The sequence below is a fragment of the Parafrankia sp. BMG5.11 genome, from assembly GCF_004337455.1.
In genome coordinates, this window is record NZ_SJXI01000053.1 from 1 (window position 1) to 56,947 (window position 56,947).

Genomic DNA, 56,947 nt, shown 5'->3' on the forward strand with positions numbered 1-56,947 from the left:
TGGTGCCGGTACCGCGGTTGGTGGGCCGACTGTGGGTGGTACGACCGTGGCCGATGGCGGCGGTACGGCGGTTGGCGGGCCGACTGTGGGTGGTACGACCGTCGCCGGCTGAAAATCGCGTGGATGATTGAGACCGCGCTGACCAACGGCCCTCCCTTCGCCTCTGCCGGCGTCAAGCAGGCAGCGGGCGGGGGGAGGGCCCGTCGGCGTGAGGCGGGCTCGGCATCAGCCGTCGGGTGCCCCTGATAGACGCCGCGCGCCGACGATTCTCGCGGCCAACGTCGATCTTCTGGGGACTGGTGAAGAAGTCGAACTGAAAACCGATCCTTGTCAGGGTTGCCGCGCAGCTAAACATGCGACCGTACGTCAAGGGAAACCCGGGGGGTCGGCGTGCGGAACTATAGATACCTGGCTGCGAATGAGCAGACAATTGTTCAGATTCGACTGCACTGGGTGGTAATTGCCCGGTTGGTTCTCGGCACGGCGGCCATCCTCGTCGGTGTCCTGGCCCTCTCCATCTACTCGAGGGCCCATGGCGCGGGTGCCGGTTTCCTGCTCACGCTGCTGTGGTGGGTCGCGCTGGCCGCGGTCGTACGACTGCTGTGGCGCCTGCTCGACTGGCACCGCACCAACCTGCTGATCACGAGCTCGCGGATGATCAAAGTGTCCGGGATCATCTCCTTGCGGGTCCAGAGCATCCCGCTGTCGAAGATCACGGATATCTCGTACACCCTGGATCCCAACGGCCGGGTGCTTGGCTACGGCAAGTTCGCGATGGAGACCGAAGGGGACCACGCGAGCGAGCTGGAGAAAATCGATCACGTTCCCCGGCCCGACCGGTTCTACCTGCTGCTCTGCAACAGCATTTTCGGGGGTTCCCCCGAGCCGGCCGCGGGCGACTGACCGTCCGGCCATCGGCTCCTGTCGGCCCCGGGCCCGGGGTGGAATCGGCGGCAGGCGGCACGGAGCACGGCGTAGCCTCGCACGGTGTCCCTGATCCCGCCGTTTCGGCTGGTGGCAGCCCTGCCCGCGAACCCGGCCGTCGAGCGGCGCACCGCCGTGACGCCGGTGAGCCGCGCGCCGCGCCGGTGTGCGACGTCCGACCTGGTGTCTGGCGGCGGACGTCGATGACCGAACGCAAGCCCGACTTCGCGGACCTGCTGATGTTGGAGTCCGTGGACCGCGACATCTTCCGTGGTCTGTGCCATGACGGCGCACCGATGCGCGCGTTCGGCGGGCAGGTCGCGGCGCAGGCCCAGGTGGCCGCCGGCCGGACCGTCGAGCCCGACCGGCGGATGCATTCGCTGCACGGCTATTTCCTCCGCCCCGGCCGCACCGACGCACCAATCGTGTACCTCGTCGAGCGCATCCGGGACGGTCGGTCGTTCACCACCCGCCGCGTCAGCGCCGTGCAGGACGGGGAGACCATCTTCTCGATGTCCGCGTCGTTCCAGCGGCCACGCGACGCCGACGAGACGCACCAGCGAGAGGCCCCGGATGTGCCCGAACCCGAGACGTTGCGGCGGTGGTGGGGGCCGATCGACGAAGCCCCCGAATACCGACCGTTTCTCCTGATCGACATCCGCTCGACGACCGGTGTCCCCGGGAGGGCCGCGACCCCACCGATCGCCGCGGCGCCCGGCCCGGCCGACGGGATGCCGCGGCAGAACGTCTGGGTACGGGTCGACCAGGTGCTGCCGGACGATCCGCTGCTGCACGTCTGCGCGCTGACCTACCTGTCCGACCTGACCCTGGCCAGTACCGCGAACCTGCCCTATATGGCTCTTCCGGGGCGGCTCGACATCGTCTCCCTCGACCACGCGATGTGGTTCCACCGGCCGTTCCGAGCGGACGACTGGCTGCTGTTCGCGCAGGACAGCCCGAGCGCCGACAGCGGGAGAGGCCTCTCCCGGGGCATGTTCTTCACCCGGGACGGCCTGCTCGTCGCCTCCGCGATCCAGGAGGTCGGCCTGTTCCGCCGCTGAGGCCCGCCCGCCGCCGGTGGGCGCCGGGTCAGCGGACGACCTCGAACACCTGCTTCTGGACACCGTTCGGGTAGGCGTCGCATTCGACCAGTTTCAGCATGGTCTTGTCCTTGTCGGCCTCGCTGAACAGCCGCTTTCCCGCGCCGAGCAGCACCGGGAACACCAACAGGTGGTAACGGTCGACCAGCCCGGCGTCGGCGAGGCTCTTTCCCAGCGTCGCGCTGCCGTGCACCGCGATCGGGCCGCCCTCGGTCTCCTTCAGCTTCGCGACGTCGTCGACGGAACGCAGGATCGTCGCCGGCCACCGCGAGTCGTCCTCGGCGAGCGTGCTGGACACGACGTACCGCGGCATCGCGTTGTAGCCGGCGAAGTCGTCCATCGTCGGCCAGACCGGGGCGAAGGCCTCGTAGCTGGTCCGTCCCAGGAGCAGTGCCGTGGTCTCCTCCTGCTCCCGGCCCTTGATCTCGTAGGCGGCGGGGTCGAAGTCGATGTCCTTGAAGGTCCAGCCGGTGTTGCGGTACCCCGCCTCCCCGCCCGGCGCTTCCATGACTCCGTCGACGGACACGAAAGCGGTCACGATCAGTGTGCGCATCCTGAACTCTCCTCAGCCATGTCGTGGACGTCCCGCTCCGCCTCGCTCGCGGCCGTGCCGTCCACCCCGGTGTGTGCTCTGGTTGGACCGACCCAGCGCACGGAACTCATCGGTGCCGAGCCACAGCATGACGACGGGCGCCCGGGACAACTCCGTCCCGTGGCCGTGGCGGGCGGACCCAGGTTCCCGCAGCCCGCTTTGGACGGAGCCGCACCCGCAACCTCGCCTTCGCTCCCGGAACGCGCCAGACCGGGGCCTACCCCCTACCGTCAGCGGCCGGTCTGGTGCTGTTGCTCGAGGTAGAACTTCGCGGCCGCGCGGACGGCATCCGGTGTCGGGGACGGATCCCAGCCGAGTTCCCGGGTGGCCTTACTGTGGTCGAGCGGCGGCATGAAGTGCATGAGCCGGGTGCTGACGCTGTTCATCACGACGTCGCGGCGCAGCACACGCCCCGCCACGTCACCGAGGCGGCCTACAGCCTTCATCACGGTGAGCGGGATCCCGAAGCGCGGCGGTTTCGCCCCACCGGCCTCGGCCGCCGTCGTGACCAGTTCCTTCCAGGTCATGTAACGCTCGCTGATGATGTACCGCTCGCCGACGCGGCCCTTCTCCGCGGCCAGCAGGAACGCGCGGGCGGCGTCGGAGATGCCGACGACCTCCATCGCCGCATTGCCGAAGTAGAACGGCAGCCTGCCCTTCGCGGCGTCGGACACCATGCGGCCGTGCGGGGAGCCGTGGTCGGGCGCTCCGTAGGTCGTCGACACGCACATGACGATCCCCGGCAGCCCGTGCTCACGGCAGTAGCGCAGGACGAGGTTCTCGGCGGCGACGCGCGCCTGGATGTACGGCCCACCCAGGTGCTCCCAGGTGTGCGGAACGCTCTCGTCGGCCGGGCGGCCGTCCGGCGAGAGGCCGATCGTGCCGACGGTGCTGCAGAACACGAAGCGCCGCACCTGGGCTTCGAGCGCCGCGTCCAGTGCGTGCCGCAGGCCGTCGACGTTCGTCGCGAACAGCGGCGCCGGATCGCGCAACCAGGCCCGGGTGTCGACGACGCAGTAGTACACGGTGTCGACGCCGTGCATCGCCTCGCGGATCGCCGCGTCGTCGACCAGCTCGCCATAGCAACGTTGCACCGGTAAGTCGTCGAAAGCCCGCGTGGAGCTGGATCGGCGAATCCACACGCGGACGTCGTCGCCGCGCTCCGCGAGCTGCCGTGTGACGTGCGAACCGAGGAAACCGCTCGCTCCCATGACCAGGTGTGTGCCGACCATGAAATGACCACCCTTCCGCATTCCTCGGGCCCATTTCCCCTGCGCCCATTGCCTTCCCTGGGCCCATTGTCGCCGCGGCGCGCTACCGGCGCGCCTGTTGCAGCAGCGGGAGCGCTTCGGTGAGGGCACCGACCTCCGCGATCGAGGTCAGGTCGGCGGGGCGGGGCCGTCCTGACCGGTTGACCCAGATGGTGGGGATGCCCAGCGTGTGGGCGCCGGCGACGTCGGAGGTCAGCGAGTCGCCGATGTGGAGCACGGCGTCGGGGGGCAGCCCGAGCAGCCGCGTCGGGCTGCGTGAATCCGGCGCGGCTGTGTCTCGGTCGACGAGCGCGTCAGGCCGGCCTGTGGCCGATGCCGACCCGGATCACGGTGGATTCGGGCTCGTTCGCCCGCCACTGCGTCGCGAGGACGACGCCGGGGTCGAGGAGCTCCCAGCCGTCGAAGAACCGGGTGATCTGATCCGCTGTCCGCGCGTGGAAACTGCCGGTGGACGCCTCCCGCATCAGGGCGTACGCCGCCGCCAGATCCTCGGCCGGTACGTCGCCGGACGGTGCGTCGGTCGCGGGGATCGGATGGGTGAGGACGAAGTAGCTGCCGGGGGGCATCGCATCCGTCAGGGTGCGCACGATGGCGTACGGATCGTCCTCGTCGGGAATGCAGTGCATGACCGCGATGAGCATCAGGGCGATCGGCTGGGTGAAGTCGAGGGTCTCGGCGGCCTTGGCGAGGATCTCGGCCGGCTGGCGGACATCGCCGTGCACGTAGGCCGTGCGGCCCTCGGGGCTGCTGGTGAGCAGCGCTCGGGCGTGCGCGAGCACGATCGGGTCGTTGTCGGCGTAGACGATCCGGGAGTCCGGAGCGGCGCGCTGGGCCACCTCGTGGGTGTTGTCGGCCGCGGGCAGGCCCGTGCCGATGTCGAGGAACTGGCGGATGCCGTGCTCGGTGGCGAGCAGGTTCACGGCGCGGCGCAGGAAAGAGCGGTTTGCGCGGACGCTCTCGGTGACCGTGGGCATCGCGGCCATGACCGCCTCCGCCAGTTTCCGGTCGGCCGCGAAGTTGTTCTTCCCGCCGAGCCAGTGGTCGTAGACCCGGGCGATGTGGGCGACGTCGGTGCGCAGGTCGACCGGCTCACCCTTGAAGCCCTGGACCGTGCCGCTGGTCGTGACCGACTTGAAGTCCCACGACCTGTCTCCGGGGAAGCCGCTCTCGGCCAATTACTCTCGGTCCTTCCAACATCCGTCGGGGCATCGCGCTGGACACCGCTGATCGGTACTCCGGGCGGGGACGGTGGCGTCAGATAGCCGAATACTACGCATTCGAGACGAACTGTGGCGCATCGTGGCATCCGGTGGCTCGGGTCACCGCAAACGCCCAGCTCAGAGGCTCGCGCACCCGCTTCGAGCCCACGGCGCCGGGGCCAGGGTCCTGTAGCGGGGAGCATATCGGGAACTTGGAGTGGTGTCCTGGTTACTTTCTGGTTTTCTTGACTGGTTCCAGAAAATGGGTGACCATGTGGTGGTGGCCACGGCGGAGGAGTTTCAGCGGATGTTGCGCGGGGCCGAGCTGCGCGTCACCCGTCCGCGGGTGGCGGTGCTGACGGCGGTCTACGCGCATCCGCACGCGGACACCGACTCGATCGTCGGTTCCGTGCGCGAGGAGCTTCCTGAGGTGTCCCACCAGGCGGTGTACGACTCGCTGCGGGCTCTCACGACGGCCGGCCTGATCCGGCGTATCCAGCCGGCCGGCTCGGTGGCCCGTTACGAGTCGCGGGTGGGGGACAACCACCATCACGTCGTGTGCCGGTCCTGTCGTGCCATCGCCGATGTCGACTGCGCGGTCGGCTCGGCGCCCTGCCTGGCCGCGTCCGACGACCGCGGCTTCTCGATAGACGAGGCCGAGGTCTTCTACTGGGGCCGGTGCCCCGACTGCTCCCCACCGGCGACGCCTGACCGCCCCCGAGTCGCCCCTGACCGCACCTGACTCCTTCCGATCTGTCCCTACCCGCTCCCGATCCGTCCCCGATCCGTCCAGACCGTTCCTGATCCGTCCCTGTCCGCTTTCGATCCGCTGCTGATCCGCCAACGACGGAGGATCCTGTGTCCGAGAATCACGAGACAGTTGTTTCCGAACTGAACGAGGAAAGCGGTGGCGGCTGCCCGGTCGCGCATGAGCGGGCCCCGCATCCCACCCAGGGCGGCGGGAACCGCGGTTGGTGGCCGAACCGGCTCAACCTGAAGATCCTCGCCAAGAATCCCGCGGTGGCCAATCCGCTCGGTGAGGAGTTCGACTACGCCGCGGCGTTCCGGACGCTCGACCTCCCCGCCGTCAAGCGGGACATCGCGCAGGTGCTGACGACGTCGCAGGACTGGTGGCCGGCCGACTACGGTCACTACGGCCCGTTCATGATCAGGATGGCGTGGCACAGCGCGGGTACCTACCGCATCAGCGACGGCCGTGGTGGTGGCGGCGCCGGGCAGCAGCGTTTCGCGCCGCTCAACAGCTGGCCGGACAACGGGAACCTGGACAAGGCGCGCCGCCTGCTGTGGCCGGTGAAGAAGAAGTACGGCCAGGCGCTCTCCTGGGCAGACCTGATGATTCTCGCCGGCAACGTCGCCCTGGAATCGATGGGTTTCACGACCTTCGGCTTCGCCGGTGGCCGCGAGGACGTCTGGGAGCCGGACGAGGACGTCTACTGGGGTCCGGAGACCACCTGGCTCGGCGACGAGCGCTACACCGGTGACCGGGAGCTCGAGAATCCGCTCGGGGCGGTCCAGATGGGCCTCATCTACGTCAACCCGGAGGGCCCGAACGGCACCCCGGACCCGCTGGCCGCGGCCCGTGACATCCGCGAGACGTTCCGCCGCATGGCGATGGACGACGAGGAGACGGTGGCGCTCATCGCCGGCGGCCACACGTTCGGCAAGACCCACGGCGCGGGCGACCCGGACAGCGTCGGCCCGGAGCCCGAAGGTGCCCCCCTCGAGGCGCAGGGCCTCGGCTGGAAGAACGCCTTCGGCACCGGCAAGGGCGCGGACGCGATCACCAGCGGGCTCGAGGGAGCCTGGACTCCCACCCCGGTGAGCTGGGACAACAGCTTCTTCGAGACGCTTTTCGGCTACGACTGGGCGCTGACGAAGAGCCCGGCCGGGGCCTACCAGTGGAAGCCGAAGGACGGCGCCGGCACCGGCACCGTCCCCGATGCCCACGACGCGGCGAAGAGCCACGCCCCGACGATGCTGACGACCGACCTCGCCCTGCGGTTCGACCCGGTGTACGAGTCGATCTCCCGGCGGTTCCTGGAGCACCCGGACGAGCTCGCGGACGCGTTCGCCCGGGCGTGGTTCAAGCTGACCCACCGCGACATGGGACCGGTCGCGCGCTACCTCGGCCCGGAGGTCCCGGCCGAGACGCTGCTGTGGCAGGACCCGGTGCCGGCGGTGGACCACGAGCTCGTCGACGCCGCGGACGTCGCCGCGCTGAAGGCCCGGGTCCTCGCGTCGGGCCTGTCGGTCTCCCAGCTGGTCGCGACCGCGTGGGCGTCGGCCTCGACGTTCCGTGGCGGTGACAAGCGCGGCGGTGCCAACGGCGCGCGCATCCGCCTTGAGCCGCAGCGCGGCTGGGAGGTCAACGAGCCGGACCGGCTGGCGGCGGTGCTGGGGACGCTGACCGGCATCCAGGAGGAGTTCAACGCCGCCCGGACCGACGGCAGGCGGGTCTCGCTCGCCGACCTGATCGTGCTCGCCGGTGGTGCCGCCGTCGAGCAGGCCGCCCGCGGCGCCGGGTTCGACGTCGAGGTCCCGTTCACGCCGGGCCGGACCGACGCGTCTCAGGAGCTGACCGACGTCGAGTCGTTCGCGGCGCTCGAACCGGCCGCCGACGGGTTCCGTAACTACCTCGGGAAGGGCCAGCGCCTGCCGGCCGAGTACCTGCTGCTCGACCGGGCGAACCTGCTGACCCTGAGCGCCCCCGAGCTGACGGTCCTCGTCGGTGGCCTGCGGGTGCTGGGGGCGAACTTCCGGCAGTCACCGCTGGGGGTCCTCACCGCGACGCCCGGGGTGCTGACCAACGACTTCTTCGCCAACCTGCTCGACCTGGGCACGACGTGGCGCCCGAGCGGCGAGGACGACAACGTCTTCGAGGGCCGCGACGCCGCCACGGGCGAGCTGACCTGGACCGGCAGCCGCGTCGACCTCGTCTTCGGCTCGAACTCCGAGCTGCGTGCGCTCGCGGAGGTGTACGCGAGCGACGACGCGCGGGAGAAGTTCGTACGCGACTTCGTCGCGGCCTGGGTCAAGGTGATGAACCTCGACCGCTACGACCTCGCCTGATCCCACCGCCTGGGTGGCCCCGCCGGGCCACCCAGGCGGCCGTCGAGGCGAGAAGCAACCGATGGTTGCTGGATGTCGCCCTGCCGGGTAACCTGACGAGCAACCAAACGTTGCAGGAGGATGTCATGGAACTCGGCACAATCGAGCGGGAGATCTACGTCGAGGCGGCGCCCGAGATCGTCTTCGAGGTGGTGAGCAGCCCCGATCACCTCAGGCAGTGGTGGCCGGACGACGCCCGCTACGAGCCGACGCCCGGCTCGACGGGGCAGATCGTCTTCGGTGACTGCAACGCCGGCGGGACGGCGGTGGCGTTCACCGTCGTCGACGCCCGACCGCCGCGGACGTTCTCGTTCCGCTGGACGCACCCGGCCAGCGAGGCCGCGGTGGAGGGCAACTCGCTTCTGGTCACCTTCGAGCTGACCCCGTCGGGCGCCGGGACGGTGCTCCGGATGACCGAGACCGGTTTCCGCGAGATGGGCTGGGAGGTCGCCGTCCTCGAGCAGCAGTACCAGGAGCACGTCACCGGCTGGGACTTCTACCTGCCGCGGCTCGCGCCGTACGTCGCGACGCTTCAGCTGCGGCCATGAGAACCGCCGTGGCCGAGAACGTCGACGACGACCTCTGGTCCGCGATCGGGGACCCGACCCGGCGCCGGATGCTCGACCTGCTGCTCAGCGAGGGCCACGGCACCGCGACCACGCTGAGCCAGCGGCTGCCGGTCACCCGCCAGGCGGTGGCCAAGCACCTCGTCGTCCTCGACCGGGTCGGCCTCGTCCACGCGACCCCGGCAGGCCGGGAGAAGCAGTATCGGGTGGACGGCGCCCAGCTCGCCCGCGCGGTGGCCCAGCTGTCGTCCGTCGGGTCGGCGTGGGACGCCCGACTACAGCGGATCAGGCACATCGCCGAGTCGATCCAGCGCACCCAACGCGCCGTCGTCTTCGAGGATCATGAGGACGGCCCTGCTCACCAGGCAGGGGACATGCTCCGTCCGGGCCATGCCAGGGAGGAGAACGAGCACCGGTAGCCCGCGGCGGCCGTGAAAGCGGCCGCTCGGGTGCGCCTGATACGCACAATGCAACCATGGGTGTGCTGGAAGTGGTGGCGCCGAGTCTGACTGAGGTCGTCCGCGGCAACGCGCGGTGGATGATGTGGAACACCCTGCTGGCCTGGGCTCCGGTCGTCCTGGCCTGCGGACTGTTCCTGGGTGGCGCCGACCGGCATCCGCCGCGTTCGCCCCTGTGGTGGGCCGGGCTCGTGCTGTTCGCGCTGTTCCTGCCCAACGCCCCGTACGTTGTGACCGACCTCGTCCATCTACGGGACGATGTGTTGGTGGCGGGCGGCGACGGTCCCGTGGTGACCGCGGTGCTGCCTGTCTACGCGGTGTTCATCGGGTCGGGTTTCCTCGCCTATTACCTGTCACTGGCCGGCCTGCGCCGGTATCTCGGCCGCGTAGGCCGGGCGGAGTGGCAAGGCCGGGTCACCGTGGCGGCACACGCCCTGTGCGCCGTCGGGATCTTCCTGGGGCGGTGGGCCCGGCTGAACAGCTGGGAACCGGTCGTCGACCCGCACGGCACGTTCGAGCGGATCGTCCTCCAGTTGTCCTGGAGCTGGGCGCCGATCCTGATCCTGGCCACCTTTCTGGTGGTCTGGATCGGCCATTTCGTGACGAGGGCGGTGGCCGGAGCCGCCTGGGACGCCGCCCTGCGCGGAGCCCGCCTGCTGCGCGTCCTGTGACCTGTCGGCTGGCGAGACGACGACGCCCGGGCCGGGTGAATCCGGCTCGGGCGTCGTCGATTGTCAGGAGGCGGACCGCCGCGTCGCGCAGGGGGAGGCGGCCGTGTATCACGCGTACAGCATTATCCCGATCACGAGACCGATCACCGTCCCGGCGATCGCCACGATTGTCGCCGCCTTCCCCCGGCTGCTTCGCCTGCTCCAGGCCACCGCGCCGCAGACGATGCCGGCCACTCCGGCGACCGGGAACAGCACACCGACCGCGCCCAGGACGAATCCCAGGATCCACAGCGTGCGGACACCAGAGGTTTCACCAGCCGGGCCGGGGCCGTGCGGGTACGGCGGGCGGCCGAACTGCGCCTGCGTCTGTCCGTTTTCCGGATACGGCAGATAACCGCTCTGGTCAGCCGATGGCTGCGGGTACGCACCCTGCGGGGCAGCCTGGCCAGTGGCATTGTGCCCGGCCCGCGGCGTGGGGTTCCGACCGGCCTCCGGCATTGGCGGCGCGTAGGGGCTGTCGCCTGTGACCTGGGGATTCCCGGTGTTGTGGACCGTTGTCGGCCTCGTCATCACGACTCCGTTCTCTCCACGGTTTCTGCTGGCGTCGGGCCGGTGCGGCCGGACCTGAAACAGCTCCTACCCGGTTTACCGCCGGACTCACCCACGACATCGCATTCGGAAGGACACCGCCGAGAGCAGCCGGATCTCCCTGGGTGCGCTGCGGGTGCGGGCGGAGCGCGACGGTCGGATGTCGTCACGCCTGCCGCATGGCCCGCGGCCCTGGCGTGGACGACCCGGCATGCCGTGATCGTGCCGCTCGGCCACGTTCGGCGCAGGGCCTGTTCTGACACCATGAGGGCCGGTGTTCCCGCCGCAGCCTGGCACCCTTCGAGAAGGAGGCGACCGAATGGTCAACCCGTCGCGCCCCGTACGTGTCGTTCAGTGGTGCACCGGTCGTATCGGCCAGATCTCCATTCGTCATTTCGCGGCCAACTCCGCGTTCGAGCTGGTCGGTGTCTACACGACTTCCGCGGCAAAGGACGGTGCGGACGCGGGCGATCTCGCCGGGATCGCCCCGCTCGGCGTCACAGCGACCACGGACAAGGGGAAGCTCCTCGCCATCGACGCCGACTGCGTGCACTACGCGCCGTTACGGCCCGACCTTGACGACCTCGAGGCCCTCCTGCGTTCCGGGAAGAACGTCGTCACACCGCTGGGCTTCACGTTCCCGCGGCCGGACGACGAGCAGACGATCCGGCTACAGGCGGCCTGCCGGGCGGGCGGGACCAGCTTCCACGCCGGTGGCATCCACCCGGGTTTCGTCGGTGACATCTTCGCGCTCGTCGGTTCCCGGCTGCACAGCCGCCTCGACCAGGTGGTCGTGACCGAGGTGGTCGACTTCAGCGGCGCGCCGGCGAGCGAGATGCTCACAGCCTTCGGGTTCGGGCGGGACCCGGACGAGGCCCATCGGACGCACCGGCTCGCCCTGGACGCGTACAGCCAGTCCATCGGCCTGCTGGCCGCAGGCCTCGGCCTTACGGTCGACCGGTACGAGTGTGGCCTCACGGTTGCCGTCAGCGACGAGGACCTCGTCGTCGCCTCGGGGGTCATCCCGACCGGCAAGGTGGCGGGAATGTGCCGGCGCTGGGAAGCGGTCGTCGACGGGCGTTCCGCGATCGTCTTCCAATCGAAGTGGAAGATGGCGGACGATCTCACTCCGGAGATCGTGAACGGCGCGAGTCGGTACATCGTCGAGTTCTTCGGCGAGCCGGCCACCACGTTCACGATCGAAGCGAATCCGTCCGGCGGCTCGGCCCATCCCGGCCAGACCTGGACCGCGATGTCAGTCGTCAACATGATCCACGACGTCGTCGCGGCCCCACCCGGCATTCAGACGCACCTTGACCTTCCGCTGGGAAGATCGCGCGGCCTGTTCCACTGACAGCTGCCCACCCTGGCGACGAGCCCCGTTCCGGGGCCGTCGCCAGGCGACGGGGGCGTGTCCGGCATCCGGTCAGGCCGACCGGATGCCGAACACGGCACACGACGATCAGACCGTGAACATCAGTGCACGACGACGGGGGTTCCGTCGCTGCTGTCGCCGCGCCGGACCAGGAGGGCCAGCCCCGCCGCGACGAGCGTCGCGATGCCGGCGACGACGAGGGAGACGTGCAGGCCGGTCATGAAGGCCGCGTGGCTGCCCGCGGTCACGGCGGCCTGGACGGATTCCGACGCGCCGGTCACCTGGGGCGCTACTCCCTGGCTGATGAGCTGCTCCGAGTCGGTCAGCCGGTTCGCGACCTCGGCGGGGGTGCCGGCGCCGGTCAGCCTGTCGACCATGACCGATGCCACGCGGCTGCTGAGCACCGAGCCCAGGACGGCCGTCCCGACGACCCCGCCGAGCTGCAACGCCGTGGTCTGCAGGCCACCGGCGACCCCGGCGTCGTCGACCGGGGCGTTGCCGACGATCGCCTCCGCGCTGGCCGTGATGACCAGGCCCATCCCGATGCCGAGCATCAGCAGCGACGGCCACAGCGCGTTGAAGCTGGAGCCGGGCTCGAGCCCGGTCAACAGGAGCAGCGCCGTCCCGGACAGCACCAGGCCGATCACCATCGGCGGGCGGGGGCCGAACCGCTCGGTGGCGCTGCCTGCGATCGGTGACATGATCATCATCGCCAGGGTTAGCGGCAGAATGCGGACACCGGTCTCGATCGGCGAGGTGTCCTGGACGTTCTGCAGGAACAGCGTGACGAAGAACAGCACACCGAACAGCGCGAAGAAGTTGATGACGAGAACAGCGCTGCCCACCGAGATCGACCGGTTGCCGAAGAGCCGCATCGGCAGCAGGGGAGCGGCCACCCGGGTCTCGATCACCGTGAACAGCACCAGCACGGCCAGCCCGGCGAAGACGCAGGCGAGCGTCTTCGGGTCTGTCCAGCCCCAGGTTGACGCCTTGATCAGGCCGAACACGAGGCCGACCAGGCCGCCGGACAGGGTGATGATGCCGGGGATGTCGTGGCGCTGCCCGGTGCTCTCGCTGCGGGACTCACGCAGCACCGCCAGGCCCACGGCCAGCGCGATCGCGCCCATCGGCACGTTGATGTAGAAGACCGACTCCCAGCTCACGTGCTCGACCAGCAGGCCGCCGATGATCGGTCCGCCGGCGATCGAGATGGACGACGCGCCGCTCCAGATGCCGATCGCCCGGTTCAGCTCCTTGGGCGGGAACGCGCCGCGCAGGATGGCCAGCGTGTTCGGCATCAGCATGGCTCCGAACACGCCCTGGAGCGCCCGAAGCGCGATGATCCCGACGATGTTGCCGACCAGGCCGATGGCCAGTGAGGTGAGCCCGAACCCGACCACGCCGATCAGGAAGATCAGCTTGCGGCCGTACCGGTCGCCGAGCTTGCCGCCGAAGACCAGCAGGGCGGCCAGGGCGAGGAGATAGGAGTTCGTGATCCACTGCAGGTCGGTCAGTGAGGCGCCGAGATCCTCGGCGATGCGCGGGTTCGCGATCGAGACGACCGTCCCGTCCAGGCCGACCATGATCACACCGAGGGCGACGCTCGTCAGCGTCCACCAGGGATTACCCCGCCGGCCGCCGGTGCCCTCCGCTGGCGCGGACCGCGTCCGCTGATCGTCGGCGATGACGGGCTGTGACATTGCGGAAATCCTTTCGCCGGACAAGCGGGCGGTCGTGACGATTGGTATAAACGGAGGAGATCTTCCGGATAACCTTAGCAGGTTAAGTGGAGAGATACCTCCGTATATAAAGGTAGGCTCGTCACATGGACAGTGCGCGACGCGGCGGAAACCGTGTGGCGACGGCTGGGCGAGCCGGGAAGGTAGTCCCCGCACTGCGGGTCGACGCGGAGCGTAACCGCGAACGCATTCTGCAGGCTGCCGAAGAAGTCTTCGCGGAACGCGGTATCGACGTCGGTCTGGAGGAGATCGCCCGCCGGGCCGGGGTCGGGATCGCCACGCTCTACCGCCGCTTCCCGACCCGCGCCGACCTGCTCGAGGCGAGCTTCGAAGGAAAGATCCGCGAGTACCTGGTGGCCGTGGGCCGGGCGCTGGAAAGCCCGAGCGCGTGGGCGGGTTTCCGGCAGCTCGTCGAGTACCTGTGCGGCGCTCAGGCGTCCAACGCGGGCCTGCGCGATCTGATCACCCTGCGGTTCCCGTCGTCCAGCGTGGTCGAGGAACTCAAGGCGCAGGCACACGCCGGCCTGGAGGAGCTCATCGCGCGGGCCCAGCGGGAGGGCTCGCTACGGCCCGATTTCGTCGCCGCCGACATCGGCATCCTGCTGCTCGCGAACGCCGGCCTGGTCACCGCGACCCATGACGCGGCGCCCGACGCGTGGCGCCGCTTCACCGCCTACCTGCTCGACGCCTTCCGTGCCGAGGGCACGGCGCGAACCGATCCCGTACCGGTTGCACCCACCCCGGATCAGATCGAGCGCTCCGTGCAGAGCATGGCCACGACCGTCCGGCGCGGCTAGGAGGCCCGGCCCGGCCCGGAGCCCTGTCCTGCCCTGCCCGGCGTGGGCGCGGCTCGGGCGCAGGACGGCTCGAGGGCGGCCTGGGCGGGCGCGGCGCTCGGGTCAGGCCGCCTGGCGCCAGGCTTCGGCCAGCGCGGCGAAGCTGCCCTGGCGGCGGGCCCGGTCCAGGCTCGGCGTGACGATGACGATCTCGTCGACCTGGGCCTGCTGCTTCATCTCCAGCAGCCGCTCGGCCACGGCCTTCGGCTCGCCGGTCACCATCCGGCCGTCGTCGGGGCGTCGGGCGGCCCGGAACCGCTCCGAACGGGCATAGTCGCGGATGTCCTCCGGCCGCAGCGGCTCGCGCACCCCGCGGCTGATGTTCTGGATGGTGAGGGTCCAGGCCGCCTCGAAGTCGAGCGTGGCCTCCTCGTCCTCACTGGCGAAGGCGAGCACGGACATCGCGGAGTACGGCTGCGTGCCCTCGGCCCGCGGGGTGAACTCGCGCCGGTAGGCCCGCAGCGCGTCGAACGCCAGCTCAGGGCTCATGTGGTGGGCGAACACCGCGCTCATGCCATTGACGGCGGCGAACCGGGGGCCATACGGGCTCGAACCCAGGACGAACATCTCCGGGCGCTCGTCGATCACCGGCGCTGCCACCAGCTGCGCGTAGGGATGACCGGCCGGGAAACCGTCACCGAGGAACGCGAGGAGCTCGCCGACCTGCCCGGGGAACTCCGCGCCCGCGTCGGCGGACGCCCCGCGGCGCAGTACGTGCGCGGTCAGCGGGTCGGTTCCCGGCGCCCGGCCGAGCGCGAGATCGACCCGCCCCGGGTACATCGCGAGCAGTGTCCGGAACGTCTCGGCGACCTTCATCGGCGCGTGGTTGGGCAGCATGATCCCGGCCGCGCCGACCCTGATCCGGGACGTCTGCGCCCCGACGTGCGCGGTCAGCAGCTCGGGGGAGCTGCACGCCAGGCTGGTCATGTTGTGATGTTCGGAGACCCAGTACCGCCGGTACCCGGCCGTCTCGGCGGTCCGGGCGACGGCCACCGCCCCGGCGATCGCCGCGCTCGGACTCTCGCCGTGCTCGATCCCCACGAAGTCGAGCACCGCCAGCGGAAGCGAACCCTCAACGACATCCACCTCAGGGTCAATGTCCCCGCCGTCCACGGGCATTCCCTCGTCAGTCGCGAACGTCGTCAGTCGCGGATGTCGTCAGTCACGAACGCGCCGTCCGCAGGTCCGCCTCCGCGACGAATGATCCCGGCCCGGCCCGGCCGAGTTGACAGGGGCGTGGGCCTGACGGGTCATGGATGGCTGGAGACGGCAGGCGCGGTCGTCGTTGAACTGGCTGGCCGGGCGGCGGGGCGGGCACACGATGAACCGGGTGGTGGGTGTGGCATGAAGGCGGCCGGGGGTAGCCGGACAGCCGTGCTGGTCTGCCAGGGCCGGGCGGTCGCGGACGGGCGGATCGCTCCCGGCCGGTTCACCGACCCGGTCGCGGTCTCGCTCCTGCGGGCCGACGAGCGGCGCACGGTCGAGCAGGTGCGGGCCGGCACACCACCCTCCGGCTGGCTCGAACGTGTCGACTACGAGTCGGTGCGGGCCTGCGCGGAGATCGTCGTCCCGCGCACGATCGCGATCGACGACGCGGTGCGCGAGCGGACCTCCCCGCAGGTCGTGCTCCTCGGCGCCGGCCTGGACGACCGGGCGTGGCGCATGCCGGAACTCGCCGACCGCGTCGTCTTCGAGGTCGACCACCCGGACTCCGCGCGCGACAAGCGTCAGCGGCTCGCCGGGCTGCCGGCGCCGACGCGGCCGGTGCGGCCCGGGGAGCCCGGGGAGCGCGTGCGGTTCGTCTCCGTCGACCTCACCCGCGACCGGCTCGAAGGCGCCCTGGCCGCCGCCGGCCACCGGGCCGACGCGCCCACGACCTGGATCTGGGAGGGTGTCGTCCCGTATCTCACCCGCCCGGAGGCCGCCCGGACCGTGGCCGCCGTCGCGACCCTCTCGGCCCCGGGCAGCCGGCTGATCGTCAACTATCAGGCCCCGCAGGCCGCGATCGCGATCGGGCAGCTGATCGCCCGCTCGATGGACGTCCTGGCCCGCCGCCGCGGGATCTGGGCGAACGAGCCCTGGCGGTCACGCTGGACGGCATCCGCGATGCGGGACCTGCTCGGCCGCAACGGCTTCACCGTGCGCAGCGACGATGACCTGCTCACCATCGCGACCAGGCTGACGACGCCCACGCCGCGTCGCGCCTCGCTGCGCAGCGGTCGGGTCGCCGTCGCCGACCGACCGGCCTGAGCGGACGTCCAGCCGGCGGGGCGGAATGTCAGGGGAGGCTCAGCTCGGTAGCCAGCCGGCACCGGGCGGGTGCTCCGGGCCGGGCCGGGCGTGAATGCCGGCCCACACACTGTCCCGCGCCCTTGTGATGGCGACGTACATCTGCCGGCGCTCCAGCTGGACGCGTTCACCGAACGCGTCGGCGGACTCGGACGGCCATTGCGGCCGCGGGAAGAGATTGCGATCGGGAATGCAGACGTGGGCGAAGTCGAGGCTTTTGGCGCGGAAGTACGTCCCGACCTTGACCGCCTCGCAGGTGGTTCCGTCGTAATTCATGAGGGAGACCGCAGGAATTCCCCGTTCGGTGAGCACCCGCAGCCATCGCCGCTCCGCGTCGTTCGTCGGCACGAGCACCGCCATGTCGCCGTAGCGCACGTTCCGGTGCTGCCTGAACTCGACGAGATGGTCGCAGAGCGCGGCGTCCTGCGCCGTCTCGCCGGACACGGTGACCTCGTGGATCTCGCCGCCGGGGCGCTCGACGTCGACCTCGCGGCGTCCCCGCTCCCGGACGCCGTCGAGATCCTCGAAGCTGTCGTCGGCGAGCACCGCCTGGGCGTAGCGCAGAATCCGCTCGCGGTTGCGGTAGTTCCGCGCCAGCACGGTGGAGCGTCCGACGACGGCGACGCCGGCCTCGGCGAGGGTGAAACCGCCGGGATAGATGGACTGCTGGCCGTCGCCGACCACGAGCAGGCCGTCCGGCCGGTCGCCGACGAAGGCGTGCAGCATCTGCAGGCCGACACAGGTGAGGTCCTGCACCTCGTCGACGATCACCGCGTCGTACCGGGTGTCGGAGCTTTCCCGCACCAGGTCGCGGGCGCGCAGCAGGACATCGTCGCGGTCGAGGACGCCGCGCTCCACCCGGAGCTGCTCGTACCGCTCGTAGAGGTCCCACACCGCGCGGCGGTGGGTCGGCTGCAAGGGGGTGCTGCGCCCGACCCGAGCCAGCTTCGCGTACTGCGCGAACTCGGTCAGGCCCCGGCCCTTGATGACCGTCGCGATCTCGTCCTTCCAGTACCCCGTCACGAGGCCGAGCCCGGGCAGGGCCGAGTACTGCCCGACCTGACCCCACGCGCGCCAGAAGCAGGTGTCGGCGACGTCCTGCTGGTGCTGGTGCGCCAGGCCGTGCTCGCGCAGGCAGCGGGCGGCGACGGCGTGCACGGTGGCGAACTCGACCCGGTCGACATGGTCGGGGGCCATCCGGGCGAGCAGCGCGCGGTAGACCGGGCCGAGGGTACGCACCAGCGTGGTGAACAGCACCCGTTCCCCACGCGCGGCCAGGTATTTGGCGCGGTGCAGGGCGACGACCGTCTTGCCGGTGCCGGCCGCGCCGCGCACGCGGGCCGGCCCCGACCACTGCCGTCCGGCGAGGCGGGCCTGCTTCGGGTGCAGCCAGGTCATCCAGGTCTCGACGGGCTCGCGGTCCGCGGCGTCGCGGAGCTCGCGCCAGAGGTCCTCGCGGCTCATCAGCGCACCCTGACCCGCCTCGCCGTCCACTGAGGCCCTGGACGGTGCCGTGGCGATCGGCGCGACTGGCACGAGGGGCAGAAATGGCGTGACCGGCGTGACCGGCGCGGTTGGTGCGCCCATGGCCGCCGTGACCGCGCGGGGAGTCCCGGAGGCGGACGGCGTCGGCGGGCCCGGCATCGCCGCCTGCCGAGGTGCCTGCCGCGCGGCCTGGCGGCGGACGGGCCGGGCGGCCGGTGCAGGCGGGTCCGTGGCGCGGGGCATCGGCGGGCAGCCGTCCGCGAGACAGGTCAACAGCCGTTCGACCAGGTCCGGTGCCAGACGCGCGCCGCGGCGGGCCAGGTCGCGGGTCAGGTCGTGCGCGCCGAGAACCGTCACCCGGTCGACCTGTTCGCGCAGGTTGGACCGCCCGGCCATCACCAGCAGCGGCACCACCTCGGTCGGCGGCAGGCCCGCGTCCGCGAGGACGTCCTCGACCGCCACGGTCTGGTCCAGGAGCTTGCGGAGATCGTCGTCCGCGTCGGCGTCGCCGCGGCGCAGACGGCCGTTCTCGATCGCGAACTCCCGCCAGTTCTTCACGTCCAGCACGAAGACCCCGCCGGGCCCGACGACGATCACGTCGATGTTGGCCCGGCGGGTTCCCGGCCACTGCCGGTCCGGCAGCAGGTGCCAGCCGGCGTCGTACATCGAGACCAACGCGCGGGCGACGCTCTGCTCGGCCCGCCCACCGGCCTCCCACCGTCGGACCTCGCGCTCGAGCTGCGCCAGCGTGTCGTTGATGTGCCGGAGCTGCAGCTCGAAGCCGTCGATCACCTGCCGGAGCTCGACGGCTCTCCCGAGGGCTGACGGCGTCGGCAGCGCCGCGCTGGAGATCATGTCACTGTCTCCTCGCTTAGGGTCAATAAGCGGCCTCGGTAATCTTTGTTCGTTTGCCTTCGTTTGTCGATGACGGCGGCTTTCGAAGTCCGACAAGGCTTGGATGTCGCCGTAGGTGTCCCTAAGCCTTCGAACGCTGGTTCGAACGCGTGCGCCGGACCTTGCGGACGGAACGGAACTGTCGGACCCCGCCGGCAGAATCGCCGTCGTGTCGAACACCACCAGCCCACCCGTCGAGCGCGGGCAGGCGCTCGCCCTGGCGCCGGATCAGGCGTCCGTGAAGGCGGGCGAGAGGCTCGCGGTCGCCGGGTCCTGGCCGCTGGCGGGCGGCGACGCCGAGGCGCTGTGGGGCGAGTGCCGGGGCAGCGGAAAGTCGCCCTACCGGGTCGTCGTGGCCCTCGCGGATCATGCCTCGAAGTGCTCGTGCCCGAGCCGGAAGTTCCCCTGCAAGCACGCTCTCGGCCTGATGCTGCTCGCCGCGGCCGGCGGCGTGGCCGGTGCCGGCGAGGTGGCCGGTGCCGGCGGCGGGCGTCCGCCGTGGGCCGCGGAATGGCTCGACCGGCGGGTGGCGCGCTTCGCCGCGGCGGCGAGCGCGGGCACGCGGGCCGCCACCGGGCCTGAGTCCGAGCGCTCCGCGGCGGGGGCGGCCCGGCGCGAGGCGAGCCGTGCGGCCAAGGTCGACGCCGGTGTCGCGGAGCTGGCCCGCTGGCTGTCCGACCTGGCCGGGGAGGGGCTCGGAGCCGCCCAGGCCAGGCCGGCCGACTGGTGGCGGGCCGCCGCCGCCCGCATGGTCGACGCGCAGGCACCCGGCCTCGCCGAGATGATCCACGAGGCCGCGCAGATCGCCGGGTCGGCGGCCCGGCGGCCTGACTGGCCGTCCCGGCTGGTCGACCGCGTGGGGCTGCTGCACCTGCTGTGCGAGGGCTGGGCCCGCCGCGCCGACCTGCCCGCCGACGTCGTGGCGGTCCTGCGCGACCGGATCGGTTTCACCGTTCCCGTGGCCACGGTGCTCGCCGGCGAGCACGTCGTCGGCGAGGTCGACGTGCTGGGGGCGCACGAGTTCGGCGCGGGGCGGGCGCGGGGGCGCCGGCAGTGGCTACGTCTGGTCGAGTCGGGGCGGCTGGCGGTGCTCGTCGACTTCGCGGTGAACGGCCAGGGGATGCCCCCGCCGCTGCCCGCGGGGTCGCGGGTCAGGGCCGATCTCGCGCCGTATCCCGGGCGCCGCCCGGCGCGGGTGGCGCCCGGCGCGCCGGGCGGCGCCGCGGCCGTCGTCGGCCCCGTCGGCACAGATCTCTTCGCGCCCACCTGGCGGGCCGCGCTGGCCGGCGTCGCGTCGGCCCTGGCGGTCGACCCGTTCGCGGACGTCGTCGCGCTGACCGTCCGCGGTGTCACGGTGCTGCCGCCGGGCGCCGGGGCCGGTCCGCTGCCCAGGAGCGGTCCGTGGCTGCTGCGGGACTCCGCCGGCGAGGCGCTGCCGCTCGCCGACGAGGCCGTGGCGGAGTGGGGCTGGCACATGCTCGCGGCCGGCGGGGGAGCGGGCCTCGACGTGGTCGCCGAATGGGACTCGTTCACCCTGACACCCCTGGCCGCCACGCCGTCGCGCACCGCGCGGGCGGAGGACATGCCCGGCCGGGCCCCCGTCCCGGTAGTCGCGGCACCGGTCGCCCCGGTGCCGACACCGGGGTGGACGGACCTCGTCGACGCCGCGGTGATCGGCGTGAGCCGCCGCCCGTCGCCGGTGATTCCCGGGCTCCCTGATCCCGGCGGGCGTCCGGGCGAGGAGGAACGCCTGCTCCGGGTCGCGGCGCTGGCCGCGGTGACCAGGCGGGCCGGTCAGCTGGCCGCCGATGCCTCCACGGTGCCCGCGCCGGCTCCCGCCGCGGCGGATGAGCACCCACCGTGCCCACCGACGGCGGTCGTGCCCGTTCCCACCGAGGTGGGCGCCGCCGAGACAGCCGAGCTCGAGGAGTGGCTGGACCTGCTGGCCGAAGGAGGCTGGCGCCCGCCGGACACCCTGCTTCCCGCGCTGGTCGAGCTCGGCCGGCGGTCGACCGCGCTCCGTCCCCGCCTGCTGCGGGTCCTCGGCCCGCGCGGCCGCTGGTTCGCCGCGCTCCACCCGGACGCCGGCTGGGCGGGGCCCGTCGGCGTCGCGGGCTGGCCGAGCGCGAGCGCGCAGCAGCGCCGATCCCTCATCGCCGCGCTGCGGCACACCGACCCGGCGGCCGCCGCCGAGCTGCTGCGCGGCGGCGCGGGCGAACCTCCCTTCGTCCCGTTCCGCCGGGCCGGCGGAGCCGAGCGCCTCGCCTTCGTCCAGGCGCTGCGCACCGGCCTCGGCCCGTACGACGAGGAGCTGTTGGAGACGGCCCTGGACGACCGCCGGTCCGACGTGCGCGACGCGGCGGTCCAGGTCCTGCTGGAACTTCCCGGTACCCGTTTCGCGGCGCGGGCCGCCGCCCGCACCGAGCGGGCCTTCACGGTGCATCGCGGCACCCTGCGCGTGCACCCGCCGGCGGTGCTCACCGACGAGATGGCGCGGGACGGCGTCTCGCCTGACGGGCCGTCCCGCGCCAGGGCGCAGGCCGACGGGCCGGCCCGGATGCTGCTCGCGGAGATCGCCCGGGTGGACCCGCGGCTGTGGCCGGAGCGGACCGGCCTGTCCCCGCAGAAGTTCCTGAGCGCCAGGGCGCTCTGGGAGCCCGCGCCGAGCTTCCCCGCGCTGACCCTGGCGCCCTACCTCGTCGGCCCGGTCGTCCGGCACCGTGACCCGGAATGGGCGCTCGCGCTGATCCCGAAGGTCGAACCGCGCTCGCAGGGGGTGCTGATCGGCTGCCTGCCGGAGCCCGACCGGCTGCGCGCGTTCGACCTCGCCCTGAGCGGGACCGGCCATGCCACGCGGCGCTGGGGCCTGCTCCTCGGCAGATCCGGCGGGCACGGCCTCGGCAACACCGCCCTGGGGAGCCTCATCACGCTCCTCGCCGGGATACCCGGGCCCTGGTCGGCGGAGTTCACCCGGGCGGCCGGCCCCGCCATCACGGCCATCGTCACCGCACCGGTCGACGAACCGGGCTCCGATCCCCAGCAGCGGGCAACGGCCCGCACGCTGCACTCCCGGGTGCGGGCGCTGCTCGCCAACCTCGCCTGGCGGGTGGAGCCGTACGTCGGCATCCCCGACCTGGACCCGTCCACCATGCCGGCCGAGACGGTGTCCGGCTACCAGCGCCTCGCGGCCGTGCTCGCCCAGCGGCGAGCCCGCCGCGACACCCTGCTCTCCCGTTCGAGCTCGAAGAAAGGCTCGTCATGACGACATCGACCCAGCCGCCCGCCGGGATCGCGCCCGAGACCACCGCCGTCCCGGCGCGGCCGGTCGGTGCCGCCCCGCAGGGCTCCGGCGACCAGCTGCTGCGCCCGCACGCGGAGCAGGCGTTCGCCGCCGAGCTGGCCGCGCTCGCCGCGACCGACCGGCGCCGCCGGCCGCCGTCCTGGCGGCTCTCGCCCTGGGCCGTCGTCACCTACGTGCTCGGCGGCACGCTGGAGGACGGCACGGTGATCACACCCAAGTACATCGGCTCGCGGCGGCTCGTCGAGGTCGCCGTGGCCACCCTCGCGACCGACCGGGCGCTGCTGCTCCTCGGCAGCCCGGGCACGGCGAAGTCGTGGCTGTCCGAGCACCTCGCCGCCGCGATCTCCGGCGACTCGACCCTGGTCGTGCAGGGCACGGCCGGCACGTCCGAGGACGCTGTCCGCTACGGCTGGAACTACGCGCGGCTCATCGCCGAGGGGCCGTCCAAGGACGCGATGGTGCCCTCGCCGGTGATGCGCGCGATGGCTGGGGGCTCGCTCGCCAGGGTCGAGGAGCTCACCCGGATGGGCGCCGAGGTACAGGACGCGCTGATCACCGTGCTGTCGGAGAAGACGCTGCCCGTCGCGGAACTCGCCAGCGAGGTGCAGGCCGTCGCCGGGTTCAACATCATCGCCACCGCCAACGACCGGGACCGGGGCGTCAACGAGATGTCCTCGGCGCTGCGCCGGCGGTTCAACACCGTCGTGCTGCCGCTGCCGGCCACGGAGGACGTCGAGGTCGAGATCGTCAGCCGCCGCGTCGCCCAGCTGGGCCGCGCGCTGGACCTGCCGGCCGAGCCGCCGGCGGGCGCCGAGGTCCGCCGCGTCGTGCGGATCTTCCGCGAGCTGCGCTCCGGGGTCACCAGCGACGGCCGCACCACGGTGCGGACACCGTCGTCGACCCTGTCCACCGCCGAGGCGATCAGCGTGATCACGGGCGGGCTGACCCTGGCCGCCCACTTCGGCGACGGCAGGCTGTCGGCCGAGGACGTCGCCGCCGGGCTCGTCGGGGCCGTGGTCAAGGATCCCTCCACCGACCCCGTGGTCTGGCGGGAGTACCTCGAGGGCGTCGTGCGGGACCGCGACGGTTGGAAGGACCTGTACCAGGCCTGCTGGGATCTCGACACGGAGGCGCGCGGCAGATGAGCGTCACCGTCCTGGGCATCCGCCACCACGGGCCGGGCTCCGCACGGGCCGTCGAGGCGGCGCTCGCCGAGCTCGACCCGGACCTCGTCCTCGTCGAGGGCCCGGCGGAGGGCGACGCCGCCCTCGCGCACACCGGCTCGCTCACCCCGCCGGTCGCGCTGACGGTCTACGCCCGCGACGAACCGCGCGACGCCGCCTTCTGGCCGTTCGCCGAGTTCTCCCCCGAGTGGCGGGCGCTGCTGCACGGCGCCGCCACAGGCGTCCCGGTGCGTTTCATCGACCTGCCCTTCGGGCTCTCCCTGGCGCTGCGGCGCCAGGAGCGGGCCGAGGCAGCGGCCAGGGCCGTCGACGCCGATGCCGATGCCGGCGGCCCGGACGGCGCCGGTTCGCGCAGCGCCGACCCGCCCGGTGCCAGCTCCCCCGGTGATGCCGCTGGCGGTGACGGTGCGGGCGGTGCGGGCGGCGAGGGCGAGCCCGCGCACCTGGTCGAGGACGACCCGCTCGGATGGCTGGCACGGGCTGCCGGGCACGACGACCCGGAGCGCTTCTGGGAGGACCTCGTCGAACACCGCCGGCTCGCCCGGGCCGGTCCGGGTGAGCCGGGCCGGGACGGCGCCCTCGAGCTGTTCGCCGCGGTCGCCAACGCGATGACCGAGCTGCGCGACGAGGCCGGCCCGGGCGACCGGGTGTCCCCCACGCGGGTGGAGCACCGGCGGCGGGAGGAGATGCGCGAGGCGCACATGCGCCTGGAGATCCGCCGGGCCGGCTCGGGGGCGGACGCGGCCGCTCGGATCGCCGTCGTCTGCGGGGCCTGGCACGTGCCGGCGCTGACCGGGGCGGTGGGGCGGACGTCGGCCACCGCCGACCAGCGCACGCTGCGCGGCGTGCGAGCCGTGCGCACCGACACGACGTGGGTTCCGTGGACGCACGCGCGGCTCGCCGCGGAGTCCGGGTACGGCGCCGGGGTCGCGTCACCCGGTTGGTACCACCATCTGTGGACCTCGCGTGACCAGGTCACGACCCGCTGGGTGACCCGGGTGGCGGGGCTGCTGCGCGCCGCCGACCTGCCCGCGTCCTCCGCCTCGGTGATCGAGACCGTCCGTCTCGCCGAGGCGCTCGCCGCCGTGCGCGAGCGGGCCGTCCCCGGGCTGACCGAGCTGAACGACGCCGTGCTCGCCGGTCTGTGCGGGGGCGACCCGGTTCCGCTGGCGGTGGTGCGCGAACAGCTCGTCGTCGGGCGGGTGCTCGGCGCCGTCGGCGAGGACGTTCCGACCGTGCCGCTCGCCGCCGACCTCGCGCGCCTGCAGCGCCGGCTGCGGCTGCGGCCCGGGGCCGACGACCAGAAGATCCGGCTGGACCTGCGCAAGGACGTCGACCGGGAGCGCGGCCAGCTGCTGCGCCGGCTGCGCCTGCTCGACGTGCCGTGGGGGACGCCCGCGGCGACGTCGGGCACCGGGACCTTCGCCGAGGCGTGGACGCTGCGCTGGGAGCCGGAGTTCTCCGTCGCGGTGGTCGCCGCCGCCCGGTACGGCTCGACGGTCGCCGACGCGGCCACCGCGGTCATCACCGAGCGGACGGAGGCCGCCGCCGACCTGCCGGCCGTCACCGCCCTGCTCGAGGCCGCGGTGCTCGCCGGGCTGCCCGCGGCGATGGCGGTCGTCGCGGCCGGGCTGGAACGCCGCGCCGCCGGCACCGGCGACGTCGCCCACCTGATGGCGGCGCTCGCCCCGCTGGCCCGCATCCACCGGTACGGCGACGTGCGCGCGACCGACACGACGGGCGTCGCCGCCCTCGCCGAGAGCCTCATGGTGCGGATCTGCGCGGGGCTCCCGCCCGCCTGTGTGAGTCTCGACGACGACGCGGCGGACGCGATGGCCGCCGCGATCGACAGCGCCGACGGGGCGTTCCGACTGATCGCCGACCCCGAGCACGTCGAACGCTGGCACGTCGCCGTCCGCGCCGCCGCCGACATCCACGGTGGCAACAGCCTGGTCAACGGCAGGTGCACGCGGATCCTCTCGGACGCGGGTGACATCGACCAGGCCGAGGTGGCCCTCCGCCTCGACCGGGCGCTGTCCGCGGCGGGCGTCGCGCCGGCCGACGCCGCCCGCTGGCTGGAGGGCTTCCTCGGCTCCACCGGATCGGTGCTGGCCCGGGACCCGCGGATGCTCGGGCTCGTCGACGCCTGGCTGGCCTCGCTCACCGCCGACGCGTTCACCGTCGTCCTCGCGCCGTTGCGGCGGGTGTTCGCGGCCTTCACGGCACCGGAGCGCCGCATGATCGCCGAACGGGCCGGGTCGGGGCTGCCGCGGCCGGCCGGTGGCGGCACCGGCCCGACGACACCCACGGGCGGTCCGGCAGCGGGAGGTCCGGGAGGTCCGGGCGGTCCGGCGGCGGGCGGTCCGGCGGCCTGGGACGCCGACCGGGTCGCGCTCGTCCTGCCCGTCGTCGCGTCACTCCTCACGATCCCCGGTCTGGAAAGGACGGCCACACATGAATGAGCGCACTCCGGCGGGCGAGGGGCCCACCCACGCCGGCACCCGCGCCGGTGCCGCCGTCGCCGTCGCCGACGACACGGAGCGGTTGCGGCGCTGGCGCATGGTGCTGGGCGCGCCGGCCGCGCCCGTCCTGGACGGGCGGATCTCCCTGTCCGGCCCCGACGGGGAGATCGACGCGGCGCTCGGTGCCCTCTACGACGCGGACGCGGCCGGGGAGGGGCGCCGGCGGCGCTCGGGCGGTCTGGGCGCGTCGGTGCCGTCCGTGGCCCGCTGGCTGGGAGATATCCGGACCTACTTCCCGACCTCGGTCGTGCGCGTGCTGCAACGCGACGCGGTCGCTCGCCTGGGGCTCGGTCAGCTCCTGCTCGAGCCGGAGCTGCTCGCGGCCGCGGAACCGGACGTCCACCTCGTCGGGACGCTGCTGTCGCTGCGCTCCGCGCTGCCCGAACGCACCAGGGAGACCGCCCGCGCCGTGGTCCGGCGCGTCGTCGAGGACATCGAGCGGCGGCTGGAACAGTCGCTGCGCAGCGCCGTCCTGGGCGCCGTGGACCGGACGTCCCGCACCCGCACTCCCCGCCTGCCCGACGTCGACTGGGATCGCACCATCCTCGCGAACCTGCGCAACTACCAGCCTGAGCAGCGCACCGTGATCGTCGACCGGCTCATCGGCCACACCAGGGCGCGGCGCACCGCCGCCCTGCGGGACGTCATCCTGCTCATCGACCAGTCCGGGTCGATGGCGTCGTCCGTCGTCTACGCGGGGGTGCTCGGCGCGTCACTGGCGACGCTGCGGGCCGTGTCCACCCGGCTGATCGTCTTCGACACGTCGGTGGTGGACCTGACCGAGCAGCTCGACGACCCGGTCGACCTGCTGTTCGGCGTCCGGCTCGGCGGCGGAACCGACATCGACCGTGCCGTCGGCTACGGCGCGTCGCTCGTCACCCGGCCCACCGACACGGTCTTCGTCCTGATCAGCGACCTGATCGAGGGCGGTGACCAGTCGTCGCTGGTGGCCCGGCTGCGGGCGCTCGTCGAGGCCGGGGTGTGCGTCGTCGTTCTGCTCGCCCTGTCCGACGACGGCACCCCCGCCTACGATCACCGGCTCGCCTCCACCTGCGCTGAGCTCGGGGCGCCCGCGTTCGCCTGCACCCCGGACAGGTTCCCCGAGCTGCTGGCCACCGCGCTGCGCCGCGACGACGTCGGCCGCTGGGCCTCCGTCCAGGGGCTGGTGCGCCCGGCCTGACCGGGCGCCGGGGGCGCCGGGGCCGCCCGGATGCCGGGTCCGCGGGTTGGAATCTGTTGTCGGTTGAGCGCCAATTAGCGCCAGTAAGTGCCGTATGGTCGTAGGTGTGAACCTCAAGGAGTGGGCTGTCGTGAACGGGGTCGGGTACTCGACCGCCCGGCAGTGGTTCCTTGACGGCAAGCTGCCAGTGCCCGCTCGCCGTGTCGGGAGGTTGATCCTCGTTGAGGAACCCGCGCGGTCGGCTACCGGCACGACGGCGGTGTACGCCAGGGTGTCGTCCGCTGACCAGAAGTCGGACCTGGACCGACAGGTCGCGCGGGTCGTCACCTGGTCGGCCGGGCGGAACCTGCCCGTCGGCAAGGTGGTCACCGAGGTCGGGTCGGCGTTGGGCGGCGACCGGCGGGAGTTCCTCGCGTTGCTGGGTGACCCGCGGGTGTCCACGATCGTCGTCGAGCACCGCGACCGGTTCGCCTGTTTCGGCGCCGAGTACGTCGAAGCCGCCCTCGCCGCCTGCGGTCGACGGCTGCTGGTCGTCGATCCGATGGAGGTCGACGATGACCTTGTCCGGGATGTCACAGAGATCCTGACGTCGATGTGTGCCCGGCTGTACGGGCGCCGCGGCGCTGCGGACAGGGCCCGTCGGGCTGTCGAGGCTGCTACCGGGGCTGTTGAATGAACACGCTGCAGGCGTACCGGTTCGCTCTCGACCCGAACAACACGCAGCGTGCGGACCTGCACCGGCATGCCGGGGCGGCCCGGTTCGTGTTCAACTGGGGTCTGGCCCGGGTGAAGGCCGCCCTGTCGCAGCGGGAGGCGGAGCAGACCTATGGCCTGACCGGCGACATGCTCACCCCCGTGCCCTGGACCCTGCCCGCGCTGCGCCTGGAATGGAACAAGGCCAAGTCGAGCGTGGCGCCCTGGTGGGCCGAGTGTTCCAAGGAGGCGTTCTCCGCCGGGCTGGACCGGCTTGCCCGGGGGCTGAAGAACTTCACCGACTCCCGGAAGGGGAAGCGGAAGGGCCGCCGGGTCGGGTTCCCCCCGGTTCAAGAAGCGTGGGAAGGCCCACGACTCGTTCCGCTACAGCACCGGCTCCTACGGCCCGGCCGGGGACCGGCATGTGAAGCTGCCCCGGATCGGCCGGGTGAAGGTCAGCGAGGCGATGGGCGCGTTGACCGGCCGGCTTGCTGGTGGCGGGGCCCGGCTGTTGGGTGCGACCGTGTCGAGGGCGGCGGGCCGGTGGTTCGTGTCGTTCACGGTGCAGGTCGACCGGGAGGTTCCCACCGGCCCGTCGGGGCGACAGCGCACAGCCGGGCCGGTCGGTGTCGACCTCGGGGTGAAGCATCTCGCTGTGCTCTCCACTGGCGAGACGGTGCCGAACCCGAAGCATCTGACCGGGTCGCTGCGCCGGCTGCGCACCGCATCGCGGGCCTACGGCCGGTCGAAACCCGGTAGCGCGGGACGGGCGAAGCGGGCCGCCCGGCTCGCTCGTATCCACGCCCGGGTCGCCAGCCGGCGCCGTGACGGGCTGCACAGGCTCACCACCCGGCTCGCGAAAACCCACGACACGATCGTGGTGGAGGACCTGCATGTGGCCGGGATGGTACGTCACCGGCGGCTGGCCCGCGCCGTCTCCGACACGGGGATGGCCGAGGTCCGCCGCCAGCTCTCCTACAAAACGTCGTGGTACGGGTCGGCACTGGTCGTCGCGGACCGCTGGTACCCGAGTTCGAAGACCTGTTCCGGCTGCGGCTGGCAAGACCCAAACCTGTCGCTGTCGGACCGCACCTTCGCCTGCCAGTCCTGCGGGCTGGTGATCGACCGTGACCTGAACGCCGCGGTCAACCTGCGTCACCTCGTCGCCGCCAGTACGTCGGAGACGGTAAACGCCCGTGGAGCCGACCGTAAGACCCAGCCTGCTGGGCGGGTGGCTGTGAAACGGGAATCCGGCACCGCGCAAGCGGATCAGACCGGGGGTGCCTCACCGAGAGGCGAGGCGGCATGACCGGGCGCTACCAGGCGCTCACATGCAACGGTGAGAGCGAGCAGATCGTCGGGAAGGCCATCAAGGGCCGTCGCGACGACATCGTCCTGGCCACCAAGTGCTTCAACCCGATGGGCGGGGACCGCAACCGCCGCGGTGCCTCCCGCCGGTGGATCACGCGCGCCGTCGAGGACAGCCTCCGCCGCCTCGACACCGACTACATCGACCTCTTCCAGATCCACCGGCATGACTGGAACACCGACCTGGAAGAGACCCTCGGCGCGCTGAACGACCTCGTGCACCAGGGCAAGATCCGTTACCTGGGCTCGTCGACGTTTCCCGCGGACTGGATCGTCTGACCCGGCGCCGGCCGTCCGGCCGCGGTCAGGGCGCCGCCGGGGGATCGGTCGCGGGGGGCGTCCCGGGCGCGTCGCCGGACGCCTCCGCGTGCCGCTCGAGGAGCCGGGCGCGGATCTCGTCCGGGGTGTAGGCACGGCGGGTCCGCTCAGAGCGTGCCAGCACAGCCCCGCCGGCGGCGACCCCGACGACGCCGGCCAGCCCCAGCACCTTCCACCAGCGGCCCGCGCCCGATCCGAAGCTCGGTTTCCACCTCTGCATCCGCCCAGGCTACGGAGACGGGCGCGACCTCCTACGCTGGGGGACATGGGCGGACGTCCGCTGACCCTCGACCAGGCGGTGGAGCTCAGCCGCACCGGTGACGTGTGGATCTTCCGTGGCCGGAGTCCCGCCGACCGGGCGATCCAGATGACGACGAACAGCCCGGTGAACCACGTCGGGATGGCCGTCGTCCTCGACGACCTGCCGCCACTGATGTGGCACGCGGAGCTCGGTCGGTCGCTTCGTGACGTCTGGTCCGGCAGCCACCACCGCGGAGTGCAGCTGCACGACCTCCGCGAGGCCGTCGTCGTGTGGGGCGCGCGGTACGGCCAGCGGGCCTGGCTGCGCCAGCTCGAGCCGACGGCGGGCCGTGAGGCCGAGGAGGCCGTCCTGCGCACGGTGGCCCGGCTGGACGGCACACCGTTCCCGTCCACGGCCCGGCTCGCCACCCGGTGGCTGGGGGGCCGGCTGCCGGCGCCGCGGACGTTCCGGCGCCGCCGGGCCCGGACCGGTCCGGATTCCGCGCCGGCCGCCGGCCCGGAGTCGGCCGCCGGCGCGGAATCCGGTGCCGGTGTCGAGACCGGGGGCGGGCTGGAGTCCGCCTACTGTGCCGAGGTCGTCGCGCTCACCTACGAGGCGATGGGGCTCCTGGAGCCGGGCCGGCGGCCGAACTGGTACGACCCGGGCCGGTTCTGGAGCGGCGACGACCTGCGGCTCGCCGGCGGCCACCGCCTCGGGGTCGAGATCGCCGTCGAGCTGCCGGCCCCGCCGAGCCGTGGGTGAACACCACGAACACCACGAAGCCGAAGCCGGCACCGAGCCCGGGGGAACGCGTGCCGCCCCCGAAGCCCGTGGCGGTCCGCCACGGGCTCCCCGCATCACGGACCGGTCAGGAGTTGCCGGCGGGGACGAGCTCGACGACGGGGATGACCCTGGACGTCGCCTCCTGCAGCACCTCGAACTGCGGGTACCGCCGCGCCTGGCGGGCGTACATCGAGCTGCGCTCCGCACCGTGCAGCTCGGTGGCCGTGACCCGGAGGACCTGGCCGTCGACCTCGATCGTGGCGTTCGGGTCCGCCCGCAGCTGTTCCATCCAGTGCGGATCCTCGTCCGCGCCGTCGTTGGCCGCGAACACGAAGTAGCGGCCGCGTTCGGCGTAGAAGTTCAGCGGGCTCACGTGCGGCGACCCGTCGGCCTCCGGACCACTGTCCAGCAGCAGCAGGGTGGCGCCCTCGAACCTGCCGGCGGGCCGGCCGCCGTTGGCCCGGAACTCCTCGATGAACTCCTTGATCTCCTGCGCACTGTACATCTTCCTGCTCATCGTCCTGCTTCCTTCTCGTTGTGCCAGGGCCCGGCACCTGCTCGCCGTCCCAGGCCCTGAAGCCGTGCCGACTCCGCGCGAAGCACTCTGATTACGTCCCGGGCCCGGCCGGCCACTGTGCGACGTCCTTCACGCGACGTGAGCCACGCTGCATCCGGCAGGCCGGTATCCGGCCACGGGGTCACGCGGGGGCGCGTTCGGAGGCCTGGGCCGCGCGGTGTTCGCCCGAAGGTGGCGACACGCGACGCAATGCTCCAATCCGACCTCGCGCTCCAGGTGAAGATCAGCTAATTACCGTTCGAAGTCGCCGCGCCAGGCGCAGGACTTCGGGAGGAAAAGGTGCGTTTCCGTAGGACGCTGGTCTCGCTGGCGGCCGGAGGGATGCTGTGCTCCGCAACGGCCCCGGCCGCCGCCGACGCGATCTCACCGCCGAAGATCCAGCCCTTCGATGAATGTTCTGCGGCGGACTACCAGAACGATCCCCGGCTGGGGCCGGCAAAGCTTCCGTTCTTCGGCGACGTCGGTGATGAGGTCGACGACTACTCGCGGACCGGCGGCCATTCGGCCGATCAGTTCCTGGGTACCTGGTGGGACCCGTCCGCCAGTTTCTCGCCGTTCCCGTCCATACCGGGGAACTGGATCTTCCCGCCGGCGGACGGCTATTACATCAACCCGGACGGCTCGCCGATCAGGACCGAGGTGTCGCTGGTTCCGGGCCAGCGGATCGACCGTTTCGGCCTGCCGCGCGGCAGCTTCCTCTCGCCTCGGGGGACGGACTACGAGAACAGGTCGATCCCGCCGTCCAACCTCGACGACGCCGCGGATCCGGGCGACTGCAATTACCACGCCTACCAGGTGGTCCGGGAGTTCCGGGTGTTCTCCGGGGCGATCCGCCCGTGGTTCGACCAGCCCGGTAACGGCCTGCAGTACCAGGTCGTGTGTTCACTCGTCCCGGGGGGGACTACGTCGCCACGGTGCAACCAGACGACGGGAAACCTGCAGGTCCAGTACCTGCTGGACAACAAGTACCTCGTGGAAGTTCCCACGGACGACCGGATCGTCTGACCCGCCGGCCCGCCTCGGTGAAACGGGCTCGGCCGGCGGGCCCGGTGGGCTACCGGCCGAGCATGGCCTCCAGCGCGATGTTGTCGGCGTCGCGGAAGGCGAGGATCCACCCGAACGGAAGCTCCTGGGTGGGGGTGAACACGGCCCCGGCCTTGGCCAGCCTTTCCTCGAGGACGTCGAGATCGGTCATGCTCTCGACGGAGAAGGACAGGTGGTCGAGGCCGGGCCGGGTCTCGTCGAACAGGTCCGCGCCGCCGCCGTCGTGTTCGCGCAGAACGATGCTCAGGCCGCCGGGAAGAACACCGTGGGCGAAGGACGTCGTGTCACCGCGGCCCCGCACCAGCTCCTTCCAGTCGAGAATCTCGGTGTACCAGCGGCAGCTGATGTCCAGGTCCCGCACTGTCAGGCTCACGTGTGACACACCGCTGAGCGGCATTTCCGTCCTCCAGGTCTCGGACAGCCGGACCGGCGTGCTTCGGCCTGCGCCGGCCCGCCGGGGTGTTTCGTGCCTCGGCGGCTCGTGCGGCCGTCCGGGCAGGGCCGACTGTAGGGAAGGGCGTCATCGGGTGCGCGATCCGAACGGCCTTCCTGTACACCGGGCCGGCCGCGTCCGCGACGGCCGGTCTCAGCGCGAGGCGCCGGGGTGCGCGCCGAGTTCCGCGGTGAGCGCGGCGATGAACCGGTCCCGCCGCGGCGCGGGGAGTTCCGGGTAGGCAGGCAGGAACACCAGGCCGGTCAGGACTCGCCGAGCGCCCGGTGGGGCGGGTTCGACGGCGCCTATCTGACTGGTGGTCGGCGCCGCGTCGACGCCCGCCGCCCGCAGCGCCTCGACCACGCGGGCCGGGTCGTCGACGATGACGGGGAACAGCCAGTAGGTGTGGTGTTCCGCGGCCCCGCCGGGACGGAACACCTCCGGTGGCAGCGCGCCGGCGAGCGCCTCGCCGGCGGCGGCGCGCCGTCGCAGCCGGTTCGCGGGGAACCGGGCCAGGCGCCGGGTCACCGTGCGGGCGAGGGCCGGGCAGGGCCGGCGCTGCAGCCAGCCGGTGAACCCCCGTTCGTCCCGTGGCACCCGGGAGCGCATCAGTGCCTGCGGGTCCCGCCGTCGCGCACCGCCGAAGAGCAGGCCGTAGGGCCGGGGACGGGACAGCGCCAGCGCGACGACGCATACGACGGCCCGTCTGGCGTACTCGCGCCGGGACTGCGCGGGCCACCGCTCCTGGCGGGCGCGCATGTCGGCGGCGAGGTCGGGCCGGCGGGTCCAGGCGACGGCGCCGCCGAGCGCGGTGGCGGTCTTGAGCAGGCCGAAGCTGAACAGGGACACGTCGGCGCGCGGGTCGCCGCGGTCGGCCGGCCCCTGGATCGACTGGGCGCAGTCCTCGATGAGCAGCAGGCCGTGCGCGCGGGCGGCCCGGGCGGCGGCGTCGAGGCTGGACCGCGCGCCGAACAGGTGGGTGACGACGAGCGCGCGCGTCCGATCGGTGATCGCCGCGTCGAGCGCAGCCTCGTCGACGGCGAGCGTGAGCGGATCGATGTCGACGGGGACGGGCCGCAGGCCGTGTAACTCGATGATCCTGATCATGTCTGGGTGGGTGACGGCAGAGATCGCGACGTCGCTGCCCGCCGGGAGGCGCGCGGCGCTCAGCAGCAGGTGGAATGCGGACCGCACGGACAGGCACAGGAGGCCGTCGGCGTCGGCGTCGGGGCCTGGGCGGTCACGGGGGCTGTCGAGGTCTGGATGTGGCCCGTGCCCCCTCCGGCCGATCACGGACGGTGCGCCGCGCCGCCTGACTCCGGCGGTCAGCGCGTACATCGCTCCGGCCACGGTGCAGTCGATGCGGTGCGTGGGGAAGAGGTTCACAGGTAGTATTTACCAGGGCATATGGGTTATCCATCGTACGAAGTGCTTGTCGTGGAGCATGCGCGCCCGGCGCCGCGCCGCCCGCGGGCCGACCACCACCATCCGCGGCGGCGACGGAACAGCGCGGTTGTGGAACATTGCGGACGGGTAGACAGTCGGGCGTCGACTCAATGAGATCCATGGACGCCCCGAGAACGGCGAGCCGGACCAGCCCCAGCCGTCGACTGATCAAGGCCACGCACAGGCACTGCTAACCGGCCCGTATTTGTCCTGGCCGCAGTCGTGATCTTGCGTAGTGGGTGGGGGGTCGGGCAGTCACTGGATAACAACGCTGCGGGTAGTCCGGTCCCCGGGTAGCCTCCCCACGTGCATTCCGGTATCTGTGTGCCCAATCTCGGTGAATTCGTGGATCCGCGCCGGGTCATGGACCTGGCGCGGCGAGCCGAGACCGCGGGGTGGGACGGCTTCTTCGTCTGGGACCACGTGGTCTTCCCCTACGGCCCCGCCCAGGAGGTGGCCGACCCCTGGGTGCTGCTGACCACGGTGGCGCTGGCGACCGAGCGGATCAGGTTCGGCCCGCTGGTCACCCCGGTGGCGCGGCGGCGTCCCGGGTCGCTGGCCCGCCAGACCACGTCGCTGGACCGGCTCTCCGGGGGGCGGCTGGTGTTCGGCGCGGGGCTCGGCTGGACGCTGCCCGCGGAGTACGGCACCTGGGGCGAACCGGTCGAGCCCCGGGAGGTGGCGCTGCGGCTGGACGAGGGCCTGGCGGTGCTGGCGGGGCTCTGGTCGGGGGAGCGCGTGGACTTCCGCGGCGAGTACCTGACCGCCACCGACGTCACGTTCCTGCCCACCCCGGTGCAGCGCCCGCGGCCGCCGGTCTGGATCGGCTGCAACTGGCCGAACCGGCTTCCGCTGCGTCGCGCGGCCCGGTGGGACGGCGTCGCCCCGATGATCATCAACCCGCGGGACGGTTCCGCGGAACCGACGGCTGCCGCGGTGGCCGAGATCGTCGCCACCGTCAGCGAGTACCGGGCCGCCGCCGGGCAGGGCGCCGGCAGCGAGCCCGGCAGTCGGCAGCGGGCCGGCGGCGAGGTGTTCGACGTGGTGATCACCGGGCGGACCGGGCCGGATGAGCCGGGCGCGGCGCGGGAGACGGTCGAGTCGATCGCGGCGGCCGGCGCGACCTGGTGGCTGGAGGGCTTCCGCCCGGCGCCCGGGGAGTACGCCGCCGCCCTGCGGAGAATCGAGGCGGGCCCGCCGCTCTAGAACGGGACCGCAGTTCTGGAACGGGCCAGCCGCGGTGATTCGCTGGCCGTCGGAACGGTTGGCGGATCACCGCGGCTGGGATGACCGGGCGGCGGGCGCTTCGGGCCGGCCGGCACGGAGCGGCCGGCCGGCCGGGCCCGAACGGCCTCAGACGCGGTAGAGCTTGGTGGCGTTCTCGCCCATGACCTTGCGCTGTGTCTCCGGGCGCAGCGAGCCGACCTGCTCGGCGACCATCTCGAGCGGGTTCGGGTGCAGGCTGGTCGGGTGCGGGAAGTCCGTCTCGAACATGATGTTGTCCTCGCCGACGGTGTCGACGAGGTGCTGGAGGTCCCCGCGGCCCTTCTCGAACCAGAAGGTCGCGTACCAGTTCGACGCGAAGTACTCCGACGGCCGCTTCTGCAGCTTGTGGAAGTACTCCGGCGCGTTCTCCTCGAGCTCGTAGTCCATCGCCTCGAGCATGAAGGGGATCCAGCCGATGCCGCTCTCGACCGAGACCATCTTCAGGTTCGGATGGCGGTCGAACATTCCCGAGTAGCAGCTGTTGAGCAGCAGCCGGGAGTTGTTCTGGAACAGCGACGCACCGCCGATCGCCGGCTTCACGTAGTCGTCCTGGCTCGGCCAGTAGGTCGTGCCGAAGTAGGACAGCGAGGTCTGGCTGGCGCCGATGTGGAAGTGCACCGGCAGGTTCAGCCCGGCACAGACCTCCCAGAACGGGTCCCACGCCGGGTCGCCCAGGTCCGGTGAGCCGGAGTCCTGCGGGTCGGCGGTCATGTTGACCCCGCGGTAGCCCATCTCCGCGCAGCGCTGGGCTTCGCGCACGCAGGCCGCGATGTCCCACGCCGGCATGATCGGCATGGGGAGCAGCCGGTCGCCCGACCCCGCCTGGACCTCCGCCATCGCGTCGTTGTAGAGCTCCACGCAGAGCCGGACGACCGTGGGGTCGTCGACCGCGTTGAACAGGTTCTGGCCGCCGATGCCGATGGCGTTCGGGTAGACCACCTGGGTGTCGATGCCGAGCTCGTCCATCAGGGTGATCCGCCGGCCGGCGTCCCACGCCGCGGGGTGGACGCTCTCGATGCCCCAGTCCCCGCCCTGGGAGTCCTTCCACGGGTGCTTCTTGCCGTCGTGGTCGATCGTGCCACCGGAGCCCGCGCGGCCGAAGGACTTGCCGGCGACGACCCACATGTCCTGGCCGTTGATCCGCTGGACGTGCGGGACCTTGTCCTCGTAGCCCTTCGGGGCCCGCTCGGTGAACAGGTCATGGCGCTCGGTCATGTGGGAGTCGGCGTCAACTACTCGTAAACCTTCGACCAACTTGACCACGGCGTGCCTCCCGGTGTCGACGCAGCGCCCCCGCCTGTCCGGGCGCTCCAGCCGAACGTAACTCACTACGACATGACTGGCAATTTCCAATTTTTAATCTACGATCAAGCATGTGGGTCGCCGGGGCTGCGACCATGAGGGCGTGGCCGAACATGCCTTGAAACGAGCCAGGACGAGCCGCGCCGTGGTCGAGTGGGTGCACCGGCAGATCTTCGACGGGCGCCTGCGCCCCGGCGACCGCATCGACGTCGAGAGCATCAGCGCGACCCTCGGCGTCAGCCCCACGCCCGTCCGCGAGGCCCTGGTGCTGCTCGAGCGGGACGGCGTCGTCTCCACCCAGGTGCACCGGGCCGCGTTCGTCGAGCACTTCGACGCCCGTACGCTGCGCGCCGACTTCCACGTCTTCGGCCTGCTCAGCGGCGTCACGGTGTCCCGGATCGCGCGTGGCCGCGACCCGGGCGTCCTCGCCGAGATGCAGCGCATCCTCGGCGAGCTGCGGGCCACGCCGGCGGAGGCGCGCACCCGCTGGTACGAGCTCACCACCGAGATGGTCCTGTTCCAGCACCGGGCCGGCGGCACCCCCCGGCTGCGCGCCGACCTGCGCGGCTTCGGTGACTTCCTCGACTGGACGGCCCGCCAGAGCGACCAGCGCGACCACGCCGAGGTCGTCCGGGCGCACGAGCTCGTCATCGACGCCATCGCCGCCGGCGACGAGCACGGCGCCGCCCAGGCCCGTCTCGCGGACGCCCGGGCCGTGGCCGAGGAGGTCATCCGCGAGTTCGTCCGGCGGGGGGTGCTGTCCGCCGAGGCGGGCGCGGTCGGAACTGGCTGAGCACGCTGCCCGCGGCGCGAGTGGTTGCCGGACGAGCGGTTACCGGACGACGACCCGGACGCGGGCGAGGTTCTGCACGAGGCCGAAGGGCGCCTTCGGGTCGCCGTTGCGCTCGGAGGTCACCCGTACCACCGGGAAGTAGGTCCCGGGCCTGGTGAAGGTGTGGGCGATGGTCAGCCGCGCCGCACGGTCGATCTTGTCGAGCTCGGAGTGCTCCGGGTAGCGTCCGGTGCCGTCGAAGTCCCATTCCACCTTGATGATCTTTCCGGTGTCCGGGGGTGTCTCCGCCTGCACGGAGAGAGTGACCGGTTGGCCGGCGGCGGCGTCGGCGCGGGCGGCGGGCCTGACGTCACGGGTCCCGACCCTGCTGACGGCGAGGGTGACGGTCGGCTGGACGCCCCTGCGCTCCGCGGCGGTCGCCGCCGGGTGCACCTGCGTGTCGCCGTCCACGGTGTAGGCGGTGCTGGCCGGAGGCGCGGTCCCGTTCGCGACCCACTCGTCGAGGTGGAGGAGGGCCTGCTGGAGCTCGCCGTCGTAACTGACAAGGTGCGTTTCGGCCGCCGGGTTGAGCGGCTGGGTGTGTCCGGCGTTGTCCATGAACCACACGCGGTAGTTGTCGTTCAGCTTCGATCCGAGCGTGGCCTTCGCCTGCCTGGCGTACCAGTCCGCGGGCCAGGGGAACGCCTCGACGTCCATCAGGGAGGCCAACATGATCATCTTGCCGTGGAACTTCCCGGTGGGAACCCCGCCGCTCACCGCCTGGGTGAACGTCGGCCCGGCCAGTACCGTCCGTTGCGGATAGAGCGGAGCGCCGTTCGCGTCGCGGAACTGGTTCCAGCCGTACAGGTCGCGCGACGGGACCTGGTAGCGCTGGTAGTACTGCAGCGCGAGGAACCACGAGTTGTCGATGCGCACGCGGTCACCCGGCCTGATCGCGCCGGTCACCGCGGAGTCCGCGTTGTCGCCGAAGGTCACGGTGTCACCGTCCGAGCCTCCCAGCGGGACTGTCTTGCCGGCGGCGGCACCGCTGACGACGACGATGTCCGCGCCGGTCAGGTCACCGGTCGGTGCGGCGGAGAGCCTCAGCCCGCTGCCCGGGTCGCCGGTGAGTGCGGTGACGTCGGCCTCGAACCGGACCCGAGCCGTCCCGGCCGACGACGCCGGGTCGGTGCCCGCGTAGCCCGGCCTGGTCCAGAAGTCGTCGACGTAGCTCGCGTCGAGGATGCGGACACCCCCGCCCACCGCGGAGAACGCCCCGCCGTCCAGGTTCGCGTAGTTCCACCAGCCACGAAGCGGGAATCCAAGCCGTGTCGCCTCCCGGAGCACCGCCTGCTGCTCCTTGTTCAGGCCGGCATAGGGGTCGCCGCTGCCGCCGGGCTCCATCGCGTCGACGATCTGGGGGAACTTGTCGTGGAGCACCCGTAGCCCCAGCAGTTCCACGGTCATGCTGCTGGGGATCGAGTTCCCGGTCCCGGGCACCATGGGCACGCCGCCGTCCCACACGCCCTCGGTCTTCTCCAGTGCGCCCATCGTCTGGTACGCGCCGCCGCTGGCCCCGTAGATGTAGCCGCGCGGCCGGGCCGAGTCGCCGTACACCTGCGCCGCGACGACGCGGGAGAACTTCGCCGACGCCGCGTTGACGCGGTACCCCCCGAGCTCACCGGCTCCGGGCAGGCCCCCGGCGTTGTTGGTGGCCACGGCGTAGGCGCCGTTCGTGACGGCGAAGGCGATGGTTCCCGGCAGGGCGTCCTCGGTCCCCAGCGTGGGGTAGGTGTACTCGAAGAAGCGCCCCTCGTACCGGTCCGGGAAGTAGAAGGCGAATTTGGCCTTCGTGTCCCGGAACCCGCCGTGGACGTAGCGAAAGCTCACCGTGACGTCCGTCGCCGGATCGGTGGCCTTCCGGCGCTCGTCCACATCGACGTACGGCCGGGTCAGCTCGGGGTCGACGCACGACCCGGTCACGATCAGGGGGCCGTCCGGCGCGGCCGGCTCGCAGGACGGGCCCACGAGCGGCCCCGCGTCGATGTCCAACGGGTGCCCGAGGTTGGTCCACACCGGTCGCGGGGCGGGCGCCGCGTCGTCCGATGACGACGAGCAGGAGGCCGTCATCGAGACCGCGCCGGTGATCAGCAGTATCGCGGAGCCCGTCAGCAGCGGCCGGGTGCGACGCCGGCGCGTACCGGCGCCCGAGTCCCCCCGGGAGCCTCGTAAGCCTCGGTCGTCTTCCGTCGTCTTCGGTCGGGCCTGTGCCGCCCGTGTGCCTCTGGTTTCGAGGTACCTGGCCAACGCTGTCACCGCGTTCCCTTCGATCCGGCGCCGCCGATGTCGCCAAAGCGCCAACCGGCCGGGCGCGCTGGGAAGTGCTGCCGCTGGTCGGACGACCAGGACACGGGCGAGGTCCTCCGTTGGCTGGCAGGCGTTCCCTACGCGCCCCGCGGCGCCTCGGATCCGGGACCAGCCACGGCGAAAAGGATCTTTCCCCCAACAAAAATTGAGCAAAGCATAAAGGCAAGACCCGAACAAGGCCGAGACTCGCCGGTGTGTGGGGTCGAGCGTGTCGATAAGGAGTAAAAGTTAGCTCGAACTCAATGTTGGGATGCGTATCGTCTGGGCATGGCTTCCACGGCCGGTCGCGCGCGCGGCCGTTACGCGCGCACGGCCGGCCGTCGGCGGGAGATCGCCCAGGCCGTCCTCGACCTGGTTGAGGAGAAGGGGCACGCGGGGGTGACGACCGCCGAGGTCGCGAGGCGGGCCGGCACCAGCGAGGCCACGGTGCTCTACCACTACCCGAGCCGGGATCACCTGCTGGTCGCGGCGCTGGAGCGGGACGAGGAACTCACGGTGCTCCAGGCCGAGCGGGACGGCGTGCGGCCGGCCGCCGGCCTCGCGGGACTCGACCTTGACGTCCTCGGTGAGCATGCGCAGGCCGCGGCACGGCGGGAATCGCTGCTGCGGCTGCGCGTCGCCCTCGCCGGTCTTGCCGCGACCCCCGGTCATCCGGCCGCGGACTACTTCGCCCGCCACCGCCGGGTCGCGATCGAGACCTACGCCGGCCTCGTCGCCGAACGCCAACGGCGCGGCCAGGCGCACCCGAGCCTCGACCCGGTGGAGGTGGCACGGCAGGTCATGGCCACCTGGGAAGGCCTCAACGCCCAGTGGCTCCTCGCACCGGACTTCGACCTCGGGGCCACCCTCGTCAGCGCGTTCCGCAGACTGTCCGGCCAGAACTGGATGGAGGCCGCCCGCGCGGTGCTGGAGCCCCCCACGGGCATCTGACGGCCGTGCCCGCCTGCCCGCTCCCGTCGGCCCGTCCGCATGTACCTCGGCGATGTCGCCGCCGCGCAGCGCGATCCGCGGCGGGCGGCCGAGCACTACGCCGCGGCGGCCCGGCTGGCCCGCCGGGCCGGCGCCGTGCACTACGCCGTCCGAGCGGAGGCGTCGCTTCGCGGGTGCGCGACGGGGCCGCCATGAACCGGATCATGATTTGGCGCAGGCCTTCGCGACCAGCGGTCACAACCCGCGTCGGATCGCCCCCGGCCGTTGCTCAGGACACCGGGCTCCCGGTCCGCGCGAGGTGCTCGTGCAGGAGCCGGATGGCGGCCGCGCCGTCGGCGACGGCTGAGGCGACCCGCCGGACGGCGCCGACGCGGACGTCGCCGACGGCGAACACACCCGGCCTGCTGGTCTCCAGCACCTGGGGCGGCCGGTCCCGGCCGGTCGCCCGTCCGGCGTCGTGGCCGGTGAGGACGAAACCGTCGGCGTCGAGCGCGACGGCGCCCGCGAGCCATCCGGTGTTCGGCCGCGCGCCGGTGAGGATGAACAGCGCCTGGGCCGGGAGCGTGCCCCGCGCCCCGGAGTGGTTCTCCCGGACGACGACCTCCCGCAACGTGCCGTCCCCGACGACGCCCGCGACCTCGGTGTGCGCCAGGACGACGACCCGGGGATGGCGGCTGATCCGGTCGACCAGGTAGCGGGACATGCGCTCACCCGGCTCGTCCTCCCGCACCACCAGGTAGACCTCGGTGGCCACGTCGGCGAGCAGGAGGGTGGCCTGCCCCGCCGAGTCGCCGCCGCCGACGACCGCGACCGGACGTCCACCGCACAGCCGGGCCTCCATGAGGGTCGCCGCATAGTGGACGCCGGCGCGCTCGAACCGCTCGATCCCACGGGTATCGATACCTGTGGGATCGGCACCCGTGGCATCCGTACCCGTGGCCTCGGTGCCCGCGATGTCGAGACCGTTGTACCGGGCACCGGTGGCGATCACCACCGTCCGACTGATCATCTCGAGGGGCAGCCCGCCGGGGTCGTAGCGGACGACGTGCAGGTCGCCGTCCGGCCGCAGGGCGAGGGCTGTGGCCGGGACGCTGATCTCCGCCCCAAGTCTGTTCGCCTGGACGACGGCCCGGTCGGCGAGCTCCCGGCCGGAGATCCCGTCCGGGAACCCGAGGTGGTTCTCGACGCGGGACGAGTCGCCGGCCTGCCCGCCCGTCCCGACCGCGTCGAGGACCGTGGTGGTCAGCCCCTCCGCGGCCGCGTGGACCGCGGCCGCGAGCCCGGCGGGCCCGGCCCCGACGACCAGCACGTCCCGGATGGGGGCTCCCGGCCGCGCCGCCGGCAGGCCCAGGGCCCGGGCCAGCTCGGAGTTGCTCGGGTTGCGTAGCACCAGCCCGCCGAACCAGATCACCAACGGGGTGTCGCCGGGCGGCACGTCGGCGGCGCGCAGCATCCGCTCGCCGTCCCGGTCCTGTTCCAGGTCGACGAAGCGGTACGGCAGCCGGTTGCGGCAGGCGAACTCGCGCAGCCGGCGGCTGTCCGGGCTGAACCGGGAGCCGATCATCCAGAACCCGGCATCCAGGCCGACCGGCATCGCCCGGCGCTGGAAGTAGGCGCGCACGATGTCGTCGCCGAGCGGGGCATCGGCCGCGGGCGGCGCCGGATGCGACATGGCGCTCGGTCAGCCGGCGCCGGATGAGTCGGCGGCTCCGAAGGAGCTCTGCCCGAAGGGCGTCGGAGCGTCCGGCAGGCCGCCGCCGGACTCCTCGGCCCGCCGCGCCTTCCCGCCGCCTCCCTTGGACTCGGCTCCCTTCGACCCGGCTCCCGAGCGGCCGCCCCGCGAGGACCCGGCCCGCGCGGAACCAGCCTTCGCGGAGTCCGTTCGCGTGGAGTCCGCTCGCGGGGAGTCAGCCTGCGTGGAGTCCGAATCTTCGGAGTCGTCCTGGGAGAGTTCGCCGGCCGAGCTGTCGATGGTGCGGCCTGGCTCGGCCGACGGCGCGGAGATCTCGATACGGCGGGGCTGGCTACGGCGGGCCTTCGCCAGCCGGACGGTCAGGAGGCCGTCGTCGAGGCTGGCGTTCACCTCGTCCGGGTCCACCTCGCCGGGCAGCAGGATGACGTGCTCGAACTGCCCCACCCGGCGGGTCTGGCGGCGCAGCGTGCCACGGCGCTCCCGTTCCCTGATCTCTCCGGTGACGAACAGCTCGCTGTCCCGGAGGTCGATCGAGAGATCCTCGGCCCGGGCCCCGGGCAGCTCGAGCTCCACGACGAACTCGCCGGCGGTCTCCTCGACGTCCACCGCCGGCGCCAGGCCGGCCAGCACGCCGTAGGGCCGCCGTTCGCCGCCGCCGGTGACGTCGCCGAGCAGGCTGCCCATGCGGGTCCAGGCGTCCTCGATCTCGCGGAGCGGATCCCATCGGATGGTCGGTACCTGGCGGCCGGATCCTGCGCGCACGGGGTTGGTCATGATTCACTCCCTGGCCATTACTCATGTTCCTGGGCGGCCTACTTCCTGGGCGGCCTACCCGTCAATCGTCGGCGGGGTCCGCCCGGTCGGCAAGCCGCCCGGCCGTGACCCGTTCAGGCGGCCATTTCTGATCTCCTGTTCGGGCAACCATTTCTGATCTCCCGGTCCGGTACGTGGTGTTGCGAGGCCCGTCGGGCTGGTCCTACCGTTAGTCGAAAGCGCTTTGCGTAGCCGAAGGTACTTCGCCGCGTCCCCGCCACCTATTTGCCGGAAGAACTCCCACCGGGAGGACATCGTGGGAAAGGCAGTTGGAATAGACCTGGGGACGACCAATTCGGTCATCGCGGTCGTCGAGGGCGGCCAGCCGACGGTCATCCCCAACGCTGAGGGCTCGCGCACGACGCCGTCGGTGGTCGCGTTCACCGAGGGTGGCGAGCGGCTGGTGGGGGAGCTGGCCCGACGGCAGTCGATCCTGAACCCCAAGGGCACGATCACCTCGGTCAAGCGCTTCGTTGGACGTCGCCACAGCGAGGTCGCCAGCGAGCTGCGGACGGTCACCTTCGATCTCGCCCCGGGCAAGGACGACGCCGTGCGGATCATGGTGCGCGGGCGGCAGTACGCGCCCGAGGAGATCTCCGCGATGGTGCTGCGCAAGCTCGTCGACGACGCGGCCCGCTTCCTGGGGGAGAAGGTCACCGAGGCCGTGATCACCGTCCCGGCCTACTTCAACGACCCCCAGCGCCAGGCGACCAAGGACGCCGGCCGGATCGCCGGCCTGGAGGTGCTGCGGATCATCAACGAGCCGACCGCCGCGGCGCTCGCCTACGGGATGGACAAGCGCTCGCACGAGACCGTCCTGGTTTTCGACCTTGGTGGCGGAACGTTCGACGTGTCCGTTCTCGACGTCGGCGACGGGATTGTCGAGGTGCGGGCGACCGCCGGTGACACCCACCTGGGCGGAAACGACTGGGACCGCCGCCTGGTCGACTTCCTCGCCGACGACTTCAAGAACCAGAACGGCATCGACCTGCGTGACGATCCGCAGGCGTTGCAGCGGTTGTTCGAGGCCGCGGAGAAAGCCAAGATCGAGCTTTCCTCGGTGAGTCAGACCCAGGTCAACCTGCCGTTCATCACCGCCGACTCGAACGGCCCGAAGCATCTCAACACCACGGTAACCCGGTCACAGTTCGAAATGAACACGTCCGACCTGCTCGAGCGGTGCATGCCGGCGGTGCGGCGGGCGATGGCCGACGCGAAGATCGCCGAACCGGACGTCGACGAGGTCATCCTGGTCGGCGGTGCCACCCGGATGCCCGCGGTACAGGCCGCGGTGCGCCGGCTCACCGGCGGCAGGGACCCGAACATGACCGTCAACCCGGACGAGGTCGTCGCCGTCGGTGCCGCCATCCAGGCCGCGGTCCTCAAGGGCGAGGTCTCCGACGTGCTGCTGCTCGACGTCACCCCGCTCTCCCTCGGGGTGGAGACCCTCGGCGGCGTCAGCACGAAGGTGATCGAGCGCAACACGACGATCCCCGCGCGACGGACGGAGACGTTCTCCACCGCGGAGGACGACCAGTCCGCCGTGGACATCGTCGTCCTGCAGGGCGAGCGCGAGATGGCAGCGGACAACCGGACCCTCGGCCGGTTCCGGCTGGAGGGCATCCGGCCCGCGCCACGCGGCCAGGCCCAGGTGGACGTCACCTACGACATCGACGCCAACGGCATCCTGAACGTCACCGCGCGCGACACCGACACCGGCGCCGAGCAGCGCATCACCATCTCGGACAACACCAACCTGCCCGCGGACGAGATCGAGCGGATGGTGGCCGACGCCGAGCGTAACCGCGCTGAGGACACCCGGCTGAGAGAGAACGCCGACGCCCAGAACCAGCTCGACACGATCGCCTACCAGGTCCAGCGTCGGCTGTCCGAGCTCGGCGACGACGTTCCGGCGCACGAGCGGGCCCGCGCCGAGCAGCTCGTCGCCCACGCCCACCGGGCCCTGGCGGAGAACTCCGGCGCGGACCGGATCCGCCCGATCGTCAACGATCTCCAGCAGGTGCTGTACGCGCTGCCCGCCCCCGGCGCGCGTGAGTCGGCGGCCGCGCCGGGCGGCGGTGGACGTTCCGCGGCGGCCGGGCCGGGCACCGGCGGCCCGGGTGGCGCCGGGCCGGGCGCGAGTGGCACCGGTTCGGGCGCGAGTGGCACCGGTTCGGGAGCCGGCGGGCACGGCGCCGGCGGGGACGACGTGATCGACGCCGAGTTCACCACCCGCGATGATGACTGACCACCCCGCCGGCGCGGACCTGGCGGCCGAGCTGGAGGAGTCGCAGGCCAGACATCTGCGGACGCTGGCCGACTTCGACAACTACCGCCGCCGGACCGGACGGGAGATCAGCGCCGCCACGGCGGCCGAGCGGGACCGCGTCGTTCTCGCCTGGCTGCCGGTGCTCGACCACCTGGAGCTGGCCCTCGCCCACGCGGACGCCGACCCCGACTCCCTCGTCGACGGCGTGCGCGGGGTGCGCCAGCTCGCGCTCGACGCGCTGCGGATCTCCGGCGTCGCCCGGCTCGACGACGAGACCGGCCCCTTCGACCCGGCCCGGCACGAGGTCGGCGCCGTCGTCGACAGCGCCTCGACGCCGCAGCCGCCCCCGGCGGGCACCGTCGTCGAGGTCCTGCGCCCCGGCGTCGAGGCCGGCGGGCGGGTGCTGCGGCCGGCGTCGGTCGCGGTGAGCGCCGGCCCGCGGACGGCGACATGAGCGCCGGGACGACGGGACGCGCGAGCCCGGACTTCTACGAGTTGCTCGGCGTGCCGCGTGACGCCGACACCGACGCCATCCAGCGTGCGTACCGCAAGCTCGCCCGCAGGTACCACCCGGACATCAACTCCGACCCGTCCGCCGAGGAGCGGTTCAAGGACCTCTCCGAGGCGTACGACGTGCTGTCCGACCCGGACACCCGCGCACGCTACGACCGGTTCGGCCGCGATTTCCGCCGGGTGCCGGAGGGCGCCGAACGCTGGGCGGACGCCCCACGGGGCGGCTTCGGGCCAGGCGCCGGGCCAGGTGCCGGGCCGGGCGCCGGCGCCGGCGGGACCGCCGGGCGTGGCGGGGGCTTCGGCTTCGAGGGGTTCCAGGGCTTCGACTTCGAGGACCTGTTCGGCGGGGTCCGCGGGTTCGCCCGCCGGCGCGGCCGGGTGGGCCCGGTGCCCGGCGCCGACCAGGAGGCGGAGATCGAGATCCTGCTCGCCGAGGCCTACCGCGGCGCACGGCGGCGGATCACGCTGCCCGGGCCGCGCGGCCTCCGGGAGGTCGACGTGGCCGTCCCGGCCGGCGTTCGTGACGGCCAGCGGCTGCGCCTCGCCGGGCAGGGTGGGCGCGGCCGGGACGGCGGAAGCCCCGGCGACCTCTACCTCGTGGTGCGCCTGGCTCCCGACCCGCGGTTCCGGGTCGAGGGCCGCGACGTCCACACCGACCTGCCGCTCGCCCCGTGGGAAGCCGCCCTGGGAACGGCGGCCGGGCTGGACACACCGGCCGGTGAGCGGGTGACGGTCACCGTCCCGCCGGCCACCTCCAGCGGCCGCCGGCTCCGCCTGCGCGGCCGGGGCCTGCCGGCGCCTGGTCGGGACGCGGCCCGGGACGCGGCCCGGGAGGCCACGGGTGGCAGCGCCGGCGCCGCTGGCGGTGGTGGCGGTCCCGGTGGCGCGGCCGGCGACCTGTACGCGCACGTGCGGATCATGGTGCCGCCCGACCCCGCGGAACGGGAGACCGAGCTGTTCCGCGAGCTCGCCCGGGTCTCGTCCTTCAACCCCAGGGAGCGGTCATGACCATGACGCTCGTCCGCACCCGCCCGCGGGACCGCGAGCTGGACCTGGAGTCCTTCTGCGCCGCCGCCCAGCTGCACCCCGACCTCGTCCACAGGCTGGTGACGCTCGGCCTGCTCGACGCCGGCCCCGGCCCCGGCGTCGGTGACCGCGGTGTCGTGCTCGCAGCGGGCGCGCTGGCGCGCGTCGGGCGCATCGAACGGCTGCGCCGCGACCTCGGGATCACCTACACCGCCACCGGGGTCGTGCTCGACCTGCTCGACCGGATCGACGAGCTCGAGCGGCTGCTGCGGCAACCCCGGCGGGGAAGGTGAGCGCCATGCGCGCAGTCGTCTACCGGGAACCGTTCCAGGTGGCCGTGGCGGACGTCCCCGACCCGCGCGTCGAGCATCCGCAGGACGCGATCGTACGCGTCTCCTCGACGAGCATCTGCGGTTCCGATCTGCACGTGTACGAGGGACGTACCAGTGTGCGGCCCGGCACGGTCCTCGGCCACGAGAACATGGGCACGGTCGTCGACCGCGGGTCGGCGGTGAGCCGCGTCCAGCTCGGCGACCGGGTCTCCGTTCCCTGCACCGTCTCCTGCGGGACGTGCGCGAACTGCGAGCGGGGCCGGACCGAGTTCTGCCTGCGCACCAACCCCGACCCGCACCGGGCCGGAGCGGCGTACGGCTGCCCGGACATGGGCCCCTACCCCGGCGGGCAGGCCGAGTACCTCCGGGTGCCGTTCGCCGACTTCAACCTGCTGCGGCTGCCGCCGGGCGACGACCAGGAGCTCGACTTCGCGACCCTCTCCGACGTCTTCCCCGCCGGCTTCCACGGCACCGAGCTGGCCGACGTCCAGGCCGGGAACACGGTCGTCGTGTTCGGCGCCGGGCCGGTCGGCCTGCTGGCGGCGTACTCGGCCACCCTGTGCGGCGCCGCCACCGTGCTGGTGGTCGATCCCGTGCCCTCCCGGCTCCGCCTGTGCGAGCGGATCGGCGCCACCGGGATCGACTCGTCCACCGAGGACGTCGCGGAACGGGTGCGGGAGGAGACCCGTGACCGCGGCGTCGACTGCGGCATCGACGCCGTCGGCTACCAGGCCAGGACGGCGTCCGGCGAGGAGCAGGCCGGCCTCGTCCTGAACCAGCTCGTCGACTGCGTGCGCTGGACGGGCTCGATCGGTGTCCTCGGCGTGTACCCTACCCGCGACCCCGGTGCCGCCGACGAGAGCGGCGCACGCGGCCGACTCCCGTTCGACATGGGCGCCTTCTTCGCGAAGGGGCTGCGGATGGGCAGCGGGCCGGCCAACGTGAAACGGTACAACCGGTTCCTGCGCGATCTCATCATCACCGGCCGGGCGCAGCCGTCCTGCGTCATGTCCCATCGGCTGCCGCTGGCCGACGCACCCGACGCCTACGCCCACTTCGACCACCGGGACGAGGGCTGGATCAAGATCACCCTCCAGCCCTGACTCCGGCCTCCCGGCCCGGCCCGGCCCGGCGAACTGTGGCGGGTGAGTGAGTCCTGGGTGTCACTCGCCCGCCACACTTCTCAGCCCAGGAGCTGGCTGGTCACGGGCGCAGGGCGGCCATGACCATGCCTGCGTAGCGGCGCCACTCCTTGGGGTCCCGGATCCCGAGATCGGACAGGACGCGCGCATAGCCCCCGACCAGGATGCGGACGTCCAGGGCGGTGACGTCGGAGCGCAGTGTGCCCTGCTCGCGGGCGGCGTCGACGATGCCGGCGAGCACCCTGCTGACAGGCGCCTCCGCCGTCCGGGAATCCTTCTTGGGCAGGACCTCGGCCAGGAGCACCTGGTCGTCGGCCAGCCGTTCGGAGACGTCGTAGAGGAAGCCGCGCAGCGCCGCGTAGGGGTCGCTCTCCTCGGCGGCGGCGGCCAGCCGAGCCTCCACCCAGCGGACCTGGTGCTCGGCGACGGCCCTGATCAGGTCGGCCTTGGTGGGGTAGCTGCGGTAGACCGTCGCCTTGCCCACGCCCGCCCGGGCCGCGACCTCGGGCACGGTGGCGTTGAGGCCCTTCTCCGCGAACACCGCGATGGCCGCCGCGATGATCTGCTCGTGGTTGCGCCGGGCGTCCGCGCGGCGCTCGGACCAGTCGGGGCACCCGCGTTCCGCCGTGTCACCGGGCGGGGAGGACATGGCTGTCAGTCTGCCTGATCACCGACGGTGCGGGTGACTGATGGGGCCGGGGCCGGTGACTGGGTTGTGGTTGTGGCCGGGGTCGTGGCCGTCACCGCCGCGGTTGCCGTCACCGTTGCCGCTGCCGTTGCGATCGCCGCCACCGGCGGCGCCGACGGAGCGGCGGGGGCCGATGAAACGGCAGGGGCGCCGCCCCTGGACCGCCGTGGGATGAACACGGCGGACACCGCCGCGGACACCGCCCCACCGCCGCCCAGCAGGAAGGCCAGGGTGAAGGCCCCGTCGGTCGGCAGCGGGTGCGTCGCGGTGACGCTCGCGGCCAGCAGGGTCGCCGCGACCTGGGAGCCCACAGCGGAGCCCACGGAGCGCACGAGCGTGTTGACCCCGGTCGCCTGCCCGGTCATCGCGGGCGGCACCGCGCGCACGATGATGTTCGGCACGGCCGCCATGATCATGCCGATGCCGCCGAAGAGGACCACCGACAGCGCGATCACCACGCCTTCTGAGCTGTGTTCGAAGGCGAGCGCGGTCAGGCCGGTGGCGGAGATCAGGAATCCGGTGATGAGCGCGTCTCGCGAGTCGACGCGGAGTGCCAGCCGCCCCGAGACCCCGGCTGTCACGAGCATCGCCCCGCACGCCGGCAGCAGGAGCAGGCCGGCCCCGGTGGCGTCCAGCCCGAACCCGTAGCCCGAGGACTCGGGGGTCTGCGAGAGCCGCGGGACCAGCACGAACGCGCCGAACGTGCCGAAGCCGACCAGCGCGGTCGCGAAGTTCGTGGCCATGATCTCCGGGCGGCCGAGCAGTCGCATGTCGACCAGAGGTTCGGTGACCCTGCGCTCGTACCACCCGAAGAACCCCAGGACGGCCAGCCCCGCCGCGATCACGCCGAGCGTGCGCGGGCTTCCCCACCCCCACGATGGCGTCCTGGTGATGGCGATGAGTGGCGCGGTGAGCCCCAGCGCGAGCAGGACAGCGCCGGGCAGGTCGATCCGTCCTGGGGTGCGCCCGGCGGAGTCCCGCAGCCGCAGCGCGCCGAGGGCCGCGCCCCCGGACATGATCGTTCCGGCCCAGAAGACCCACTCCCACGAGGCGTGGTCGACCAGGAGGCCACCCATGATCAGGCCGCCGCCGGCGCCGATTCCCGAGATCGCCGACACCAGCCCGAGCGCGCCGGGCCGGCGCTTCGCGCTGAACGTGTCGTTGATCAGGCCGAAGCAGAGGGGGAAGATCCCGCCGCCCGCCCCCTGCACCACCCGGGCCAGGATCAACAGCCAGACGTTCGGTGCCAGCGCCGCCAGCGCGTTGCCGACGGCGAACGCCGCGAGGGCGACGACCAGCATCCTCCGCTTGCCGAACATGTCACCGAGCCGTCCGACGATCGGCGTGAGGATCGCGGCCGAGACAAGGTAGGCGCTGAGGACCCACGAGATGTTCTCGGGGGTCGTGTGCAGCGCTTCGGTCAGGGCGCCCAGACCCGGCACGATGGCGGTCTGTGCCAGCGAGAACGCCGCCGACGCCAGCGCGAGCACGGCCAGCGCCCCGCCGCCGGTCGGCGTCTCCGGCCGCGCCTGTCTGCTCCGCATCCCCGCACCCCGCGCTTCCGCCGTAGAAGTGGACCCTAAGGTCCGCTTGCTCGGGGGCATCCTAAGTCAAGCGAACCTTCGGGTCCACTTGGCGGTTTCGCGGGCAGGTGGTACTGGGGTGGCGTCGAAGTGCCGCCCGCCGGGGGACGGCCGGCGGGCGTGAACGTCTACGGGCGCCAGGACGCCGGTGGGTGGTGTCAGCGGCGGCTGATGACCTGCGCGGAGGATCTGGCCGGGTGATGGAGCTGGTCGTGGGTGCTGGCCCACGAGTACGCCTCCGCGGCGACCTGGGTGAACGAGGCCGGGCCGAGGCGGCATTCGGCGCAGGAGACGCCGAACATCCGGCTCAGGGTTCGCGCGCTGCGGCTCGGGGCCACCGGGGTCTGCCCCCGGCCGAGCTCGGCGACCGCGCGGCCGCGTTCGGCGGTGGGGCGGCCGTGTTCGATGCTGGGGCGGCCGCGGTCCGAGGAGGAGCGGCGGCGGAAGAACCCCATCAGTCGGTCCCCGGTGTCGGCAGCGCGGCGACCGCGGGTGGAAGGCCGTCGCCGTTCACCGCCCCTCCTCCGAAGCGAGGGTGGCCGGCGACGGGAGCCTTGTCACCGCTCGCGTTACCGGGAGCTGGCAGCGTGGTCGTGCACCGCGGGTTCACCAGCCGATGGTAGGCCGCCGGCGTCCGAGACTCGACCAGAAGTCCTGTGAGGCATGTTGATGACAGGCCCCGGCCGCCGAAGGTCGACGCAGCGTCTCCGAGGATGTCGGATTCCCTGATCGAGTCAACCCTGGTTAGCCCACTTCGGCGGCCTTCGACCTGCTTCGAACGTCTTGGACATGCTTAAGCCCGTTTAAGGCGTGCTCGACCTTGTTTGGCATCGAACGGTCTGGAAGGCCTCGACCTGGACCACCACTTAGGTCTAACTTGTCCAAAATGAGAGGAAAGTCGGATCTCGCAGGTGGTGGTGTCGGGGCCCTAGCCGCCATGTGCGCGCGACACCGCTGGATCGTCGTCGCCCTGTGGGCGGCCGGCCTGGCAACGCTTCTCGTCTTTGTGCGGGACTCCGGCGCGCGCTTCAACACCGACGTCGCCGTCCCCGGGACGGACTCCGCGCGGGCCATGGATCTCGTCGGCGAGGTCGTACCCGGCGGTGGTCTCCCGGACACCGAGTCGATCGTGTTGCACGCCCGCCGCGGGACGGTCGACGACCCGCTGGTTCGCGAGCAGATCGCCGCGATGGCGGCGGAGCTCGGCAAGCTGCCCAAGGTGGGCGGGGTCATCGACCCGTTCAACCCGGCCGGCGCGGTCGTCCTCGGCGTCGAGCCGATCAGCGCGAACCGGCGCACCGCGGTCACATCCGTGATCATGAAGGGCTCGGCGCTGAACCCGGACCGGGCCGCCGCGCGGCGCCTCATCGACACGGCGCGGGCCTATGACGGGCCGGACCTCCAGGTCGAGGCCGCCGGCCCGGGCGCGACCGCGCTGAGCGCGACCACGATCTCACCACGACCGATCATCATCGCGCTCGTCGCCGCCCTGCTGCTGCTCGGCGTGACCCTGCGCTCCCGCGGCGCGGTCGCCGTCTGCGCCGCGACGTCCGCGGTGGCGACGGTGGCCGCCCTCGGTGCCATCGTCCTGATCTCCCACACGATCACGACCACCGCCTTCGCTCCGCTGCTCGCGGCCGTCGTCGCGGCCGGGACCAGCCTCGGCGGCGCCGTCGTCGTCGTGCACCGGGCCCAGTCCGCGCTGCGCGAGGGAGTCGGCCCGGTCGAGGCCGCGGCCCAGGCCACCGCCCGCGCCGGATCCGCCGTCGCCTATGGTGGCTTCTGTGTCACCCTCGCGATGGACGGGGTGGCACTGCTGGGGCTCAGCTTCTTCGACGGCGTCGCGCTGGGCCCCGCCGCCGCTGGGGCGGCGACCGGCCTGGTGATCATCACCCTGCTGCCCGCGCTGCTGGCGCTGAGCGGACCGCGGCTGCTCGGCTGGACCGAACGCCAGCACCTGACGACCAGCGGCCGCGGCCTGCCGCACCGCCCGGGACTGCGGGCCTGGTGGGCCCGGCAGGTGGACCGCCGGCCGGCCGGCATGGCGCTCGCCGCCGGCCTCGGGCTGATCCTGCTCGCCGTCCCCGCCGTGACCCTCGACCTCGGCGGCGCCGACGACGGGGCCGAATCGACGTCCCTGAGCACCCGGCGGGCCTACGACCTGCTCAGCGCCGACTTCTTCCCCGGTCTGAACGGCCCGATGCTCGTCGCGGTCGAGCGGGGCGACGGGCCGTCCGCTGTGCCCGTGGCGGACGTGGTGAGCGCCATCGCGAAGACCCCCGGCGTGGTCAAAGCGGCTGTCAACCTGGAAAAGGCCGACGCCGGGCTCGCCGTGATCCGGATCGCGCCGCGGGAGGGCCCGCGATCGCCGGCGGCCGTCGACCTGCTGCACCGGCTGCGCGACGACGTCATCCCGCGCGCCGTGGCCGGCACCGGCTCCCGGGTGTACATCGGCGGCTCCACGGCACTGTTCGTCGACATGGCGGCGGACTTCCGTGGCGCGACGACACTGTTCCTGCTGGTGATCCTGCTCGTGGTCGGGGTCCTCGGCCTGCTGATCCTGCGCTCGGTGGAGATCGCGGCCGCGCTGGCGGTGACCAGCGTGCTCGCCGTGCTCGCGGCGGCCGGCGTCCTCGCCATCCTGTTCCAGACCGACCTGCTCACCACGGCGCTGGGGCTGGAGACCGGGCCGGTGGAGCCGTCCATGCTGGTACTCGTGCTGGTCGCCGTGTTCGGCTTGTTGCCAGGCCTGAACCTCAGCCTTCTCGTCCGGCTCCTGGAACCCGCCGACCGCGCCGGGAACGAACCGCCCACGCGGGACGCGCAGAGCACGGGGGGCACGGAGGGCGCGGGGGATATGCAGGGCGCGGAGAGTACGCGGAACACCGGCGGGACACGGCGCGCACGGCGGCGTCGGCGTGCCGACACCGGGCCCGTCCGCCGCCGATCCGTCGGTTCCCGGCTCCGTGGACGTCGCGGCGGCACGCCGGGCCCGATCCGGCGCCACCGCACCGACACCACCCCCATCCGGCGCGGCCACGCCGACGTCGGTCACGTCATGCTGACCATGAACCTCGTGATGCTGTTCCTCTTCATGGCGATCGCCGCGCAGCCCTCCCGCACCATGAAGGTCATCGGGTGCGGCCTCGCGACCGGCGTGGCCATCGACGCGTTCATGCTGCGGGCGACGCTCCTGCCCGCCCTGCTCCACCTCCTGCGCCCCACCCGGCCCGGCTCACCCACCGGTCGCACCGGTGCGACCGGAAATAGGACGGGGGACGGCCGCCGCGCGGCCAGGGATGGCGGCAGGGCCACCGGGGACGGTGGTAAGGCCACCAGGTCTGATCGGGCCGGCCGGCGCCGTGCCCGCCCGGGGCAGTCGTCGACACCCGGACCGGCCGGCGGCTCGCCCCGCCCGGTCACCCGGGTGGCGGCGTTCTCCCCGACCGCGCTTGGTGAGGCATCTGCAGCGCGGCGTGACGGGACTGGCCGGGTCGCGCAGCCGAGCCCGCCCCGGCACCTGGCGGGATGAGCGGAGACCACCTGTCTCAGCCCTGTCTCAGTCCGAACCGCAACGGCGAGCAGGTGGCCAAGTGGGTGTTCGACGTCGCCTCGAAGCGCACCGACGCCGAGTTCGAGCTCGTCGATCTGCTGGACTACCCGCTGCCGCACCTCGACGAGCCGCTCCCGCCGTCGCCGGGCCAGGTCGTCGCCTGGAGCACGGCCCTTGCGTCGCTGCGGCAGCCCGCCGCCTCAGAGGCCTGACCGGTCGGTCTCGGCGGGCGTGCGGGCGCCACGCTCGCGCAGCTAGGCGATGAGGTCCGTGGCGCCCACGCGGCCGGCGGCGTCCAGGAACATCTGCGGGTTCTCCGACATGTGGGCCTCTCGTGGCTCCGTTCGACGCGTGGGCCTTCCCCAGGAGCTCGGGGGCGGAGGGGCGACCGTAACGAGGATCCCGGGTCATCCCAGGAGAAGTGCCATCGCGCCGACCAGGGTGGCGCTGCTCACGATCTCCCGATTCCTGATCATTTCCGGGATGCGGGCGAGCGGGATCCATTCGATGCGGTCGGACTCGTTCTTCTCGGTCGGCGGGCCGACCAGCTCGCACGCGTCGGCTCGGAACAGGAAATGCCTGGCATTGGTGACGCCGGCCGCGGGTTCGGCGTAGAGGAGTGGTGCGAGGGCCCCCGGGCGCCAGCCCGTTTCCTCCTCGAGTTCGCGGGCGGCCGCACGCGGTGGATCCTCGTCGTCCTCGACCAGCCCCATCGGGAATTCCCAGGCCCAGGTGTCCGTGGCGATCCGGTGGCGCCACATCATGAGGACCCGTCGGTCGTCGACCGCCGCGACGACCGCGAGATCCCGGAGCCGGACCACGTGGTATTCGCCCGCCGTGCCGTCGGGCCGCTCGACATCGAGACACCAGACACCGAGCCACGGGGTGTGGAGAACCTCGTGTTCTCCCTTTACTGAAGTTGCCCCGGTTTCGTTCACAGGTAGGGCTTTGAAAGATTATGCGGCTTGATGGTGCTCGTTGAAGCGGGTTTCGTGCTCGTGGGGGCTGAGGTATCCGTTAGTGGAGTGGCGGCGTTGCCGGTTGTAGAACCCTTCGATGAAATCGAAGATGGCGGCGCGGGCCTGGTCGTGGGTGGCGAAGGTGGTGCGGTCGAGGAGTTCGTATTCGAGGGTGGCGAAGAACGACTCCGTGACCGCATTGTCATAGCAATCACCGGCGGATCCGACGGAGCGGCATACCTCGTGCTGGCGGCAGATCTTGGCGAAGTCCCGAGATAGGTATTGGGCGCCTTGGTCGGAATGGTGAATGACGCCGGGGGCGGGCCGGCGGTGCTGGAGTGCCATGGTGAGGGCGTCGGCGACGAGCGGGGTCTTCTGCTCGTCGGACATGGACCATCCGACGATCTTGCGGGCGTACAGGTCGAGGACGACCGCGAGGTACAGCCAGCCCTGCCCGGTCGGGACGTACGTGACGTCGGCGGTCCAGACCCGGTTCGGCGCGGGGGCGGTGAAGTCGCGTCCGACCAGGTCGGGTGGCAGGTGGGCGGCGCGGTCGCGGCGGGTCAGGCTGACCCGCCGGCGGCGGTGGACCCCTTGCAGGCCAGCCTGTCTCATCAGCCGGGCGACGCGCTTGCGGCTGGTCCGGACACCCGCGGCGGCCAGGTCGGCGTGCACACGTGGGGCGCCGTAGGTCGCCCGGGACGCCGCATGCACCGCGGTGATCTTCGTGGTCAGCCTCTGGTCGTCGGCGACCCGAGCGGACTGGCCGCCACGGCGATGCCAGGCGTAGTAGCCCTCGCGTGACACACCGAGCACGCGGGCCAGGACGGAGACAGGGTGGTGTGTTTTCTCCGCATCGATCAGAGCGAACGTCATGTCTGATCGGTCTCCGCCGCGAAGAAAATTGTGGCCTTGCGGAGGATCTCGCGTTCCTCCCGGAGCTGCCGGTTCTCCTTCCGGAGTCGTTTCAACTCGTCGCGTGCCGCGGCGGTCAGCTCATCGGCCCGCGTGCCGTCCTCCTGTTCGGCCTGGCGGACCCAGTTACGGATCGACGGCCCCGACGGGCCGTATTCCTTGGCCAGCACCTCTGGCGAGTGACCGGCTCGGACAAGTTCCACCATCTGCCGGCGGAACTCCTCCGTGTACGGCGGTTGTGATCTCGGCACCTGTACTCCTCCCTGGGACCATTATCCCAAAGAGCCCAGGTATGAACAGGGACGGGCCAACTTAATACTTCCAAGCGGTAGCCGGGCTACGACTACATAGATCCCCACCATTGCCCAGTGTACAGTTTTATGCAGTTCCGAAAGGAATTCATGAGCTACCCGACGGGACCAGACGCATCACTATTCCACCACTTAAGAACCGCAGCAGAATCACCTATCGGCACGATCGTGGTAGAAGTTATATTGTATCTTTGGTCGGTCCAAGTGAAATATGCGTCACCCTCGGAATTAAGGCAAATCACTTCTCCTGCAAGCTGATTTTCTATGGAGTATGAAGCGTAGCGACGTATCCATTCACGGGTCCGCG

General features: G+C 72.2%; 49 protein-coding genes and 3 pseudogenes. 30 read left to right on the top strand and 22 right to left on the bottom strand.

Going from position 1 to position 56,947, the window contains the following annotated elements; genetic code table 11:
- Nucleotides 1-390 precede the first annotated feature (390 nt).
- A complete protein-coding gene (locus E0504_RS31150) occupies nt 391-903 on the top strand; it encodes a PH domain-containing protein (protein ID WP_112104757.1) in 513 nt (170 codons plus the stop codon).
- Nucleotides 904-1,127: 224 nt separating this feature from the next.
- Nucleotides 1,128-1,985 carry an acyl-CoA thioesterase II gene (locus E0504_RS31155; RefSeq protein WP_071064666.1) on the top strand — a complete coding sequence of 286 codons (858 nt, stop codon included), beginning with the start codon at nt 1,128-1,130 and terminating at the stop codon, nt 1,983-1,985.
- Between the two features lie 28 nt (nt 1,986-2,013).
- Here E0504_RS31155 and E0504_RS31160 read toward each other — a convergent pair whose 3' ends face one another.
- The 4 genes from E0504_RS31160 to E0504_RS31175 all read right to left on the bottom strand — a co-directional run bounded on the left by E0504_RS31160 (nt 2,014) and on the right by E0504_RS31175 (nt 5,062).
- Entirely contained in the window at nt 2,014-2,577 is a 564-nt protein-coding gene (locus E0504_RS31160; protein ID WP_112104756.1) for a dihydrofolate reductase family protein, read from the bottom strand.
- A 269-nt stretch (nt 2,578-2,846) separates the two neighbouring features.
- Nucleotides 2,847-3,848, bottom strand: a complete 1,002-nt coding sequence (locus E0504_RS31165; RefSeq protein ID WP_112104755.1) for an NAD-dependent epimerase/dehydratase family protein — start codon at nt 3,846-3,848, stop codon at nt 2,847-2,849.
- A gap of 82 nt (nt 3,849-3,930) precedes the next feature.
- Nucleotides 3,931-4,128, bottom strand: coding sequence for an HAD family hydrolase (locus E0504_RS31170; protein WP_306769282.1), 198 nt, complete (start codon nt 4,126-4,128; stop codon nt 3,931-3,933).
- Between the two features lie 52 nt (nt 4,129-4,180).
- Entirely contained in the window at nt 4,181-5,062 is an 882-nt protein-coding gene (locus E0504_RS31175; protein ID WP_112104754.1) for an SAM-dependent methyltransferase, read from the bottom strand.
- A 286-nt stretch (nt 5,063-5,348) separates the two neighbouring features.
- Here E0504_RS31175 and E0504_RS31180 point away from each other — a divergent pair, with 286 nt between their 5' ends.
- The 5 genes from E0504_RS31180 to E0504_RS31200 all read left to right on the top strand — a co-directional run bounded on the left by E0504_RS31180 (nt 5,349) and on the right by E0504_RS31200 (nt 9,910).
- The gene (locus tag E0504_RS31180; protein ID WP_112104753.1) at nt 5,349-5,828 is read left to right on the top strand and encodes a Fur family transcriptional regulator; all 480 of its coding nucleotides are present in this window, start codon (nt 5,349-5,351) and stop codon (nt 5,826-5,828) included.
- Nucleotides 5,829-5,944: 116 nt separating this feature from the next.
- Nucleotides 5,945-8,176: a catalase/peroxidase HPI gene (gene katG / locus E0504_RS31185; RefSeq protein WP_131626310.1), complete on the top strand. Its 2,232-nt coding sequence runs from the start codon at nt 5,945-5,947 to the stop codon at nt 8,174-8,176.
- Nucleotides 8,177-8,301: 125 nt separating this feature from the next.
- Nucleotides 8,302-8,763, top strand: coding sequence for an SRPBCC family protein (locus E0504_RS31190; protein ID WP_112104769.1), 462 nt, complete (start codon nt 8,302-8,304; stop codon nt 8,761-8,763).
- Nucleotides 8,760-9,200 carry a helix-turn-helix domain-containing protein gene (locus E0504_RS31195; RefSeq protein WP_235013592.1) on the top strand — a complete coding sequence of 147 codons (441 nt, stop codon included), beginning with the start codon at nt 8,760-8,762 and terminating at the stop codon, nt 9,198-9,200. Before E0504_RS31190 ends, E0504_RS31195 begins: the two co-directional genes overlap by 4 nt.
- A gap of 56 nt (nt 9,201-9,256) precedes the next feature.
- On the top strand, nt 9,257-9,910 hold the full coding sequence (locus E0504_RS31200) for a DUF1361 domain-containing protein (protein ID WP_112104751.1): 654 nt from the start codon (nt 9,257-9,259) through the stop codon (nt 9,908-9,910).
- A gap of 108 nt (nt 9,911-10,018) precedes the next feature.
- Here the strand turns inward: E0504_RS31200 and E0504_RS31205 are convergent, their stop codons facing one another.
- On the bottom strand, nt 10,019-10,480 hold the full coding sequence (locus E0504_RS31205) for a DUF308 domain-containing protein (protein ID WP_112104750.1): 462 nt from the start codon (nt 10,478-10,480) through the stop codon (nt 10,019-10,021).
- Nucleotides 10,481-10,817: 337 nt separating this feature from the next.
- On the opposite strand from E0504_RS31205, the gene E0504_RS31210 reads away from it, so the two are divergent.
- On the top strand, nt 10,818-11,852 hold the full coding sequence (locus E0504_RS31210) for a dihydrodipicolinate reductase (protein WP_112104749.1): 1,035 nt from the start codon (nt 10,818-10,820) through the stop codon (nt 11,850-11,852).
- Between the two features lie 122 nt (nt 11,853-11,974).
- Here the strand turns inward: E0504_RS31210 and E0504_RS31215 are convergent, their stop codons facing one another.
- Nucleotides 11,975-13,573 (bottom strand): MFS transporter, encoded by a 1,599-nt coding sequence (locus E0504_RS31215; protein WP_112104748.1) that lies wholly within the window; start codon nt 13,571-13,573, stop codon nt 11,975-11,977.
- A gap of 155 nt (nt 13,574-13,728) precedes the next feature.
- Between E0504_RS31215 and E0504_RS31220 the strand changes: the two genes are divergently transcribed.
- Nucleotides 13,729-14,409, top strand: a complete 681-nt coding sequence (locus tag E0504_RS31220) for a TetR/AcrR family transcriptional regulator (protein WP_071064648.1) — start codon at nt 13,729-13,731, stop codon at nt 14,407-14,409.
- A gap of 102 nt (nt 14,410-14,511) precedes the next feature.
- On the opposite strand, the gene E0504_RS31225 is transcribed toward E0504_RS31220, so the two are convergent.
- Nucleotides 14,512-15,567, bottom strand: a complete 1,056-nt coding sequence (locus E0504_RS31225; RefSeq protein ID WP_131626311.1) for an LLM class flavin-dependent oxidoreductase — start codon at nt 15,565-15,567, stop codon at nt 14,512-14,514.
- A gap of 225 nt (nt 15,568-15,792) precedes the next feature.
- Between E0504_RS31225 and E0504_RS31230 the strand changes: the two genes are divergently transcribed.
- On the top strand, nt 15,793-16,698 hold the full coding sequence (locus E0504_RS31230) for a class I SAM-dependent methyltransferase (protein ID WP_131626312.1): 906 nt from the start codon (nt 15,793-15,795) through the stop codon (nt 16,696-16,698).
- Between the two features lie 39 nt (nt 16,699-16,737).
- Here E0504_RS31230 and E0504_RS31235 read toward each other — a convergent pair whose 3' ends face one another.
- Nucleotides 16,738-19,077: a nuclease-related domain-containing DEAD/DEAH box helicase gene (locus tag E0504_RS31235; RefSeq protein WP_131626313.1), complete on the bottom strand. Its 2,340-nt coding sequence runs from the start codon at nt 19,075-19,077 to the stop codon at nt 16,738-16,740.
- Between the two features lie 208 nt (nt 19,078-19,285).
- On the opposite strand from E0504_RS31235, the gene E0504_RS31240 reads away from it, so the two are divergent.
- The 7 genes and pseudogenes from E0504_RS31240 to E0504_RS31270 form a co-directional block, all read left to right on the top strand.
- Nucleotides 19,286-22,378, top strand: coding sequence for a DUF5691 domain-containing protein (locus tag E0504_RS31240; protein ID WP_131626314.1), 3,093 nt, complete (start codon nt 19,286-19,288; stop codon nt 22,376-22,378).
- Complete coding sequence (locus E0504_RS31245; protein ID WP_235014507.1) at nt 22,375-23,562, top strand: AAA family ATPase; 1,188 nt, start codon at nt 22,375-22,377, stop codon at nt 23,560-23,562. The genes E0504_RS31240 and E0504_RS31245 overlap by 4 nt, the downstream gene beginning before the upstream one ends.
- Entirely contained in the window at nt 23,559-26,063 is a 2,505-nt protein-coding gene (locus E0504_RS31250) for a DUF5682 family protein (protein ID WP_131626315.1), read from the top strand. Before E0504_RS31245 ends, E0504_RS31250 begins: the two co-directional genes overlap by 4 nt.
- Nucleotides 26,056-27,303: a VWA domain-containing protein gene (locus tag E0504_RS31255; protein ID WP_112108164.1), complete on the top strand. Its 1,248-nt coding sequence runs from the start codon at nt 26,056-26,058 to the stop codon at nt 27,301-27,303. The genes E0504_RS31250 and E0504_RS31255 overlap by 8 nt, the downstream gene beginning before the upstream one ends.
- Before the next feature lie 106 nt (nt 27,304-27,409).
- Nucleotides 27,410-27,979 (top strand): IS607 family transposase, encoded by a 570-nt coding sequence (locus E0504_RS31260; protein ID WP_112108168.1) that lies wholly within the window; start codon nt 27,410-27,412, stop codon nt 27,977-27,979.
- A pseudogene (gene tnpB, locus E0504_RS31265) lies at nt 27,976-29,305 on the top strand (IS607 family element RNA-guided endonuclease TnpB). The gene E0504_RS31260 and the pseudogene tnpB overlap by 4 nt, the downstream one beginning before the upstream one ends.
- Nucleotides 29,306-29,334: 29 nt before the next feature.
- Nucleotides 29,335-29,640: pseudogene (locus E0504_RS31270) on the top strand (aldo/keto reductase); the annotation flags it as partial.
- A 28-nt stretch (nt 29,641-29,668) separates the two neighbouring features.
- Here E0504_RS31270 and E0504_RS31275 read toward each other — a convergent pair.
- Nucleotides 29,669-29,902 (bottom strand): hypothetical protein, encoded by a 234-nt coding sequence (locus tag E0504_RS31275; protein ID WP_112108163.1) that lies wholly within the window; start codon nt 29,900-29,902, stop codon nt 29,669-29,671.
- A gap of 45 nt (nt 29,903-29,947) precedes the next feature.
- On the opposite strand from E0504_RS31275, the gene E0504_RS31280 reads away from it, so the two are divergent.
- On the top strand, nt 29,948-30,685 hold the full coding sequence (locus E0504_RS31280) for a hypothetical protein (protein WP_112108162.1): 738 nt from the start codon (nt 29,948-29,950) through the stop codon (nt 30,683-30,685).
- 106 nt (nt 30,686-30,791) lie between these two features.
- Here E0504_RS31280 and E0504_RS31285 read toward each other — a convergent pair whose 3' ends face one another.
- On the bottom strand, nt 30,792-31,223 hold the full coding sequence (locus E0504_RS31285) for a nitroreductase/quinone reductase family protein (RefSeq protein ID WP_112108161.1): 432 nt from the start codon (nt 31,221-31,223) through the stop codon (nt 30,792-30,794).
- A 339-nt stretch (nt 31,224-31,562) separates the two neighbouring features.
- Here E0504_RS31285 and E0504_RS31290 point away from each other — a divergent pair, with 339 nt between their 5' ends.
- The gene (locus E0504_RS31290; RefSeq protein WP_112108160.1) at nt 31,563-32,288 is read left to right on the top strand and encodes a TNT domain-containing protein; all 726 of its coding nucleotides are present in this window, start codon (nt 31,563-31,565) and stop codon (nt 32,286-32,288) included.
- Between the two features lie 49 nt (nt 32,289-32,337).
- Here the strand turns inward: E0504_RS31290 and E0504_RS31295 are convergent, their stop codons facing one another.
- Together E0504_RS31295 and E0504_RS31300 are read right to left on the bottom strand one after the other, a co-directional pair.
- Nucleotides 32,338-32,724 (bottom strand): VOC family protein, encoded by a 387-nt coding sequence (locus E0504_RS31295; RefSeq protein ID WP_071065407.1) that lies wholly within the window; start codon nt 32,722-32,724, stop codon nt 32,338-32,340.
- A 189-nt stretch (nt 32,725-32,913) separates the two neighbouring features.
- Nucleotides 32,914-34,146 carry a DegT/DnrJ/EryC1/StrS family aminotransferase gene (locus E0504_RS31300; RefSeq protein ID WP_131626316.1) on the bottom strand — a complete coding sequence of 411 codons (1,233 nt, stop codon included), beginning with the start codon at nt 34,144-34,146 and terminating at the stop codon, nt 32,914-32,916.
- A 366-nt stretch (nt 34,147-34,512) separates the two neighbouring features.
- Between E0504_RS31300 and E0504_RS31305 the strand changes: the two genes are divergently transcribed.
- On the top strand, nt 34,513-35,412 hold the full coding sequence (locus E0504_RS31305) for an LLM class flavin-dependent oxidoreductase (RefSeq protein WP_112108158.1): 900 nt from the start codon (nt 34,513-34,515) through the stop codon (nt 35,410-35,412).
- Between the two features lie 147 nt (nt 35,413-35,559).
- On the opposite strand, the gene E0504_RS31310 is transcribed toward E0504_RS31305, so the two are convergent.
- Nucleotides 35,560-36,735 carry an amidohydrolase family protein gene (locus tag E0504_RS31310; protein WP_112108157.1) on the bottom strand — a complete coding sequence of 392 codons (1,176 nt, stop codon included), beginning with the start codon at nt 36,733-36,735 and terminating at the stop codon, nt 35,560-35,562.
- A 142-nt stretch (nt 36,736-36,877) separates the two neighbouring features.
- Here E0504_RS31310 and E0504_RS31315 point away from each other — a divergent pair, with 142 nt between their 5' ends.
- Nucleotides 36,878-37,567, top strand: coding sequence for a GntR family transcriptional regulator (locus tag E0504_RS31315; protein WP_071065411.1), 690 nt, complete (start codon nt 36,878-36,880; stop codon nt 37,565-37,567).
- A gap of 39 nt (nt 37,568-37,606) precedes the next feature.
- Here the strand turns inward: E0504_RS31315 and E0504_RS31320 are convergent, their stop codons facing one another.
- Complete coding sequence (locus tag E0504_RS31320; protein WP_243657692.1) at nt 37,607-39,676, bottom strand: PKD domain-containing protein; 2,070 nt, start codon at nt 39,674-39,676, stop codon at nt 37,607-37,609.
- A gap of 504 nt (nt 39,677-40,180) precedes the next feature.
- Here E0504_RS31320 and E0504_RS31325 point away from each other — a divergent pair.
- Both E0504_RS31325 and E0504_RS50595 read left to right on the top strand, forming a co-directional pair.
- Nucleotides 40,181-40,843 (top strand): TetR/AcrR family transcriptional regulator, encoded by a 663-nt coding sequence (locus tag E0504_RS31325; protein WP_071065413.1) that lies wholly within the window; start codon nt 40,181-40,183, stop codon nt 40,841-40,843.
- A 39-nt stretch (nt 40,844-40,882) separates the two neighbouring features.
- Nucleotides 40,883-41,038: a hypothetical protein gene (locus E0504_RS50595; RefSeq protein ID WP_160144323.1), complete on the top strand. Its 156-nt coding sequence runs from the start codon at nt 40,883-40,885 to the stop codon at nt 41,036-41,038.
- A 73-nt stretch (nt 41,039-41,111) separates the two neighbouring features.
- On the opposite strand, the gene E0504_RS31330 is transcribed toward E0504_RS50595, so the two are convergent.
- Both E0504_RS31330 and E0504_RS31335 read right to left on the bottom strand, forming a co-directional pair.
- On the bottom strand, nt 41,112-42,515 hold the full coding sequence (locus E0504_RS31330) for an NAD(P)/FAD-dependent oxidoreductase (protein ID WP_112108156.1): 1,404 nt from the start codon (nt 42,513-42,515) through the stop codon (nt 41,112-41,114).
- 9 nt (nt 42,516-42,524) lie between these two features.
- Nucleotides 42,525-43,310, bottom strand: coding sequence for an Hsp20/alpha crystallin family protein (locus E0504_RS31335; RefSeq protein WP_131626317.1), 786 nt, complete (start codon nt 43,308-43,310; stop codon nt 42,525-42,527).
- A gap of 295 nt (nt 43,311-43,605) precedes the next feature.
- Here E0504_RS31335 and dnaK point away from each other — a divergent pair, with 295 nt between their 5' ends.
- Genes dnaK through E0504_RS31360 form a run of 5 tightly spaced genes read left to right on the top strand, consistent with a single transcriptional unit; the run spans nt 43,606 to nt 48,592 of the window.
- Entirely contained in the window at nt 43,606-45,597 is a 1,992-nt protein-coding gene (gene dnaK, locus E0504_RS31340; protein WP_112108154.1) for a molecular chaperone DnaK, read from the top strand.
- Nucleotides 45,587-46,072: a nucleotide exchange factor GrpE gene (locus tag E0504_RS31345; protein WP_235014499.1), complete on the top strand. Its 486-nt coding sequence runs from the start codon at nt 45,587-45,589 to the stop codon at nt 46,070-46,072. The genes dnaK and E0504_RS31345 overlap by 11 nt, the downstream gene beginning before the upstream one ends.
- Nucleotides 46,069-47,139 (top strand): DnaJ C-terminal domain-containing protein, encoded by a 1,071-nt coding sequence (locus tag E0504_RS31350; RefSeq protein ID WP_112108153.1) that lies wholly within the window; start codon nt 46,069-46,071, stop codon nt 47,137-47,139. Before E0504_RS31345 ends, E0504_RS31350 begins: the two co-directional genes overlap by 4 nt.
- The gene (locus E0504_RS31355; RefSeq protein ID WP_071065419.1) at nt 47,136-47,450 is read left to right on the top strand and encodes a chaperone modulator CbpM; all 315 of its coding nucleotides are present in this window, start codon (nt 47,136-47,138) and stop codon (nt 47,448-47,450) included. Before E0504_RS31350 ends, E0504_RS31355 begins: the two co-directional genes overlap by 4 nt.
- 5 nt (nt 47,451-47,455) lie before the next feature.
- Nucleotides 47,456-48,592, top strand: a complete 1,137-nt coding sequence (locus E0504_RS31360; protein WP_112108152.1) for a glutathione-independent formaldehyde dehydrogenase — start codon at nt 47,456-47,458, stop codon at nt 48,590-48,592.
- Nucleotides 48,593-48,692: 100 nt separating this feature from the next.
- On the opposite strand, the gene E0504_RS31365 is transcribed toward E0504_RS31360, so the two are convergent.
- From E0504_RS31365 to E0504_RS31375, 3 genes are all read right to left on the bottom strand, one after another.
- Complete coding sequence (locus E0504_RS31365) at nt 48,693-49,280, bottom strand: TetR/AcrR family transcriptional regulator (protein ID WP_112108151.1); 588 nt, start codon at nt 49,278-49,280, stop codon at nt 48,693-48,695.
- 5 nt (nt 49,281-49,285) lie between these two features.
- Nucleotides 49,286-50,863: an MFS transporter gene (locus E0504_RS31370; protein WP_131626318.1), complete on the bottom strand. Its 1,578-nt coding sequence runs from the start codon at nt 50,861-50,863 to the stop codon at nt 49,286-49,288.
- Nucleotides 50,864-51,060: 197 nt separating this feature from the next.
- Nucleotides 51,061-51,357, bottom strand: a complete 297-nt coding sequence (locus E0504_RS31375; RefSeq protein WP_112106733.1) for a hypothetical protein — start codon at nt 51,355-51,357, stop codon at nt 51,061-51,063.
- A gap of 431 nt (nt 51,358-51,788) precedes the next feature.
- Between E0504_RS31375 and E0504_RS31380 the strand changes: the two genes are divergently transcribed.
- The gene (locus E0504_RS31380) at nt 51,789-54,434 is read left to right on the top strand and encodes an MMPL family transporter (protein WP_373693959.1); all 2,646 of its coding nucleotides are present in this window, start codon (nt 51,789-51,791) and stop codon (nt 54,432-54,434) included.
- Nucleotides 54,431-54,637: pseudogene (locus tag E0504_RS31385) on the top strand (NADPH-dependent FMN reductase); the annotation flags it as partial. The gene E0504_RS31380 and the pseudogene E0504_RS31385, both read left to right, overlap by 4 nt.
- Before the next feature lie 225 nt (nt 54,638-54,862).
- Here E0504_RS31385 and E0504_RS31390 read toward each other — a convergent pair.
- The 3 genes from E0504_RS31390 to E0504_RS51465 form a co-directional block, all read right to left on the bottom strand.
- Nucleotides 54,863-55,393: an NUDIX hydrolase gene (locus tag E0504_RS31390; protein ID WP_112106736.1), complete on the bottom strand. Its 531-nt coding sequence runs from the start codon at nt 55,391-55,393 to the stop codon at nt 54,863-54,865.
- Nucleotides 55,394-55,411: 18 nt separating this feature from the next.
- Nucleotides 55,412-56,580, bottom strand: a protein-coding gene (locus tag E0504_RS31395) for an IS3 family transposase (protein ID WP_235014066.1) whose coding sequence is annotated in 2 segments (ribosomal slippage) — nt 55,412-56,322 and nt 56,322-56,580 — 1,170 coding nt in all. Because the reading frame shifts where the segments join, the coding sequence is not laid out codon by codon here.
- Between the two features lie 155 nt (nt 56,581-56,735).
- Nucleotides 56,736-56,947: hypothetical protein (locus E0504_RS51465; protein WP_207974617.1), on the bottom strand; the 212-nt coding region annotated here is incomplete at its 5' end.

Excerpts from the sequence above, each read along its gene's own strand:
- E0504_RS31335 (WP_131626317.1), bottom strand. The coding sequence starts at position 43,310 with ATGACCAACCCCGTGCGCGCAGGATCCGGCCGCCAGGTACCGACCATC.
- E0504_RS31355 (WP_071065419.1), top strand. The coding sequence starts at position 47,136 with ATGACCATGACGCTCGTCCGCACCCGCCCGCGGGACCGCGAGCTGGAC.
- E0504_RS31375 (WP_112106733.1), bottom strand. The coding sequence starts at position 51,357 with ATGGGGTTCTTCCGCCGCCGCTCCTCCTCGGACCGCGGCCGCCCCAGC.
- E0504_RS31325 (WP_071065413.1), top strand. The coding sequence starts at position 40,181 with ATGGCTTCCACGGCCGGTCGCGCGCGCGGCCGTTACGCGCGCACGGCC.
- E0504_RS50595 (WP_160144323.1), top strand. The coding sequence starts at position 40,883 with ATGTACCTCGGCGATGTCGCCGCCGCGCAGCGCGATCCGCGGCGGGCG.
- E0504_RS31360 (WP_112108152.1), top strand. The coding sequence starts at position 47,456 with ATGCGCGCAGTCGTCTACCGGGAACCGTTCCAGGTGGCCGTGGCGGAC.
- E0504_RS31230 (WP_131626312.1), top strand. The coding sequence starts at position 15,793 with ATGAAGGCGGCCGGGGGTAGCCGGACAGCCGTGCTGGTCTGCCAGGGC.
- E0504_RS31155 (WP_071064666.1), top strand. The coding sequence starts at position 1,128 with ATGACCGAACGCAAGCCCGACTTCGCGGACCTGCTGATGTTGGAGTCC.
- E0504_RS31180 (WP_112104753.1), top strand. The coding sequence starts at position 5,349 with ATGGGTGACCATGTGGTGGTGGCCACGGCGGAGGAGTTTCAGCGGATG.
- E0504_RS31235 (WP_131626313.1), bottom strand. The coding sequence starts at position 19,077 with ATGATCTCCAGCGCGGCGCTGCCGACGCCGTCAGCCCTCGGGAGAGCC.
- E0504_RS31210 (WP_112104749.1), top strand. The coding sequence starts at position 10,818 with ATGGTCAACCCGTCGCGCCCCGTACGTGTCGTTCAGTGGTGCACCGGT.
- E0504_RS31280 (WP_112108162.1), top strand. The coding sequence starts at position 29,948 with ATGGGCGGACGTCCGCTGACCCTCGACCAGGCGGTGGAGCTCAGCCGC.
- E0504_RS31215 (WP_112104748.1), bottom strand. The coding sequence starts at position 13,573 with ATGTCACAGCCCGTCATCGCCGACGATCAGCGGACGCGGTCCGCGCCA.
- E0504_RS31295 (WP_071065407.1), bottom strand. The coding sequence starts at position 32,724 with ATGCCGCTCAGCGGTGTGTCACACGTGAGCCTGACAGTGCGGGACCTG.
- E0504_RS31285 (WP_112108161.1), bottom strand. The coding sequence starts at position 31,223 with ATGAGCAGGAAGATGTACAGTGCGCAGGAGATCAAGGAGTTCATCGAG.
- E0504_RS31165 (WP_112104755.1), bottom strand. The coding sequence starts at position 3,848 with ATGGTCGGCACACACCTGGTCATGGGAGCGAGCGGTTTCCTCGGTTCG.
- E0504_RS31345 (WP_235014499.1), top strand. The coding sequence starts at position 45,587 with ATGATGACTGACCACCCCGCCGGCGCGGACCTGGCGGCCGAGCTGGAG.
- E0504_RS31160 (WP_112104756.1), bottom strand. The coding sequence starts at position 2,577 with ATGCGCACACTGATCGTGACCGCTTTCGTGTCCGTCGACGGAGTCATG.
- E0504_RS31370 (WP_131626318.1), bottom strand. The coding sequence starts at position 50,863 with ATGCGGAGCAGACAGGCGCGGCCGGAGACGCCGACCGGCGGCGGGGCG.
- E0504_RS31380 (WP_373693959.1), top strand. The coding sequence starts at position 51,789 with ATGAGAGGAAAGTCGGATCTCGCAGGTGGTGGTGTCGGGGCCCTAGCC.
- E0504_RS31330 (WP_112108156.1), bottom strand. The coding sequence starts at position 42,515 with ATGTCGCATCCGGCGCCGCCCGCGGCCGATGCCCCGCTCGGCGACGAC.
- E0504_RS31195 (WP_235013592.1), top strand. The coding sequence starts at position 8,760 with ATGAGAACCGCCGTGGCCGAGAACGTCGACGACGACCTCTGGTCCGCG.
- E0504_RS31190 (WP_112104769.1), top strand. The coding sequence starts at position 8,302 with ATGGAACTCGGCACAATCGAGCGGGAGATCTACGTCGAGGCGGCGCCC.
- E0504_RS31205 (WP_112104750.1), bottom strand. The coding sequence starts at position 10,480 with ATGACGAGGCCGACAACGGTCCACAACACCGGGAATCCCCAGGTCACA.
- E0504_RS31225 (WP_131626311.1), bottom strand. The coding sequence starts at position 15,567 with ATGCCCGTGGACGGCGGGGACATTGACCCTGAGGTGGATGTCGTTGAG.
- E0504_RS31275 (WP_112108163.1), bottom strand. The coding sequence starts at position 29,902 with ATGCAGAGGTGGAAACCGAGCTTCGGATCGGGCGCGGGCCGCTGGTGG.
- E0504_RS31320 (WP_243657692.1), bottom strand. The coding sequence starts at position 39,676 with ATGACGGCCTCCTGCTCGTCGTCATCGGACGACGCGGCGCCCGCCCCG.
- E0504_RS31350 (WP_112108153.1), top strand. The coding sequence starts at position 46,069 with ATGAGCGCCGGGACGACGGGACGCGCGAGCCCGGACTTCTACGAGTTG.
- E0504_RS31200 (WP_112104751.1), top strand. The coding sequence starts at position 9,257 with ATGGGTGTGCTGGAAGTGGTGGCGCCGAGTCTGACTGAGGTCGTCCGC.
- E0504_RS31255 (WP_112108164.1), top strand. The coding sequence starts at position 26,056 with ATGAATGAGCGCACTCCGGCGGGCGAGGGGCCCACCCACGCCGGCACC.
- E0504_RS31245 (WP_235014507.1), top strand. The coding sequence starts at position 22,375 with ATGACGACATCGACCCAGCCGCCCGCCGGGATCGCGCCCGAGACCACC.
- E0504_RS31250 (WP_131626315.1), top strand. The coding sequence starts at position 23,559 with ATGAGCGTCACCGTCCTGGGCATCCGCCACCACGGGCCGGGCTCCGCA.
- E0504_RS31365 (WP_112108151.1), bottom strand. The coding sequence starts at position 49,280 with ATGTCCTCCCCGCCCGGTGACACGGCGGAACGCGGGTGCCCCGACTGG.